Annotated in this window: 48 protein-coding genes (1 of these 48 only partly in view); 17 read left to right on the forward strand and 31 right to left on the reverse strand. The window is 53.0% G+C overall.

Annotated features, from left to right (window positions below; all coding sequences use genetic code 11):
• Positions 1-23 precede the first annotated feature (23 nt).
• Positions 24-263, reverse strand: coding sequence for a hypothetical protein (locus ACO6VX_RS13455; protein ID WP_422431603.1), 240 nt, complete (start codon positions 261-263; stop codon positions 24-26).
• Positions 264-623: 360 nt separating this feature from the next.
• A complete protein-coding gene (locus ACO6VX_RS13460; protein WP_010256904.1) occupies positions 624-2,057 on the reverse strand; it encodes a methyl-accepting chemotaxis protein in 1,434 nt (477 codons plus the stop codon).
• Positions 2,058-2,403: 346 nt separating this feature from the next.
• Here ACO6VX_RS13460 and ACO6VX_RS13465 point away from each other — a divergent pair, with 346 nt between their 5' ends.
• Positions 2,404-4,185, forward strand: coding sequence for a sensor domain-containing diguanylate cyclase (locus ACO6VX_RS13465; protein WP_029519494.1), 1,782 nt, complete (start codon positions 2,404-2,406; stop codon positions 4,183-4,185).
• A gap of 24 nt (positions 4,186-4,209) precedes the next feature.
• On the opposite strand, the gene ACO6VX_RS13470 is transcribed toward ACO6VX_RS13465, so the two are convergent.
• Positions 4,210-5,793, reverse strand: a complete 1,584-nt coding sequence (locus ACO6VX_RS13470) for a diguanylate cyclase (protein ID WP_422431606.1) — start codon at positions 5,791-5,793, stop codon at positions 4,210-4,212.
• 398 nt (positions 5,794-6,191) lie between these two features.
• Entirely contained in the window at positions 6,192-6,365 is a 174-nt protein-coding gene (locus ACO6VX_RS13475) for a hypothetical protein (RefSeq protein WP_010671965.1), read from the reverse strand.
• 518 nt (positions 6,366-6,883) lie between these two features.
• On the opposite strand from ACO6VX_RS13475, the gene ACO6VX_RS13480 reads away from it, so the two are divergent.
• Positions 6,884-7,795 carry a GNAT family N-acetyltransferase gene (locus ACO6VX_RS13480; protein ID WP_033774047.1) on the forward strand — a complete coding sequence of 304 codons (912 nt, stop codon included), beginning with the start codon at positions 6,884-6,886 and terminating at the stop codon, positions 7,793-7,795.
• A gap of 1 nt (position 7,796) precedes the next feature.
• Here ACO6VX_RS13480 and ACO6VX_RS13485 read toward each other — a convergent pair whose 3' ends face one another.
• Positions 7,797-8,042, reverse strand: a complete 246-nt coding sequence (locus tag ACO6VX_RS13485) for a hypothetical protein (protein WP_010256916.1) — start codon at positions 8,040-8,042, stop codon at positions 7,797-7,799.
• Positions 8,043-8,424: 382 nt separating this feature from the next.
• Here ACO6VX_RS13485 and ACO6VX_RS13490 point away from each other — a divergent pair, with 382 nt between their 5' ends.
• Positions 8,425-8,970, forward strand: a complete 546-nt coding sequence (locus ACO6VX_RS13490; RefSeq protein WP_033781041.1) for a chorismate mutase — start codon at positions 8,425-8,427, stop codon at positions 8,968-8,970.
• A gap of 22 nt (positions 8,971-8,992) precedes the next feature.
• Complete coding sequence (locus ACO6VX_RS13495) at positions 8,993-10,183, forward strand: cytochrome P450 (RefSeq protein WP_163852361.1); 1,191 nt, start codon at positions 8,993-8,995, stop codon at positions 10,181-10,183.
• 20 nt (positions 10,184-10,203) lie between these two features.
• On the opposite strand, the gene ACO6VX_RS13500 is transcribed toward ACO6VX_RS13495, so the two are convergent.
• The 7 genes from ACO6VX_RS13500 to ACO6VX_RS13530 form a co-directional block, all read right to left on the reverse strand.
• Positions 10,204-11,208 (reverse strand): substrate-binding domain-containing protein, encoded by a 1,005-nt coding sequence (locus ACO6VX_RS13500; protein ID WP_163852362.1) that lies wholly within the window; start codon positions 11,206-11,208, stop codon positions 10,204-10,206.
• A 29-nt stretch (positions 11,209-11,237) separates the two neighbouring features.
• Positions 11,238-12,647 carry a sucrose-6-phosphate hydrolase gene (locus tag ACO6VX_RS13505; protein WP_033759900.1) on the reverse strand — a complete coding sequence of 470 codons (1,410 nt, stop codon included), beginning with the start codon at positions 12,645-12,647 and terminating at the stop codon, positions 11,238-11,240.
• Positions 12,647-14,017, reverse strand: coding sequence for a sucrose-specific PTS transporter subunit IIBC (locus ACO6VX_RS13510; RefSeq protein ID WP_010256928.1), 1,371 nt, complete (start codon positions 14,015-14,017; stop codon positions 12,647-12,649). The genes ACO6VX_RS13505 and ACO6VX_RS13510 overlap by 1 nt, the downstream gene beginning before the upstream one ends.
• A 67-nt stretch (positions 14,018-14,084) precedes the next feature.
• A complete protein-coding gene (locus ACO6VX_RS13515) occupies positions 14,085-15,620 on the reverse strand; it encodes a carbohydrate porin (RefSeq protein WP_422458180.1) in 1,536 nt (511 codons plus the stop codon).
• 157 nt (positions 15,621-15,777) lie between these two features.
• Positions 15,778-16,704: an aminoimidazole riboside kinase gene (locus tag ACO6VX_RS13520; RefSeq protein ID WP_022624231.1), complete on the reverse strand. Its 927-nt coding sequence runs from the start codon at positions 16,702-16,704 to the stop codon at positions 15,778-15,780.
• A 219-nt stretch (positions 16,705-16,923) separates the two neighbouring features.
• Positions 16,924-17,895 (reverse strand): ParB family protein, encoded by a 972-nt coding sequence (locus tag ACO6VX_RS13525; RefSeq protein WP_422431612.1) that lies wholly within the window; start codon positions 17,893-17,895, stop codon positions 16,924-16,926.
• Positions 17,892-19,094 (reverse strand): AAA family ATPase, encoded by a 1,203-nt coding sequence (locus ACO6VX_RS13530; protein WP_010256940.1) that lies wholly within the window; start codon positions 19,092-19,094, stop codon positions 17,892-17,894. The genes ACO6VX_RS13525 and ACO6VX_RS13530 overlap by 4 nt, the downstream gene beginning before the upstream one ends.
• A 2,061-nt stretch (positions 19,095-21,155) precedes the next feature.
• Between ACO6VX_RS13530 and ACO6VX_RS13535 the strand changes: the two genes are divergently transcribed.
• Positions 21,156-22,229 carry a RepB family plasmid replication initiator protein gene (locus tag ACO6VX_RS13535; protein WP_010256943.1) on the forward strand — a complete coding sequence of 358 codons (1,074 nt, stop codon included), beginning with the start codon at positions 21,156-21,158 and terminating at the stop codon, positions 22,227-22,229.
• Positions 22,230-23,593: 1,364 nt separating this feature from the next.
• Here the strand turns inward: ACO6VX_RS13535 and ACO6VX_RS13540 are convergent.
• From ACO6VX_RS13540 to ACO6VX_RS13555, 4 genes are all read right to left on the reverse strand, one after another.
• Positions 23,594-24,781: a diguanylate phosphodiesterase gene (locus ACO6VX_RS13540; RefSeq protein ID WP_010256946.1), complete on the reverse strand. Its 1,188-nt coding sequence runs from the start codon at positions 24,779-24,781 to the stop codon at positions 23,594-23,596.
• A gap of 251 nt (positions 24,782-25,032) precedes the next feature.
• Positions 25,033-25,242, reverse strand: a complete 210-nt coding sequence (locus ACO6VX_RS13545) for a YdgH/BhsA/McbA-like domain containing protein (RefSeq protein ID WP_010256949.1) — start codon at positions 25,240-25,242, stop codon at positions 25,033-25,035.
• A gap of 199 nt (positions 25,243-25,441) precedes the next feature.
• The gene (locus tag ACO6VX_RS13550) at positions 25,442-27,226 is read right to left on the reverse strand and encodes an EAL domain-containing protein (protein WP_422431617.1); all 1,785 of its coding nucleotides are present in this window, start codon (positions 27,224-27,226) and stop codon (positions 25,442-25,444) included.
• A gap of 520 nt (positions 27,227-27,746) precedes the next feature.
• Positions 27,747-27,971, reverse strand: coding sequence for a DUF3606 domain-containing protein (locus ACO6VX_RS13555; RefSeq protein ID WP_010256955.1), 225 nt, complete (start codon positions 27,969-27,971; stop codon positions 27,747-27,749).
• A gap of 368 nt (positions 27,972-28,339) precedes the next feature.
• Here ACO6VX_RS13555 and ACO6VX_RS13560 point away from each other — a divergent pair, with 368 nt between their 5' ends.
• Positions 28,340-28,579 carry a hypothetical protein gene (locus tag ACO6VX_RS13560; protein ID WP_022624236.1) on the forward strand — a complete coding sequence of 80 codons (240 nt, stop codon included), beginning with the start codon at positions 28,340-28,342 and terminating at the stop codon, positions 28,577-28,579.
• A gap of 175 nt (positions 28,580-28,754) precedes the next feature.
• Positions 28,755-29,243, forward strand: coding sequence for an Hsp20 family protein (locus tag ACO6VX_RS13565; protein WP_010256958.1), 489 nt, complete (start codon positions 28,755-28,757; stop codon positions 29,241-29,243).
• A gap of 73 nt (positions 29,244-29,316) precedes the next feature.
• On the opposite strand, the gene ACO6VX_RS13570 is transcribed toward ACO6VX_RS13565, so the two are convergent.
• The 3 genes from ACO6VX_RS13570 to ACO6VX_RS13580 form a co-directional block, all read right to left on the reverse strand.
• Complete coding sequence (locus tag ACO6VX_RS13570) at positions 29,317-30,081, reverse strand: MerR family transcriptional regulator (RefSeq protein ID WP_010671952.1); 765 nt, start codon at positions 30,079-30,081, stop codon at positions 29,317-29,319.
• A 195-nt stretch (positions 30,082-30,276) separates the two neighbouring features.
• Complete coding sequence (locus ACO6VX_RS13575; protein ID WP_010256969.1) at positions 30,277-30,486, reverse strand: CsbD family protein; 210 nt, start codon at positions 30,484-30,486, stop codon at positions 30,277-30,279.
• Positions 30,487-30,657: 171 nt separating this feature from the next.
• The gene (locus ACO6VX_RS13580; RefSeq protein ID WP_010256973.1) at positions 30,658-31,875 is read right to left on the reverse strand and encodes a diguanylate phosphodiesterase; all 1,218 of its coding nucleotides are present in this window, start codon (positions 31,873-31,875) and stop codon (positions 30,658-30,660) included.
• Between the two features lie 958 nt (positions 31,876-32,833).
• Here ACO6VX_RS13580 and ACO6VX_RS13585 point away from each other — a divergent pair.
• Positions 32,834-33,067, forward strand: coding sequence for a hypothetical protein (locus tag ACO6VX_RS13585; protein WP_010671950.1), 234 nt, complete (start codon positions 32,834-32,836; stop codon positions 33,065-33,067).
• Between the two features lie 75 nt (positions 33,068-33,142).
• Here the strand turns inward: ACO6VX_RS13585 and ACO6VX_RS13590 are convergent, their stop codons facing one another.
• Positions 33,143-33,472, reverse strand: a complete 330-nt coding sequence (locus ACO6VX_RS13590; RefSeq protein ID WP_010256979.1) for a hypothetical protein — start codon at positions 33,470-33,472, stop codon at positions 33,143-33,145.
• A 642-nt stretch (positions 33,473-34,114) separates the two neighbouring features.
• Here ACO6VX_RS13590 and ACO6VX_RS13595 point away from each other — a divergent pair.
• Both ACO6VX_RS13595 and ACO6VX_RS13600 read left to right on the forward strand, forming a co-directional pair.
• Positions 34,115-35,773 carry a methyl-accepting chemotaxis protein gene (locus tag ACO6VX_RS13595; protein WP_060678839.1) on the forward strand — a complete coding sequence of 553 codons (1,659 nt, stop codon included), beginning with the start codon at positions 34,115-34,117 and terminating at the stop codon, positions 35,771-35,773.
• A 596-nt stretch (positions 35,774-36,369) separates the two neighbouring features.
• Positions 36,370-38,295, forward strand: coding sequence for a methyl-accepting chemotaxis protein (locus ACO6VX_RS13600; RefSeq protein ID WP_422458181.1), 1,926 nt, complete (start codon positions 36,370-36,372; stop codon positions 38,293-38,295).
• Between the two features lie 55 nt (positions 38,296-38,350).
• Here the strand turns inward: ACO6VX_RS13600 and ACO6VX_RS13605 are convergent, their stop codons facing one another.
• From ACO6VX_RS13605 to ACO6VX_RS13615, 3 genes are all read right to left on the reverse strand, one after another.
• Positions 38,351-39,151: an MBL fold metallo-hydrolase gene (locus ACO6VX_RS13605; protein WP_422431622.1), complete on the reverse strand. Its 801-nt coding sequence runs from the start codon at positions 39,149-39,151 to the stop codon at positions 38,351-38,353.
• 77 nt (positions 39,152-39,228) lie between these two features.
• Positions 39,229-40,344: a metallophosphoesterase gene (locus ACO6VX_RS13610; RefSeq protein ID WP_422431624.1), complete on the reverse strand. Its 1,116-nt coding sequence runs from the start codon at positions 40,342-40,344 to the stop codon at positions 39,229-39,231.
• 237 nt (positions 40,345-40,581) lie between these two features.
• The gene (locus ACO6VX_RS13615) at positions 40,582-42,909 is read right to left on the reverse strand and encodes an FdhF/YdeP family oxidoreductase (protein WP_422431626.1); all 2,328 of its coding nucleotides are present in this window, start codon (positions 42,907-42,909) and stop codon (positions 40,582-40,584) included.
• A gap of 267 nt (positions 42,910-43,176) precedes the next feature.
• Here ACO6VX_RS13615 and ACO6VX_RS13620 point away from each other — a divergent pair, with 267 nt between their 5' ends.
• Positions 43,177-43,707, forward strand: a complete 531-nt coding sequence (locus ACO6VX_RS13620; RefSeq protein ID WP_242462820.1) for a cyclophilin-like fold protein — start codon at positions 43,177-43,179, stop codon at positions 43,705-43,707.
• A 173-nt stretch (positions 43,708-43,880) separates the two neighbouring features.
• Here the strand turns inward: ACO6VX_RS13620 and yajD are convergent, their stop codons facing one another.
• Complete coding sequence (gene yajD / locus ACO6VX_RS13625) at positions 43,881-44,228, reverse strand: HNH nuclease YajD (protein WP_003850685.1); 348 nt, start codon at positions 44,226-44,228, stop codon at positions 43,881-43,883.
• A 334-nt stretch (positions 44,229-44,562) separates the two neighbouring features.
• Entirely contained in the window at positions 44,563-44,730 is a 168-nt protein-coding gene (locus ACO6VX_RS13630; RefSeq protein ID WP_009093121.1) for a hypothetical protein, read from the reverse strand.
• Positions 44,731-45,020: 290 nt separating this feature from the next.
• Here ACO6VX_RS13630 and ACO6VX_RS13635 point away from each other — a divergent pair, with 290 nt between their 5' ends.
• Positions 45,021-48,125 carry an efflux RND transporter permease subunit gene (locus tag ACO6VX_RS13635; protein ID WP_129063443.1) on the forward strand — a complete coding sequence of 1,035 codons (3,105 nt, stop codon included), beginning with the start codon at positions 45,021-45,023 and terminating at the stop codon, positions 48,123-48,125.
• A 59-nt stretch (positions 48,126-48,184) separates the two neighbouring features.
• Here the strand turns inward: ACO6VX_RS13635 and ACO6VX_RS13640 are convergent, their stop codons facing one another.
• Both ACO6VX_RS13640 and ACO6VX_RS13645 read right to left on the reverse strand, forming a co-directional pair.
• Complete coding sequence (locus ACO6VX_RS13640) at positions 48,185-49,210, reverse strand: alpha/beta hydrolase (RefSeq protein ID WP_422431630.1); 1,026 nt, start codon at positions 49,208-49,210, stop codon at positions 48,185-48,187.
• Between the two features lie 68 nt (positions 49,211-49,278).
• A complete protein-coding gene (locus ACO6VX_RS13645; protein ID WP_010257016.1) occupies positions 49,279-50,403 on the reverse strand; it encodes an MFS transporter in 1,125 nt (374 codons plus the stop codon).
• A gap of 202 nt (positions 50,404-50,605) precedes the next feature.
• On the opposite strand from ACO6VX_RS13645, the gene ACO6VX_RS13650 reads away from it, so the two are divergent.
• Positions 50,606-51,502: a LysR family transcriptional regulator gene (locus ACO6VX_RS13650; RefSeq protein WP_010257019.1), complete on the forward strand. Its 897-nt coding sequence runs from the start codon at positions 50,606-50,608 to the stop codon at positions 51,500-51,502.
• Positions 51,503-51,565: 63 nt separating this feature from the next.
• Here ACO6VX_RS13650 and ACO6VX_RS13655 read toward each other — a convergent pair whose 3' ends face one another.
• Positions 51,566-51,742 carry a general stress protein gene (locus tag ACO6VX_RS13655; RefSeq protein WP_010257023.1) on the reverse strand — a complete coding sequence of 59 codons (177 nt, stop codon included), beginning with the start codon at positions 51,740-51,742 and terminating at the stop codon, positions 51,566-51,568.
• Positions 51,743-51,866: 124 nt separating this feature from the next.
• Here ACO6VX_RS13655 and ACO6VX_RS13660 point away from each other — a divergent pair, with 124 nt between their 5' ends.
• Positions 51,867-52,052: a hypothetical protein gene (locus ACO6VX_RS13660; RefSeq protein ID WP_045139850.1), complete on the forward strand. Its 186-nt coding sequence runs from the start codon at positions 51,867-51,869 to the stop codon at positions 52,050-52,052.
• A 44-nt stretch (positions 52,053-52,096) separates the two neighbouring features.
• On the opposite strand, the gene ACO6VX_RS13665 is transcribed toward ACO6VX_RS13660, so the two are convergent.
• A complete protein-coding gene (locus tag ACO6VX_RS13665) occupies positions 52,097-52,384 on the reverse strand; it encodes a type II toxin-antitoxin system RelE family toxin (RefSeq protein ID WP_422431633.1) in 288 nt (95 codons plus the stop codon).
• Positions 52,384-52,623 (reverse strand): type II toxin-antitoxin system RelB/DinJ family antitoxin, encoded by a 240-nt coding sequence (locus ACO6VX_RS13670; RefSeq protein ID WP_422431635.1) that lies wholly within the window; start codon positions 52,621-52,623, stop codon positions 52,384-52,386. The genes ACO6VX_RS13665 and ACO6VX_RS13670 overlap by 1 nt, the downstream gene beginning before the upstream one ends.
• Before the next feature lie 359 nt (positions 52,624-52,982).
• On the opposite strand from ACO6VX_RS13670, the gene ACO6VX_RS13675 reads away from it, so the two are divergent.
• Together ACO6VX_RS13675 and ahr are read left to right on the forward strand one after the other, a co-directional pair.
• A complete protein-coding gene (locus tag ACO6VX_RS13675; RefSeq protein WP_266094443.1) occupies positions 52,983-54,956 on the forward strand; it encodes a methyl-accepting chemotaxis protein in 1,974 nt (657 codons plus the stop codon).
• Positions 54,957-55,060: 104 nt separating this feature from the next.
• Positions 55,061-56,077 (forward strand): NADPH-dependent aldehyde reductase Ahr, encoded by a 1,017-nt coding sequence (ahr, locus tag ACO6VX_RS13680; protein WP_010257039.1) that lies wholly within the window; start codon positions 55,061-55,063, stop codon positions 56,075-56,077.
• A 49-nt stretch (positions 56,078-56,126) separates the two neighbouring features.
• On the opposite strand, the gene ACO6VX_RS13685 is transcribed toward ahr, so the two are convergent.
• On the reverse strand, positions 56,127-56,795 hold the full coding sequence (locus tag ACO6VX_RS13685) for a DUF2268 domain-containing putative Zn-dependent protease (protein ID WP_031292291.1): 669 nt from the start codon (positions 56,793-56,795) through the stop codon (positions 56,127-56,129).
• A 350-nt stretch (positions 56,796-57,145) separates the two neighbouring features.
• On the opposite strand from ACO6VX_RS13685, the gene ACO6VX_RS13690 reads away from it, so the two are divergent.
• On the forward strand, positions 57,146-57,671 hold the 5' portion of the coding sequence (locus ACO6VX_RS13690; RefSeq protein WP_010257042.1) for an MBL fold metallo-hydrolase. It continues 254 nt past the right edge of the window; only the first 526 of its 780 coding nucleotides appear in the window; it begins with the start codon at positions 57,146-57,148; its stop codon lies off the right edge, out of view.

Below are 57,671 nucleotides of genomic sequence, written 5' to 3' on the forward strand. Positions count from 1 at the left end.
AGAGAAAACAGAGGATGAACGCCTTACTTTTTCAGCTTTGGTACCAGTTGATAGTGCGGATGCTCTCCGGCGAGCAGCATCAGCAGTTCATACTCTCCCTGACTGAGCAGCACAGGATTTTTCGATGCTTCTTTGGTCTGCCAGACACGCTGACTAAGATCGAAACGCTCGGCTGCAATCTCCTGAGAGAGACCGGCCGCAAGGCGTAGCTCACGTACGTTGTGCTGGACGGCGACAGGCCGCTGTAAAATTTGATTTCCCATATAAACGCTCCGCATACGGTGCCCCGGCGAGATGGCCGGGCGGAAGAACACGCCTGCGGCCAAAACATAAATTTGAGTTAAGTTTTAACAGCCCGGCGTTTTACACTTATCAGGAAAGCGTAACGCACCAGTAAAAACAGAGAAAATAACCTGAATTATATTTAAATCGCTGCCCGGATAATTTTTGCACCGCTGAGAATAGTAATTGCCATTCTGAATGGTGGCGTTGATCGAATGATGATCAACGTCAATCACACGCACAAAAATGACCGTTTCATCCCTCTTTTAAAAAGAGTGAATATTAATCGTTATTCCGTGCCGGACAGACATTATCTACAGTTCAGAAAATATTTGTTCAGGCTATGCCCGAGCAAATGTTGCCCAGCCGCCTTTTTCATCAGGCGTGACGCGTTTAGGCTCTACGGCAAGGGGGTGGTGCGGCAGGGTAAAGCGCGTAATCACGCTGCCCAGCGTTTCAGTCTGTCCACTGAGACTGCCTGCCGTCGCCGAAACCTGCTGAACCAGCGTCGCATTCTGCTGCGTTACGCGGTCAAGTTCTGCTACCGCGACCGTGACCTGGGCAATCCCTTTGCTCTGTTCATCCGAAGCCAGCGCAATCTGTCCGATCAGTTCATTCACGCCGCCGACGCCGCGCAGCACGGCTTCCATGGTGGTTCCTGCGCTCTCAGCCGCCCGCCGTCCATCGTCAACGCGTGCCACGGTATCGGCAATCAGCTCTTCGATCTCTTTAGAGGCAGCAGCACTTCGCTGTGCCAGTGAACGTACCTCACTGGCGACCACCGCGAAGCCGCGGCCCTGCTCACCCGCACGGGCAGCTTCTACAGCGGCGTTTAACGCCAGAATGTTGGTCTGAAACGCAATACCATTAATAGTGGTGGTGAACTGCCGGATTTTTTCTGATCCCTGAGCGATGCTGGTGATGGCTGCCGATACCAACTGAACCAGTTCCACGCCCTGCTGAGTCGTATCCGTGGTGCTGGCAGCCAGTTCACGTGCCTCGCGGGCATTCTGTGCATTGTGACGCACGGTGACGGTAATCTCCTCCATGCTGGCTGCGGTCTGCTCCAGCGCAGCAGCCTGAGTGGATGTCCGGTCGGAGAGATCGGCGTTACCCGCAGCAATGTCCCCCGCTTCACGATGAAGAATGGCTGCGTTGTCTCGGATAGCGCTGACCGTCTGCAACAGACTGTGCTGCATCTCTTTGACCAGCGGCACCAGTTGCCCGACACAGTTGCGCCCCAGATCTTCCGGCTCGCGCGTCAGATCGCCATCGGCAATAATTTTTAAATGACCGCGAATTTTACCTACCGGACGCACCAGATGGACGACCAGATAGCGGTCACAAAACAGCAGCAACGCCACTGCCGCCAGCAGTGCTGCCAGCAATACGCCCTCAAGCCGATGCCGGTCAGCCTTCAGGGGTGCCTGATTCCGTGCCAGCTGCTGCGTCACCTTGTCCAGCTGCGCACGTGCAACCGTTGCGTATTCTGAGGGGGTTGTCGTAAGTGCCGCGCGGACGTTATCCCAGTCAGCATCGGCCGGGGTTGAGGCGACGAGCGCGTTTTTATCGGCTGACGTACCGCTCTGCATGACGATAGCGCTATGCGCCAGAAAGCTCAGTTGCTGCGTCAGAACGGCTGAACGATCGGTTTGACGAAAGATATCGCGCACGACCTGGCTGCTGTAGCCACCGGCCAGCACGACGATGCCCAGAGAGACGATCATCATCCACAGCACAACGCGGCGGATAGTGAAATGCCTGAGTGAATTCATGAGGTTTCCCCGATGTTGTCATTGGTGTAGTTAAAATTAAACAAAAATAAGTTATGTCATCTACTTTAGTGCGTTATTATATAGTGCACTATGTTTATACTCTGTATACTGGCAGGATATTTAAGAAATTAAAAGTTTTTAACGACAAAATAATAGAATCGTGATTACTAAAATATTTCGTTAAAGAAAAGTGATTTGCTATTCTGACCAGCAATGCCGTGCAGTGGGATAAAAAATAAATGGTCATGACTCTTTCTTTTTGCAGAATTTGCCTGTAGTCATGACATCATACCCTTCAATTTTTCTGTTTAATTTCGCGCCGTAACCAGCCGGTGCGGAGGAATCCATGCTTATGAGTCTCAGCGGCGGCGACGATTGCCGCACGCGAACCCTGCACGCGCTGCGCAGTAACGACGAAAGTCGTGACGATGTGTTGCGACAGTTCGTCCGGCTGGCCAGCCAGGCACTCGGTATACCCGGCAGCTTTATCTCCGTACTGGATGATGAGATGCAGCATGTTAAGGCTGCGCAAAATTTCACACTCACTCAATCCTCCCGGCAGGACTCGCTCTGCCGGCATGCAGTGGACAGTGACAGCACCGTGGTAGTACCCGATACGTTGCTGGATACCCGCTTTGCTGAGCATCCGCTGATTGTTGGCGCGCCTTTTATCCGCTTTTATGCCGGCGTACCGCTTAAAAGCAGCACAGGTCTGATACTGGGTACGCTGTGCGTGACTGACACCGCGCCTCATCCCTTTAATGCGGATCAGGTCGCCATGCTGAAGATGCTGGCGGCACTGGTGATGTCATTTCTTGAGGCCTGGTACTCGGCTGGCTTTGCCGACCCGGTAACCGGTCTGCCCAACCGCCAGCGTCTGATTCGCGACCTGCAGTTTCTTGCCGCCTCCGGTGACACCACGCCACGGCGGCTGGTGCTGATTGACTGTATCGATATGCCGCGCGCCTACGAGCTTGCGCGCTCAATGGGCATGGGACCGGTTGAAAGCCTGTTGAAAGATGTGGCGACACTGCTGCCGCTGCGCCTGAGGCCTGCGCCAGGAGAGATGCTCTACACCGTAGCCACCGGGCGCTTTGCCCTGCTGACACGTCAGGAGAGCAGACTCACTGCTAACTGGGTGGCAAACAAGCTGGCCGGGATCAGCGCGGATCTCGGCGATGGGCTGTCGGTTGCACTGATGACCCACACCGGTGAGGCGAGTTTCAATACCGGGGAGATGCCTGCCCAGGAGATCCTGCGGCGTGCGGTCAGCGCGCTGCACGAGGCCATCACACGCGACGTCGCCTCGATGCCTTTCAGCGAGGCCACTGATACGCGCCATACGCAGGACTTCACCCTGATGCATGACCTGGCCATCGCGATACGCCAGGATAAGGGGTTATGGCTGGCGTATCAGCCTAAAATCTGTCTGCACAGCGGCAAGCCAATTGGCCTGGAGGCTCTGATCCGCTGGCAGCATCCGCAGCGCGGCGAACTGTCTCCTGCACAGTTTTTACCCTTTGCCGTGCAAACCGAGCTGCTCAGCGAACTGACCACCTGGGTGACAGAGCACGCAATCGCCCGGCTCTCCCGGCTGCGCAACAGCTATATTCAGTTGCCCATCACCATTAACGTCAGCAGCAGCGATTTTTCACGTGACGGTTTTGCCGACGAGCTGGAAGAGCAGATGATCAGGGCGAAGCTCCCGGTTTCGCTGCTGGGCATTGAGTGTCTGGAGACGGAACGGATTCTGGAGAGCGCGACCGCAATGCGGGGGCTTGAGATGCTGAAACTTCGTGGATTCGGTATTTCACTGGATGACTTTGGTACCGGCTACAGCAACATCAGTTATCTGCGGCGCATTCCGCTGGATGTGATCAAGCTGGACCGTTCACTGATCAGCGAAATTTCATCTGACACCGCATCGCGCGTCATCGCCCGCAGTATTATTGCGATGCTTAAAGATCTCGATTATATGGTGCTGGCTGAGGGCGTGGAGAATGCGGAAACCGTTACGGCGCTGACCGAGTTCGGCTGCGACCAGGCGCAGGGCTTTTTCTACTCCAGGCCGCTGCCGGAAGCGGCACTGGATGAGTGGCTCGGCTGGCGATTACGCAGTAAGTGCTGAGCCTGTCCCACACACCCCGGAATCTTACCCGGCCGAATCAGACGCGCTGAACTCCTCAGCTCCGGCAATGATGACGGTATTACGCCCGGCGGCTTTTGCTTCGTAAAGCGCTTCATCGGCACGCCGCAGCAGAGAGTCGCGATCGCTATCCTGATCGCTCCGTGAAGCCACCCCGGCTGATATCGTCATCGTTCCGGCAAACGGGAAGGTGGTGGCGCTGACGGTCTCACGGATGCGTTCCGCGGTGCGGACGGCATCAGCCAGCGTGGTATGCGGCAGCAGCAGAATAAACTCCTCGCCACCAAACCGGCTGACGATATCGCCGGTGCGACAGGCCTGACGCAGCAACGCTGCCAGGCTCACCAGAACCGCATCGCCCGCGTCATGCCCGTACCAGTCGTTTATCTTCTTAAAATGGTCAATATCAATGGCGATGGCACACTGTTCATGCTCACTGTCTGACTGCGCCGCCAGCGCCGAAAATCCGCGTCGGTTGCAGAGCCCGGTCAGCGGATCGGTCATCGCTTCATCGTTTAGCGCGGCAAGATGACCCGCAACGGCGTGCCGATGAGCCTGCACGGCTTCTTTGAGCCGATCAGCCTCGTAATACCAGGTTTTAACCGTGACGAGAGATCCCGCCTGGGCTTCGCTGCCGCCATCGCGCACTCTGTCCGCCAGCTTTTCCAGTGGAGAGGCGATTCGACCGGCCACAAAGGCAATAATGGCCGCTGTTACGGCAATAATGCCCAGAACGAACCAGACGGCGCTTTCTGCCGTGCGCATCAGAATATGCCTGACCGTTTCAGAGGTGCCGGTAATAAAAACGTTCCAGCCGGTTTTATGCAGTGTGCCATAGCCGGTCAGATAGTGCTGCCCCTCACTCTCCAGCGTGAAATGCCCGCTTTCCGTCGTGGCGAGCTGTTTCTGCAGTGCCAGACTCAGCAGCATCTTTGTTCCGACGCGCGCCGCGTCATGACTGAAAATAATCAGCCCTTCATTGCTGACCACGCTGACCGTTGAACCATTGGAATAGAAATGCTGGCTCAGGATTTCGCTCAGCATGCTCTGTTTCTTGAGATAAATAGTCCCGCCAATGTAGCCCAGATAGCGGCCATCTTCGCTGAACAGCGGTTGTGATAAAAACACCACATAGTTACCGGCCGCGGAGGTAAAAGGAGCAGAGATAAAAGGCTTTTGAGTCGCTATGGCCTGCAGGCTGGCAACTGAGTGCAGCTTCACGCCAATAAGATTCAGACTATCGGGTGAGGTTGCTGCAATAATGGCATCATGATTTACCACCACCACCGAGTTGAAAAAACCCGACTGCATTCGCAGGCGATCGCTCTCTCCTTCCAGTCGTTTAATATCACTAAGCCCCTTGATCTGCGACGCACTCCAGGCCAGTTCACGTTGTGCTGTCGCCAGGTAACGATCGGTGGTATCAGCCAGCTTGCGGGCATAGGCAATGTTCCCTTCAAGCAGACTGTCTTCGATGTTGGCCTTCTGAAACAGCAGCAGCGCACTCAGCAGCAGACCGGAGGTCAGAATGACGCCCCCGATGGAAAGCAAAGTCAGCAGCGAGCGAAGGCGCATTTTTTCATGGGGCATTGCAGTCGGGATCCGGATTAAGTGTCATCTGAGTGTAACAGTAGACGTTTCACGTCAAGGGCCGAACAGAAGATGATTTACACAGGATCACGGCGCATTGCCGGGCGCAGCACACAACCGTCCAGCCCTGCATAAAGGATTGTTTAGCGTTTCGATAGCCCTGATAAGCAACAGCAGAAAATGATTAAGCGGTAATAATGATACTGAGCAGGCCGGTATCTGTGCAGATGACGCACTATTATTACCGCTGACCGTGATAACAACGCCATATGGTCGCTGAAAATAACGGGGCAGGCTCTGCCCCGTTTATCATTACGTTAAAAATATGCGTAGAACAGTTAAATAAAACCTGCATCAATAATAAGTAATTGTGCATCAGCCTTATCTTTTAAGCGAATTTAACGCCAGAAAGATTTAATATAAGAGCGGCTGCTGAGCCTTTTAATAAAATGATGCGGACAGGTATAGCGGCGCCCTTCCCACTCCAGATTAAACCACTGAAATTCATCATTTTTAATTTCTTCCAGCAGGGTCATTGCCTGCATCGGCGTCTGAAAAGCATAAGCTTTCATCACGCCCTCCTGGGTGCATAAATCAATATGAACCATGTAACCCCCGGGTGTTAAAAAGATCGAACATTTTATAATTATTGAAAAGCCTCTTTATCATAATCCATTTATCGGCTGCCGATTATCTGATTCCGTATTATTTACGTAAAAATTTCGCATCTATTTCCCATTTAAATTTTTGGGCAACCCTGCCTTATTTCATCAATTAATTTGACCATGTATACGAAATCCAGCCAGACCCGAATAGATCGTAACCCATGTTTAATGCAGCTCAGAGGGTGGCGACGATAAGCGATCACAGAAGATGACGTATACCTGCTCACATTGTCAGCATTGCACCGTCTGGCAGGTCCAGAGCCGTCATGCAGAGGGGATGTAATGGTGCTGGCTGAGAGGTTGAGATGGTCATAAACAGAGCACATCGTTTACACTCTCATCAGCCTCATCTGCAATCCGGCAAAGGTACAGATGTATCGCGGAGCGAGGCAGGAGATCACTGACGGCGGGCAATAAGGAATCTTATGCTGGATTATATGGTGTCGCTCTACCGTACTGTTCCTGTCTCATCTGAACGTCTCAGCGACTGGCTTGCCAGCTGGCTGGCGCAGCAGCAGACACGATGCCACGATCACCATTTTTCTTCCGCCTTTCCATGGCGTGAAACCGGTCTGCCCCAGCACGCCTTTTTGCAGCGAGAACTGACGATAAACGGCCAGCGTTATCTCACCGGGCCGCGCTATCTGGGTGGCGATCCTGCACAGCCCTTTATTGAGGTTGTTGCGCGTGACGGCATCATCGATTACAGGGTCGCTAGCGCCATTATGCAGGCATGGCAGCCGCTGAAACCTCTGAAGCTGCGCATCCTGTTGCCTGCGACTTATCCTGACATCGGTATAACCGATCAACTGCTTTTCCTCAGCGACCTGGCTTCACTCTCTGTTCCTGTCGACGAAGATATTTCACTGGTGACAGCCCGCCGGAAGGATTATCCCGCCTGTATCACGGCGATTAACCGCGCCTATCGTGCCAGCTGGCACACGCTGCCGCATCTGCGCGATCAGCTACTGGCAACCAGCAGGCAGGAATTACGGGAGGATATCGCCGCGGGACATGTGTTTCTGATTATCTGGCAGGGAATAGTGGCAGGGCTGATGATTTGTGTCCCCCGGCGACTGACCTTTATTGAGGGGTTTCAGATTATGGATGAGGTGATTATGCCCGCTTATCAGGGCCGTGGACTCGCCGCGCGCGCTCAGCAGCGTTTGCTGCAGCAGCTTCATCATCATTATGGTGAGAAGGCACTGCTGACCGGTACCATTCTGCCCGGTAACACCCCTTCACTGCGCAGCGCGCAAAATGCCGGGCGACGCTGCGTGCTGAAATATCAGTTTTTTACCCCTGCCGATTTACGTGCGAGCCGACGGGCAATTTAAATCACCATAAAGCCAGCTCAATCAACTTATCCTGCACACTGTAAACGCGCTGCTTAAGGCTCAGGCTCTCGTCTGCGCTGATCCATTTTGCAGCAAACGCACCATTAATTTTTTCCAGTGCGATTTTGGTGCTGCTTTTCAGACCTTCGTGCCAGTTCGCGTCTGAACGTTTTGCCGCCTGTTTTTCCAGGCTCTCAACTAACGCCGCGACACTTTTACCACCGGTAGTAGCTTCGGATACAGACATACCTACCTCGTTTTGCTGCTAAAAAACGGCCACACTCGCGGAACATATTATACCTGAACCCTGATCGGCATGGCGCTTTCCTGTGCGCACTACCCGGCATGCCTCGTAAACTCATTCTGGCATCACAGAGATGACGTAAATGGCGCAACGCCACCTGCATCAGGGGGGAATCCATTCAGACGTCATATCCAATCAACCCGCCAGCATTGCAAATTAATGTGAATTTTTAATGACCATAAAGATAAAAAATAACTTTAAAATTAATGACCTGTTCTCATTTCACTGACCCGCCTTGTGATTCACATTTTGAAAACAAAATAATCATACATAGTTATTTTTTCATGCCTAAATTAGTGCCAGTTTTCATTTATGGAGCAGGCAAATGACTCACTTTGTGGCAATTTTTTTCTCTTCACTGTTTATGTGCAGTAACGTTTTCGCAGGTTCAGTCTCATCCGTCTCTCTTGGGGCGCTTTCTACCTCACTCAACGAACGGATGCAGGTAATGAAAGCGGTGGCGGGTTATAAAGCATTGCATCATTTACCTATTGAGGATCTGCCACGGGAACAGGTGGTGCTGGATAACATGCTGCAAAACGCACAACAGGCCGGGCTTGAACCCCACTCCGTGGAGCCGTTTGTGCACGCTTTGATGAACGCCAGCAAGGCGATCCAGTATCGCTATCGGGCTGACTGGCTCTCATCACCAGACAGCGCTGTTCCTGTCAGGGATCTGGCCGAGACCAGACAGCAGATACAACAGCTGGATACCCAGCTCCTGACGGCGATCAGCCAGCGGCTGATGACCGGCGCCTTCTCGCAGGAGGACAAAGAATTTCTGATGTCACACCTCACGGCACCTCACCTCAGTGAGAGTGATAAAAACAGCCTGTTCGCTTCCCTCTCCCGCATTCAGCGCCAGCACTAATCCTCTATCAGCGGAGTACGCTATGCAGCTTCATGAACTCATGGACCCCGACTACTCTGACAATCCCTTTCCCCTTTATCGAAAACTGCATCAGCAGGGACCGCTTATCCCTGCCGGAGATAAGATCATCATCAGCGGCAGTCACGCGGTGGTGGACGCCCTGCTGAACGACCGGCGGGTCGGTAAAAATTATATGGAAAGTGTCAGAGTAAGATTTGGTGATGATGCAGCCGGACTGCCGCTGTTTCAGGGTATCAGCAGAATGTTTCTGGTGCTGAACCCACCCGATCATAACCGGTTAAGAGGACTGGTTATGAAGGCGTTCAGCGCCCGGGAGATTAAATCTCTTCGGGAGATGGCGCTGACGATAGCCAATGAACTGGTTGATGAACTGGAAGGGCGTCGTGCCTGCGATCTGGCTCAGGCATTCGCTTTTCCGCTACCGGTGCGCATTATCTGCCGGATGCTGGATGTCTCAGAATCTGATGCACCAGAACTGGGTCGCCTTACCTCTGCGCTGGTCAGGGTTTTCGATCCTCAAATCAGTCAGCCAGATTTGCTGAAAGCCGCTGAAGCTTTTGCCGTGCTGGAAAATTACTTCAGTGCCGTGATCGTCTCCCGTCGTGACAGCACCGCCAGCGATCTGGTGTCACTTTTTCTGCGCAGCGACAGTGACGGCGACCAGCTGGATCACGATGAGATCATCGCCAATGTGATACTGCTGTTTCTTGCCGGTCATGAGACAACGTCAAACATGCTGTGCAACACCATTCTGGCCCTGCATGCTCATCCGCAGGAACTTGCGAGCCTGAAACAGAATCATGCGCTGATACCCGATGCCATAGAGGAATGTCTGCGCTACGACAGTTCGGTCCAGATGCTTTACCGCACGACTCTGGAAGAGATTGAGCTGGCAGGAGAGCTCATCCCGCCCGGAACCCGCTTCTTCCTTAGCCTTGGTGCAGCCAATCACGACCCGCTGGTATTTACCTCTCCGGAACGGCTGAATATCCGGCGGCATGAGGGGCGCTGTCTGGCATTCGGTGGCGGTATACATCACTGTATGGGCTACCGGCTGGCACTGGCAGAAATGGAGGTGGCGCTGGAAGTATTACTGACGCGATTGCCAGAGATGCGGCCCGTGGCCGCTGGCGTTCGCCGCAACCACAGAGCTAATCTGCGCGGCGTCAGCGCCCTGCCGGTCGAATGGTAAAGCACTGCAACGCCCGGCGGTTAACCGCGCAGCCGCAGCGTGGCGGGCAGGATAAGCTGACTGTCAGCGGGATCCTCACCAGCGATCATCGTGGTCAGCATAGAAAAGCAGGCCTGCGCCAGTGCCGGGACATTCTGCTCAACCGTGTCGATCGGAATGGAGAGTGAATCATAGAGATAGTGATCGTCGAAACTGGCAATGCGGATGTCGCTGGTCAGCAGGTTATGCTCGCTAATGTAGCGCAGTACTCCCTCCAGCAGACCGCAGGCGGCGGTGAACATCGCTTTAGGGGGGCGTCCCAGCCTGCGACAGAGCGCGGCAAACATCTCATAGCCACTGCCGGGATGGTAGTTACCCTGAATTATCCACTCCGGCCGCAGCGTCACACCCGCCCGCATCAGTCCCTCTTTGAATCCCGTCAGACGATCCTGGGTCGGGGAGAGGTCAGACTGTCCGCCAAGAAAGTAGATCTCCTCCGGACAGGTGCGCGCCAGCTTTTCGACCAGCTCAGCGGTGGGCGTCACAGAGTCGGTGATGACCCAGGGCAGCCTGGTATTGTTCATGTGGCGGTCAAATAGCAGCACCGGCAGCTGTTCGCTGAGGCTGACATAGTCGCTGTCGCTCAGCATACTGGAGGCGACAATCAACCCGTCGACCTGACGCGCCACCAGGTTATTGACCACGGCCATCTCCTGACCGGCATTTTCATCGGTGCAGGAGATCAGCAGTTGCAGACCGGCGGCGCGACAGAGATTTTCCAGCGCATGGGAAAAGGCCGCAAAGCCGTGGTTGGTGATCTCCGGCACCACCAGCCCCAGCGTATGACTGCGGGCGTCATGTAGCATACGGGCGTGTATGCTGGGCTGATAATGGTGTTCCCGGGCCAGTGTCAGAACCCGCTCACGCGTCTCCTTCGCCACCCGTAACTCTTCGCCACGGCCGTTGAGCACCAGGCTGGCAGTGGCTTTAGAAACCCCAGCCAGCCCGGCGATGTCACTGATGGTAACGCGTTTGGTTTTTCTCACGGCAAGGCATCGGTTAGTGAAACAAGGGCTTATTCTACCATGCAGCGACGTAACGACCAGTAGCGGGCCTGCAGTTCTGCGCGACCGCGCAGGGTTAGCATCGCCGGATGGTCCGGAAAATAACGGCTGCTCATCACCCCTTCCCCGTCGTTGATGAAGATCTCAACGCTGGAGTGGTCACACAGGATCTGCAACCGGCGTGCAGCCCCTGTCCAGTAACGATAGGTCCATTGACCCGATACCAGGCTGCGACGGGCAAGCCGCAGTTCATTCTGCTGCCACGTCAGTATCAGCGTATCGGCGAAATTGAGTTCTATATCGCCCAGGCTCTCCAGCTCAAGCTCCAGCCGCTGCGCGGCGATCGGCGGCGCGTCATCGGCGCGGCCCTGATAGTGCAGCTCCCTCTCCCGCAGCGCCTGCAGTTCTGCAATCGGCTGCTGACAGAGCCGGCCATTGCGGGAGCTCAGCTCGCGCAGACAGGTCATCTGATGGATCCAGTGATGCGCCACGGTTGGCTGGGCCATCTCTTCACCGTCTGGCGTTCCCATCCAGCCCACCAGCAGACGCCGGCCGTCAGCGGTCAGCGTGGTTTGTGGTGCATAGAATTCAAACCCGGCATCCATTTCGTTCAGCGGGCCATGCAGGTAGGCAGGCTGCTGATAATCCAGCGAGCCACTGAGCCAGGCGCAGGCGTGACTGTTCAGGTAGCGTTTCTCTTCAGGCACAACACCCTGCGGACAGCAGATCAGATACGTGCTGTCGCCGAGGGTGAACATATCCGGGCACTCCCACATGTAGCCAGCGGCGTCCAGCCCGCCCAGTTCGCTGCCTGCAATCTCGCCGAGATTCTGCCATTCGCGCAGATTATCAGAACGCAACAGCAGCACCCTGCCCTGCAGCTGGGTATTCTGCGCGGCCAGCACCATGTACCAGTGATCTTCATGACGCCACACTTTGGGATCGCGAACGTGGCCGGTGTAACCCTCCGGTACGGCGATAACCGGACCGAGTTTGTCGAAACCGCCCGCGCTGTTCTGCTGCGCCAGACACTGCCACGCGGTGCGCGAACCATCATCAAACTTCACATTACCGGTGTAGATCAGCGTCAGTACACCGTTATCCTCTACCGCACTGCCCGAGTAACAACCGCTGCGGTCATACTCCTCGTCCGGCATCAGGGCGATGGGCTGATGCTGCCAGTGCAGCAGATCGGCTGAGCGCCAGTGTCCCCAGCATTTTTGCTGATGCGCGCACTCCAGGGCGTTCCACTGATAGAAGAGATGATATTCACCGTCGAAATGGATAAAGCCGTTGGGATCGTTAAGCAGCCCGGTTACCGGTGCCAGATGCCAGCCAGGGTAGTGGCTGTCGCTGAGCGCCTTTGGCATACCCTGCATCACCGCCTGCAGAATGGCGGCAAGACGTGTTGATGAGGCCATTATTCAGAATCCGTTTTGTATTTAAGCAGGTAAGAGATCACAAACGCAGTGGTAAACGCGATTGCGATGCCGATGACATAGTTGAGCAGAGAGCCCGCCTGGACAATCGCCATGCCCGGCAGACCGGTCAGCCCGACCGCAGTCATATAAACATGGACCGACACCACCCAGGCACCACCGAGCGCGCCACCCACCAGACCCGCTATAAAGGGTTTCATAAAGCGCAGGTTAATACCAAAGATAGCCGCCTCGGTAATCCCCAGTAGCGCGGAAAACGCTGAAGGCAGCGAAATCGCTTTGATCTTCGCATCGCGGGTTTTAAACCATACGGCCAGACAGGCACCGCCCTGAGCCACGTTCGCCATCGCCCAGATAGGCAGCAGGAAGTTCACGCCGATGGAAGGATTGCCCAGCAGCCCGGCTTCGATAGCGTGAAAGCTGTGATGGACGCCGGTAATCACAATCACCGAATAGAGTCCACCAAACACCAGTCCTGCCAGCCAGCCGGCGTGCGCAATCAGCGTACTGAGAATAAAGGAGATGCCATCACCCAGCATACGACCTGCCGGACCGATAATCAGCAGCGCAATAAAGCCGGAGATAATCACCGTCAGGAACGGGGTCAGGATCAGATCCAGCGCATCCGGGATAACCCGACGCAGCTGCTTTTCCAGCATGCTCATAAACCAGACCGCCAGCAGCACCGGGAACACCGTGCCCTGATAGCCAATCATCGCCACTTCAATGCCGAAGAAGTTCATGGTGTGGAAACCGGCGGCGACGCCCCAGGCGTTGGTCAGCGCCGGATGAGTGAGAATGCCGCCCAGCGTCGCACCAAGAAACGGGTTACCACCAAACTCGCGGGCAGCCGTAAAGCCAATCAGGATCGGCAGGATAATAAAGGCCGCCGAGCTGCACATATCCAGCATGATATAGAGCGCATTTTCCGGATTGACCCAGCCGTAAGTTTTGACCATCCCCAGCAGGCCCATCAGCAGACCTGATGCCACAATCGCCGGAATGATCGGCACAAAGATGTTCGACAACAGGCGAGCGATGCGCTGGAAAGGGTTGAGCTTACGTGCGGCTATATCAGCGGCCTCAGATTTGCTCGATTCACTGATGCCCGCCTCGGCGATAAAGGCAGCGTAGACCTTGTTCACCACGCCGGTGCCGAAGATAACCTGAAGCTGGCCCGCATTGCGGAAGCAGCCTTTAACGCCCTCAATCCGGCCAATCGCGGTGGTATCCGCTTTTTCATCATCGGCCAGCACCAGCCGCAGCCGGGTGGCACAGTGAGCAGCGCTGGCGATGTTCTCTTTACCACCCAGCAGGGGCAGCAATGCCCGCGATATTTTTACATAGTCCATACACACCTCAATCTTGTTATGTTTTTATCCATCCTGATCTCTGGCCCCGGCATCCGGGGCCGCCCGGTCAGAACCAGGTTTCCATCTGTACGCCGAAGTTCCATTCGCCACCGGCATCGAATCCTTTACTGCCGAAAGCGTCGTCACTGGCATAGTTATCCAGCCGGTGATCCCAGTTCATCCAGGTTGCAAAGAGACGAATTTCCGGACGTTTGAGGAAGTCACCGACATCACCGGCTTTCAGGGTTGGCGCAACGGTGAGTTTGGTAAAGCTGCCGCTGACCGCATTACGGTTGTTGTAGCCTTCGGGACGCAGATCCATGTACTGATAAGAGCCTTCATACTGCATCTCAAAGTTCTGGGTGATTTCCTGAATCAGCCGCAGGTTGACTGTCGCCCAGTCATAGCTGTCACCTTTGACGTAACGATCGTCACTACGCTGAGCCAGTAAAGCAGGTGCAATGTGCCAGCCGCCGCCCAGCGGGGTAATACCGTAACTCGCCAGACGCCAGGTGTCCGCTTCCGGCAACAGTGCGCCATCAGAACCAATCGACTTCACCTCTGCGCCCAGTCCATGACCATAAAGCAGTGCAGTTTTCGACGTGCCTTCTCTCAGCCCATAAAAGCTGTCGTTATGCAGGCCAAGCAGCGCATGTACGCCGGTTTCTGCCGCATCGCTTTTGACTCTGAGGCCGTCGATGTCACGGCGATCGTCGTTATCCTTGGCCCGCATACCGCTGACCATCAGTTGTACCGGCCCGACAAAGTTATTCAGCGACAGGATGTAGTTCTGCGCAGTGTTTTCATTGTTTTCAATGTCGCCAAAGGTACGACCATAAAGGGAAATGTTACTGCGCGCCTGATCGCTCCATTTCATGTCGTAAATACCGGCACCGGTACCGGCAAGGAACACCACATCGGAGTCGATCCAGTGAATATCAAAGTTATCGCGATCAAAACGCTTACCGGCCCAGACCGTGGCGTTATCGAATACGCCGCTGAAGGTGGGAAGCTGCCCGAGCTCGACAAACGCCTGACGCAGGTTGAGATCGCTGCTGGCGGCTGTCCAGTCGTTGTAGGTGCGCTGTCCATCGGCCAGCATCGCTTTGAAACGGGTGGTCGCGCCGTTGTCCAGCGTCTGTTTATGTTCGAGGTTGAGCTCAACGTAGGTATCCGGTTCATTACCAAGGCGACCAACGTGACCGCCGGTTTCCCCGGCAGGGGTAACGGTCGGGCCACCCTGAGTTTTGGCGGCCGAGCTGTTCATCAGCAATCCTGAACGGGCATAACCGTGGAACTCGAAGCCACCTTCATCGGCTGATTTCTGTTCCAGTTTCGCGGTGCGCTGCGCGACCTCAGCGGTGGAGTTTTGGGTCTGTTGTTGCACGGCAGCCAGCTGCTGTGCCTGCTTCTCAGCCATCTGTGCCTGTTTCTCCGCGACCTGTGCGCGGGTTTCCGCTGCATTCGCTCGCTGCTCGGCTGCCTGCAGTCGCTGCTCCATGGCCGCAAGGCGTGCTTCAATGCTGCTCATACTGGAGTCGGCCCAGACTGATGTGGAAAGTAATATCGTTGAGAGACTCACTGCTAACGTGCTTTTTTTCATTTTTTTATGTCCCTGAAGAGAGGCTATCATCACCGGATTTTTTGCTAAACCGGTTTAGGCGCAAATCATAGCCACGGGTAATTTCCCTGCGCAATGAAAATTGCTAAACCGGTTTAGTGATTGTGAGATAGCTCCCAAAACAGGGGCAATAAGATAATCAGCCTGGCAGGTCGTCCAGCTGGTGGAGCCGCGGAAGTGCTGTCATGGCCCCTTTAGCCGTGGTTGCCAGTGCACCGCAGCGTTGTGCACTGGTAAGGCAGATGGCCAGCTGCGATTCATCGGCAGGAAGACCCGACTTAGCCAGCCCCCAGAGTAATCCGGCCACGAAGGCATCACCTGCGCCCGTGGTGTCGATGCTGGCCACGGGCGAAGTAGCATAGTGGTATAGCTGGCCCTGATAGCAGGCGATCACACCTTCCCTGCCCCGCGTGACCAGCAATAATTTTATGCTGAATCGCACTGCCAGCTGCGGCATGGTGATAGCCGGTTCCTGATCCGGACAGAGAAAATTGAGTTCCTCGTCGGACAGTTTAACCACGTCCGCATGGCTCAGCGCCTCGTTCACCACCGCATGCAGCAGTTCCGGATCGGGCCAGAGGTCATGACGCAGATTTAAATCGAAACTGACATGCCCGCCTGCTGCCCGGATCTGCTCCATGGCAGTCAGGGTCGCCGTGCGTGAAGGTTCAGCTGATAAGGCAATCGAACAGCAGTGCAGCCACTCCCCGTGCCGGAATACGGGCAGGTCTTGCACCTCAAGAAACAGGTCAGCACTCGGCCTCACCATAAAGGTAAAGGAACGTTCGCCATGGTCATCCAATCCGACCACCACGGTTGAAGTGCGGTGCTGCGTATCAGCGATCATGTAGCGGGTATCAACCTTCTCTTCAATGAGCGTTTGCCGCATAAACTCACCAAAGGGATCATCCCCTACCCGCCCGATAAAAGCGCTGTTTCCCTGCAGACGGGCAACTCCAACGGCGACATTGGCGGGCGCCCCACCCGGACACTGCATCAGGCGACCCGGCATTTCGGGAAGCAAATCAACCACGGCATCCCCGAGGCACCATACGCGTACAGACATAAAAAACTCCTCTGATTAAACCTGATAGCTAAACCGTTTTAGCTATAGCGATAAACCGTGCTGAGTTCAAGTATTACCCTGCGGAAATGATGCGTAATTAACAGAAGTCGTTATCAGGCGAAGAGATAAGATGCGGATTGCACTGTCGGGAGGCCGGTGGAGGAAAGAATAAAAAAACCGGCACAGAGGCCGGTTCTGGTATCAAAAACGTAAAGAGGATTATTTTAATGTGGAGAGTATCTGTCTGATTGACGCGTCGATCTGTTCAGCAATCTCTTTTGGCAGACGGCTGAATTCATACTGCACAGTGCGCTTCTCATCATTAGTTTTACGACGCGCATAGGTATTAGCTGTGGTAAAAGTAGCCAGCTTTTCCGTCACCGTCTTGCTGACGGGTGCAGGTTTTTTTAACTGACGACGGGCGTTTTTAAAGCCGTTAAGAATCGCGCTCTTCTTCTCATCCGCATTGGCGCTTAGCAGGGAATCATCAGCTTTCAGCGTTTGCTTAATATCGCTGACCAGCGCGGTGACATCAACCGCTTCCGCTTTCGCCTCTTCCCAGACATCGAGCAGTAGCTGGTAATCCTGAAGTGTCAGCTCTGATACGACCGGAAAGAGTTCAATAAATTCAGCGGGTACGGCTGCGGCCTGGAACGCACGTGAGACCTTTGCGTTTGAGATGCCTTCTGCTTTAGCAATCTCTGTTTTGCTCATGCCATTTTCGTTCATCAGCATAAAGCGCAGGCCTAATTCACGCAGGTTATGCTCTTTTGCTGTCTGAATGTCCGCAGCCAGCTGACGCGCATCACTAAGGCTCAGTTCATCAGCGGTGACCAGTACTTCCAGACTGGCACCGGTAAGAATGCATGCGGCGCGGCGGCGCGAACCATCCATGATTTCAATCCGGTCACCGTTGACACGACCAATAGCCGGAAAAAATTGCTGCAGCGTAATAGTACGGGTGATCTCCTGAAGCGATTCCGGCGTCAGCGTGCTCTGGTCACGTCCGTTGATTTTTGGGTCAACGCTGGTTCTGGTTTCAATATCATCATGCAGGATTAGCTGGCGCACAAAGGTGGCCTTCGCGCCCGACTTCAGCGTAAATGTGCGCGACTGGCTGCTGCTGTCGATCATGTTTGCGATAGCAGAATCACCAAACTTGCGCCCGATGCGCTGTATAGGTTTGCTCACAAGGTACTCCTGATATATTCAATGCGGTCAAACACAGCCCTTGAGAACTGCTCGGCTTCATATTTAGCTTTGCGCAGAGCGTCCGCACTGCCCGGATAAGAGGAGGGATTGGCACTGATCACCGTATCAAAGGATTCGCCGCAGCGTTCAAATCCATCCAGTCGCGGCAGGCTGCAGTCCAGCATCGATTTAGTAAACACTTCCCGGGCATAGCTTTGCGAAGTCAGGTGATCGTGTTTAGAGGTCATTTTGGACATAAAGCCGATATTGGCTTTAAGCCGTGGCTCAATGCCTTCGGACTCAATACGCTCCAGCATTTCAGGCAGACGCGTCAGATACTTCATGGTGGAGTGGAAATCGACCTGTGCCGGGGGCGTCGGCGTCAGCAGTACATCACTGGCCGCAATTGCATTCAGCATGAATGAATCAAGGTGAGGTCCGGTATCAAGGAAGATAAAATCGTAGTCACCCGCCAGACGATCAATCACGTTGCGGCGTAGTACTTCCGAAGGCGCAACGCCTGGCAGATGCTCAGCAACCAGCTCTTCCCAGTCGCTTGCAACAAAACCATCGTCGATAGAGGCTGGGATCACATCAACGCCGGGCATGACAGTAGGTTTAATGAATTGCTTACGAAGCTGGTCTGCATCCAGATCGTTCAGCATCGCCTGCGCTGCCGTCTCCAGAACTGAACCGACACTGTTGGTATGGCTCAGGAACATCGTGCTTGATGCCTGTGGATCCAGGTCGATAACCAGAATACGCAGGTCATTATGTAACATAGAAGGATGTGCACGCATACCGTGGGCCAGCGTGACTGTGCTCACTGTTTTTGAGACACCACCTTTAAGGCTGACAACGAATACGACAAAGGGGCCATCGTGCCGATCGCGATATTTCGGTACTTTACGATGCTGATAGATGTCGACCACATTCTGTATAGTCAGGGCATATTGTGAGGTGCTGCCGGTCTGTTTTTTCCCAAACTGATAACCTGCTGCTTCCATATCACCAATTGCGGCGACAACAGCATGCTTACTCAGCAATGGCATGTTGGCGACAGCATTCCGGGAGAAGGTCTGGTAAAAACCGGTCTGGTTAAATTCCTGACGCTGCTGCTCAATATGGTTACTCAGTCCATGTAACATGGAATTGGCACGTGTGGCCATTTCCAGCACTCCACCATAATCACGCTTCATAAGCCCCTCTGCGTTAATGTTTTTTGCATACTACACAAAAAGCACATATCTGCCAATTTTTTAGAAAAATGCCAAAAACCTGGATTTTTTCTCCGCGATGGTGAGATGCAAGCAGCATTACTTTTGTGAATCACTGGAAAGTGAATCGCTCTGCTTTTTTGTCTTACAGGCTGGTTGAGACAGATAACTTAAAATGGCGACATTAAACGAATATTTTAAGGGCTAATGATTCGGAGCGGTGCATTCCGATTCTGATAAATCATCTGCCAGTCTGCAGGTTGCTCGTTAAATTGTTTTCGTGTTTTTTTAATGGTGTTTTCAGCATGAAAATTCAATAAAAGTTATTATAAATCATTTAATTAAGCGTGAAATGGCCTGGTGAAAAATTTCCAGGATTAATGCACTTTCACTCAACATTTACTGCTGACGTAGAGTTTTACTCAGAAGCTATTACAGTGCTTTTGAACCTGAAGGAGTATGCATAACGGTAAAGTACGCAAGTAATCGTTACCGCTATCATTGCTAAATTAAGATCACTGCTTCCAAATCTATACCTTTTATGCCTTGTCATTATGTAGCGTTCATAATCTGCGTTGCTGCCTGTCAACATAATGTCAGGCGTTTTCCGCATAGGGTTTTTATTGCAAGGCTTAATCCAGAAAAGAGAGGGATTTAATTCCCTTCATCATTATGTGATGTCACGAATCAAAATCATCGAAGAGTTAAGACTGCCGATTTAAGAGCATGAGTAGGAGTAGGAGTAGAGAACAGGCTTAATGCGGCAAGGCTTAGAGCAATATTAATTGGGGCAAGTCACCATAATGTAGCTATGCCGGACAGTCAGAATTAACGCTCTACTGTGCTTGATTCAGCTCCCGATACAATCTTTTCATCTTCATATCATTCTTACATTCCTGAAATTACTTCATTCACGCTAAGCCTATTTATTAGTTTAAGTTATTATGCCGAACGCATTTTTCTTACTGTCGTTCTTCCTGTTCTTCCTGTTGTTCCTGTTGTTCCTGTTGTTCCTTCACTGGTGCCTTATTAACTTCTTCCGGGAAAGTTATTTTAAGTGCCTTTTTAGTATGTCTGACAGATTCTGAGTACTGACATAACAAAGATATTACGTTAAGTAAGAATCTTATGGTGTTTTCATCATGAAAATAAAAAATAATCCATTATTTATCAAATAGATAGGCGATTAACATCATGGTGAGTTTTCTGTATTTTCACTGACCGATTTTCTGAGGCCTGATTTAAACTTATAACCCTAAAGATTTAATGGTTATAGGTGTATGCAACATTCCAGTCTTACCTATGCTCAGCGTTAGATCGTTTTAGCAGTAAAAGACCTTCTCAGTCGTGCTTCTGATAAACCGCACATTCAGAACTGAAGGTGAAAATCACTTCTGACTGGGACTCTCAGCTAATTCTTTGTTTTGTGTGTTTTATCCCCGTTATCCACAGGCCAGATCCAATTGGTCGATCCTCAATAGATCAAATTGAGATCCTTAACAGATCCCTGCAGCGTCTGAAGCCTTGTGACACAAGGCCTGGAAGGGGGTCAGTAACCACTGTAGCGAGAAGAATAACCACTATAACGAGTATAACAACCACTATAGCGAGAAAAGCAACCGCGCTGGCGAGTACTCAACAACCACTATAGCGAGTAATTGGCCTGAATCGGTGTGCATAACCCTGATTATGCGTAGATGACGGCTTCTTCCAGGGTGCTTGCGATGAAAGAGTGAGATCCAGTAAAGGGGGAGGGCGGTGGCTCGACTCTTTTTCAGTTAGTTTTCTCAGGTTATCCACTGAATAGATCCAATAACAGATCCATTTAAGATCCTTATCAAGTTCCTTAAAGATCCCAGCATCGCCTCAGGCCACGGTATGACTACGTTAAAGCCGGGTCGCTAACCACTATAACGAGTAAAACAACCACTATATCGAGAGAAATAACCACTATGGTAAGTAGATTAACCGCTGTAGTGAGTGATAGTATCCACTGTATCGAGTAACAGCGGCTCTCGCCTGTTCACATCACGGATCTTCCTAATGCCAAGAAAAGAACCAGATATCCTGAACATAGCTGATGCGTTTAGCGAAACAGATAAACGTACAGGTGAAGTTGTTACTCTTACCCCCAACAGTAACAACACCGTCCAGCCAGTAGCATTGATGCGACTCGGTTTATTTGTTCCGACGTTAAAATCCACAGCGCGCAGTCAGAAAAACCAGATGAACGCCATGGATGTGACCCAGGATCTTAAACAGTTATCCCTGGTCAGGTCAGAAGGCTATGACAACATTAAGATTCTGGGTGCCCGCCTGGATATGGATAATGATTTCAAAACCTGGGTCGGGATCATTCGTGCATTCGCTACGCATGAGTGTCTGGGAGACACGGTAACGCTCTCTTTCGTTGAATTTGCCAAACTATGCGGCATACCCTCAGTGCGTCTCTCCTCGAAGCTCAGGAGCCGTCTGGATGCTTCGCTGACGCGTATTGCCTCTAACACCCTGACTTTTACCAGTAAGGGCGGAGAGAACTACACGACGCATCTGGTGCAGTCTGCGAAATACAGCATCAAGAAGGACACGGTAACGCTGCAGGCCGATCCCAAGATCTTTGAGCTGTATCAGTTCGACAGAAAGGTTCTGCTGCAGCTTAAAGCCATCAATGAGCTGGCACGCAAAGAGTCTGCTCAGGCGCTCTACACCTTCATTGAAAGCCTTCCGCCGAAGCCTGCGCCGATATCTATGGCGCGTCTGCGCGCAAGACTTAACCTGACATCGCGTGTGATTACCCAGAATGCCACCGTCAGAAAGGCCATGGAGCAGTTAAAAGAGATCGGCTATCTCGACTACACCGAAACCCGACGTGGCTCATCAGTCTACTTCTGGGTTCATTATCGTCATCCTAAGCTGCGCCCGGCCGAACTGCCGCTCAGTAAGTCAGGCCTGATCGATGATGAGATGGATGAGTTTGACGATCTTGATATCGATTCCGACGTAATTGACGTCAGCCTGCCTGAACCGGTGATTGAAGAGGATAGCAGTGAGCTGGTGATGGTCTCGCGTGAAGAAAAAGAGCTACTGAACAAAATCAGGAAGCAGAAGAAGCAATGACACGCTTTCTGCTAGCATGCTACTCCGCTTTCAATCTCTTATCGGGAACGCCGGGCTGAAACGCAATAACCACTGTAGCGAGTAACGTTACTCACTATAGTGGTTACCAGCACGACAGCAACATACGTAACGCCTGTCTGAACAGGGCTAATCGCGCTATTCATCACTCTCCATCGGCAGGACCTGAATTGAGTCCGGTGCTGTGTTTACTCTCTATAGTGGTTAGTCTCTCCCGGAAGAGCTGTCTCAAAAAGCGTAATAGCCAGAATGAGACCCAATGTTCACTCGCTATAGTGGTTACTTACCTGATCACAGCACAGAAAGTACGCCCGTCATGAAGTATTCACGCAGGCTGTGCAGGGGAATCGGTGTCAGTACTCTACTCGCTATAGTGGTTATCTCCTCCGTTACCGCGCTTTTTCATCTCCCTTTTGTCCATCCAGGGTGGGTAAACTACTCGCTACAGTGGTTATCAGGTTGTTTTATCGCTAAAGCGTTCAGTTAATGATCGGATACTGGCGCTGATGAATGCGATATTCTCGCTACAGTGGTTGTTAATTGGGAGCAGAAATGGGGAGCATACTCGCTATAGTGGTTGTTATTGTCACTGGCCTATGCTCGATATAGTGGTTACCTTAAATATAGTAAGCACTCACTATCATTTATTGCACTGTCAGTAAAAGACTTCCTGTTAAATTGCCAAATGCCCACACTTAAAAATGGTTACTCGCCACAGCCGTTAAACGGTGTGCCGTGCTTCAGATTTTTGCAGTTTTAGAGCTTAGCTGCATTCATAAAAGCACCTTTGCGAGGCCCCACACAGGGCGGATTCTGCAATCAAGGGTCAAAATTCATTGTTGAGAGGGAGATCGGTTTTTTACTCGCTATAGTGGTTATGACTGAATGAAACCGTACCTGGCGTACCTGAAACAAAGGGTAATGCGCCTTCGCGCTGCAATTTAGAAGGACGGATGACGATTTACTTGCTCTGCTTACTCGCTACAGTGGTTTCCGAACCCTGAATATCGTTACTTTACTCACTACAGTGGATAGGCGATGAAGTTTGATCCTAAAGAAGGATCCGCCACTGATTTGCTTACTGGAAGAGTTAAACAGGTAACTTTACTCGCTACAGTGGTTATCAAATAGAGCTAAGCCAGAATGAGTACAGAGATTGAGGCATGGCCGGAACCATCAGGAAGGCGCTGCCTTTATCCCTGTCACAAGAACGGGTCCGATGGGGGCGCGGGGGAGGGGAGGTGTTTAGCGGGGCCGCTGCGGCTATGATACTGCTCTGCAGGACATCGGTGAAGAAAGCGGCCTCGCGCTGACGTACCGCTTTATCACCGTTGGGACAGAGAGTGTTACATCGCCTCCCGGTATTCCGGCCAGGCAACGGATTGTGCTTCATAGCGCCCTGCGGCTGCGAACAGCGTGCCCTGGAAGTTGATCACACCTGCAGCCTCCAGCCACATCCACTCTTCTGCCTGTACGATCCCTGCCGCGATGACGGTAATTTCCAGCGCGGAACAGCATTTAATAATCGCCTGAACCACCGCCTGCTTTGGCCCACTGCGATGAACATCGCGGGTGATACCGGCATCAATACGAATGCGGTCGGGCTGAATGTGAGTCAGCAAGGACAATCCCGCGGAGCCGTCACCAAAATTGTCGATCGACAGACTGATTCCGACCGCTTTTAGCGCGCGTACGGCTTCAGAGAACGCTTCCAGCTGCGAGATCACTGCGGTCTCACTCACGCCAACAACAACTTGTTCAGGAACCAGTCCCGCCTGCTGAATAGCGGTCACAATATGATCGACGGCATTGGGTATCACCACCAGCGTCATAGGCAGCAGGCTGACGTACAGTGTCATACCGTCCGGGCAGACCAGGCCAGCATGGGCAAACGTCTTTTTCACGGTTGCCAGATCGTTAACATAAAGCTGATCGCCTGAGATGTCGTCGGCGGGAGCAGGTCGCAGAGTGGTCGCTTCAATCGCTGTGACCTGACGAGCGAGGGGATCCACCACCGGGCGAAAGCTGACGCCTTCTGTCTCCGGACGGGAGTCCGGCACATCATTGTGCTCAGAAATAAACTCCCAGTAACCCGGCGGGAGGACCTCGTAGTAGTTCTCTTTCTCACGAGACTCTACAAACGTGCGCAGGAATTGCAGTGCCCGATCATCATAGGTCAGACGATATTTTGACGTCCCTTTATCCAGCACGGCCTGCAGGAGCGATGAGCGATCGTGTTCTCGCAGGTCAAAGAGTGCCATGCCCGCATTACCAAAGCGGCGGTAAGGCGCATAGTCGCGCATCAGCTCCACCACATTGTGGTGCCGTCGATCTGCACAAATTCTCTGATAGACTGCCTGAATGCCCGCTTCCGGACCCTCAAGCAATTGAAAAAAATGGGTACCGTTAAATAATAATATGCCGGTCACGTCGTGAGCCGCATTTATTTTGCTGGCGTTGTCGACCATCGCGGGCAGGGTTCTGATGGGAAAGTCATCTGAAATATGGCTGCGGTATATTATGGTAGTCAGCATGTGCAGCTCCGTTTTATAAGATTGTTGCGCACACGCTAGCATTGTTCAAAAAATGTTTCATCTCTCCTTATTCACTGTCGCACAGACTGCACCACGGCAGGTGACAATAAGCGAAACGGCAAATTGTGGGGCACGGTTCCAACAATCGTAATGGGATCAGAGACGCTGAACCTGAGCAGACGAACTCATGCTTCCTGCATAATAAAAAAGGCCGCCGTAGTGGCAGCCTCATCGTATTGAAGGGGGAAATGTTATTTGATCAGTTCAGCAGAGACATAAGCACGATTATCAACGCGTGCGCCGGTAATTTTATAGGATGCGCCTGCATCTTTGGCCTGTGCCGCGACTTTCGCTTCAGCAGCATCCAGGGTAGACGCGGTAGCGGTAATAGTCTGGGCAAAACTACCGAATGAAATCAGAGAGAGTGCAGTAACAGCAACGAAAGTTTTGATGGATTTCATGGTCAATTCCTTAGCGTATTTCAGTCAGGGAGAGGCGTTTTGCCTCGATGGAATGAATGATAGGCGCGATCTCGCCAGACTGATATAGCTAACTTTTGCTGATATTGATCAAATATTTTGAATATGACTTATAGGGAATATCAGAGCTCGATCTGATAGCTGAAAATGCAATCTGATATCAGATTGCGCCAGCTCCAGATTAATGACACTCGCCACGCAGCTTCCAGTGCAGCCAGTGATCCAATGCTTCTTCGTTCAACGGCTTCGAATAGAAATAGCCCTGAGCCTGATCGCAGCCATACTCGGTCAGGGATGTTACTGCATCCGGACACTCAACCCCTTCTGCCACCACGGTATAGTCCAGCTCTTTAAGCATGGCGATGATGCTGCGTGCAATGATGCGTGAAGCCGTGTCAGAGGAAAGCTCACTGATCAGGGAACGATCCAGCTTAATCACATCAAGCGGCATGCGACGCAGATAACTGATATTGCTGTAGCCGGAACCGAAATCATCGAGTGAAATAGTGAATCCTCGTGCTCTGAGCATCTCCAGCCCGCGCAGGGCGGCCGGGCTTTCAAGGATACGTTCGGTTTCCAGACATTCGATTCCCAGCAGAGAGGTTGGGAGCTTAGATTTGACCATCTTACTTTCCAGCGCTGAAGCGAACCCCTCGCGCGCAAAGTCACGTACGCTGACGTTTATCGTTAGCGGCAGCTGGATGCAGTTATTCCTCAGCCGGCTAAGGCGCTCAACCGCCCGATCGATAATCCAGGCTGTCAGCACAGAGAGCAGATCGGTCTGCTCAGCCAGCGGGATAAAGGCGGCAGGTGAAAGCTCGCCCCGGCTGGGATGTTGCCAGCGGATAAGCGCTTCCAGACCCACGGGTTTACCACTTTGCAGGCAAATTTTCGGCTGATAGACCATATACAGCCCGGTGTTCTCGCGTAATGCCGTTTTAAGATCGGTCATCAGCAGGAAATCTTCTGAACGCTGCGTTTCAGCCTCAGCGTCAAAGCGCTGAGAGGGCAGGCCGCGGCCGACCGCTTCATGCAGCGCACTGACCGCACGGCCTAATATTTCAGATGCTGGCATGCTGCCAGCGACAAAGTCAGCCTCACCGGTATGGGGAGTCAGCGCGACTGACAGACCTTCATCCATGTCCGCACTGATACCTTCCAGACGACCGGCTACCCACGCGGCACTGAGTCGGCTATCCGCTCGGGTCAGGATAGCAAAGCGGCCGGTGGCCACCGTATAGATCATCTCCCCAACCGCCGGACGCAGGCGTAGCGGCAGCAGAGTGGCCATATCTTTCAGCAGGCTCTCAACCGGGCTCATTCCCATGGTGCGGGCCAGTTCATAAGCGCGCGACATATCGATGCAATCAATCAGAACCAGACGGCGTGGCGTGGTATCGCCGGCAACGGCAAGATATTGCAAATCACGTATCAGGCGCTGACGGTTAGGCAGCCCGGTCACCGGATCGGTAAAACCCGCCGAGTGCCAGGCTTCAAGAAAAGACATTACCAGCGTAGAGAGCAGCGTTAAGGTCGTCACCTGGTCACTGGGAAACGCATGCGGTTCGGTGTCGGTCACACATAGTGTGCCCAGAATAATACCATCGCGTGTTTTCAGTGGCACACCGACATAAAAGCGGATAAAGGGTGAGCCAGTGATCAGGGGATGCGTGACAAAACGCGCATCGTAATAAGTATCAGGGACGATCACCGCACTGTCGCTATCAACCACGTGACGACAAAGTGAATCCGCACGCGTTGAGCGTTGCAGTTCAAAATTGTGTGATGCCCGAACGGTCTGGAACTCATCATCCAGCACCGATATAAAGCTGCCCGGGATACCCAGGGCCTGACTGGCTAACCGGACAAACTTCCGGAGAACTTCATCGCGGCTTTCATCAGGGTCGCGCAACGCCTGTAAGGCGCGGCTGCGGCGCTCATTGTCGCCGTTTAAATTGTTTAACATGTGTGTAGAACCCCCGCACCGGCTGATTACGGAGCGAAAAAAGAAAACTGTCCGGAGCGAAATGTGATTCGGGCGGCAGGAATTATGGCTTGATTTTTAATTTTCAACTGGATAATAAGGGACTATGCAGCGGGTGTCTCTTAATATTTTCTTTAACGCATTAAAGGGGTTGTTACGATTCGAAAATTTAATCGAAGATGCGCCTGATTATTTACATTTGTACATTTTATATAGTTAGGAGAGGGTTTTTACGGTTGTTAATGTTTATTTTCCGTCAGGAGATGAATAAGCATTCAGGGTGGTTAATGTTATTTCTAAGTCAGTTTTACAATTAAACAGGTCTGCAGCCAGAGACGGATCGCTATCCGCTGATTGCTCAGGAAGATAACCTATTAAAAATACAGGTAAAAGCCTGAAAAAATGAAGACCGGCAGATATGACCTGTCAGTGTACTCCTGACTGCTATAGGTCAATCCACCGCAAGACTGCCAGTAACGTGTCGCTTCAGACAGTAATCAGTTTAACCTTTCATGCCGTGTGTGAATTGTGTCGGACGACGTGGCGGCGGGTTTTGCTCCAGCCAGTCACGAACCTGTTCGGTCCGCGGCCCTCGCTCGCGGATCGCGCGTGTCAGCCTTTCCTGTGTTGTCCTCAGTTCCTGGGTCCAGTAGGTGATTTGCCACTGTTCACGAATTTCCACCTGCGACAGATCGTCGGGCGAGCGACGCTGGATAGGATTTTTCATTCATTATCCTCCTCTTTTTCAATGATTCTGCCTGAACATGACCCTCAGGCTATACCTCTATCCTGATGAAGAAAGGGCGCTTGAGGTAGCGGAATAATCCCTGAATGGCCCTTAAGGCAAATAACAGGATAATTCCTGGCAGGAGGAATAAAGCACTCTATGGAAATAGAAAAGTCTCCGTCAGGGCGAAATATGCCGCTTCGCTTATAAAAAATCATGCATAATTTTTAAACCTGAAATTTGACATTTATTTAAAATAGTCAATTATTCTGTGGTCTTTTCGTTATGGCCGCTCTCAGGTTGCTTCGCTTTTATTGATGGTGAAGCGCTGTGCCTTTGCGGTTTAATCATGTTGAAGGAGTCTTTGTTTGGTGAATCGTCCCCCCAGGCCGCCTGTGGTCGTCCAGAGTAATGTGCGTGAACTTCGTCTTGCCGCCGGGCTCTCACAGCAGAGCGCTGCTGAGCGTTTTGACCTTAGCCTGCGCGTCTGGCAAACCAAAGAAGCCGCAGGTAACCCGACACTATTAAGTCAGGGAGAATATGAGTTGCTGTTATTACTGGCTGGCTGTCATCCCCATTTTGCTCTTGCACCTCAGAGCAAAAAGTAACGGCTGCGTTAATACCCTGAAATTTATTTCTGTGGTAACCGGCTGTCTGATAACGGTAAAAAAATTATATTTACCAACTTGAAAACTGACTACTGATCCCTATTTATGGAGATGATCGGAAATATGAGCCCGATCAGATGAACTTTTGGATGAACCTGTTCAGGAGATTATCACCATGTCAGTACAACAATTTTCAGTGTTCCCTTCGCTGTCTGATTCAGTCTTCTCAGACCGCTTTAATCGCATCGATAAATTGTTCAGTCAGCTTACTGGCGACAGCCCGGTAACGTCGGTTCCCGCTTACGATCTGCAGCGGGTAGAGGATAATCGCTATGCGTTGACCGTCAGTGTACCTGGCTGGAAAGAGCATGAACTGGAGATCGAGTTACGAGGCGGACGGCTTTCAGTGGCCGGTCACAGAGAGAAACCGTCACAGGAAGCGTCTGGCGAGGCCCGGGAAGAGAACACCAGCTGGATCCACCGCGGCATTTCCCGACACGATTTCCAGCTGAGCTTTTCCATTCCAGAGCACATGAAGGTCACCGGAGCCAGCCTGGCGGAAGGTCTGCTTAGCATTGATCTGATCCAGGAAATACCGGAGAGCGAGAAACCGCGCCGTATCCCGATTGCGATCGGCGGTCAACGTACTCTTGAACATCAGTAATATGAACAGGGCGGAAACGGCACAGGCTGTTTCCGCCTTTTTATTCACTGGCAGGTAAGAAAGTCAAAAGAGTTCAGGCGCTGGCTGCCATAAGGCTGATTTGCGACGGTAAGCCGGTATTCGTTCCGGTCAGCATGATCGGTTCACCCGCCTCAAGACTGGAGTGAAATGCAGCCTTCATCGATGCACTGATACCATCACCACACCACATCAGATGATGCTCAAAGCGGCGTTGCGCCACGGCGGGGATACCTGACGCATCTGCTGCAACTTCAACCCGAAAGCCCTGTCCGTTAAGCCGTATCGCTTCCATCCAGATCTCGGTTTCATCTGTGACACTGACTGCTTCAAGAAACAGCGGTACGGTGCTGCGTCGTTGTGAGGCCAGCGCCAGGCGCTCCCACTGACTGACTACCGCTGAATGAAAGCGCTGCTGGCGCCGCGCCGCACCTTCGCTGAGGTCAGTGCGCAGCCAGAGGTTGAGCGGCCGCAGGTAGCGATTAACATAATCATCACCACAATAGTCGGTATTCATCATCTGTAGTTCGCGATCAACATCTGCGTCCGTGTTATGCGCCAGCAGATGCAACATATCCTCTTCCCGACAGGCCCAGCCGCCAGGCAGCGTAACGCTGGGCCAGTTAAATGCAGTATGGATATCAAAGAGCGTATGACCCCCTGAGGTCATTTCACGCACACAGAGCGCACGCGTAAGCTGATTATCTGAGTAACCAGCAGGGCCAGGCGGCGTTATCAGCCCGGCACGGCGCCAGCGGCGCAGAGTTTCAGGAAGAACACCGACGAGACCACATACGGTGTCGGTAGAGTGCTGGGGCATAATTGATATCCGAAAGGCATTGAGATCCCATGAACAGGGAAGATGACGCAGTATGCGCGTCAGGAATAAATAAAGAAACAATCATTTCCAAAATCTGCCGGTGTATCGTGTGCTGAGATGGCAGTGGGTGCGGGGGATTAAACAGGGGTACAGGGCAGATGCCGGACGCAGAGACGCCCGGCGATTAAGCACACGTTACCAGTGGTACTTGTTGGAATCTTCCCACTCTTTCACTTCTTTTTCGGCACGATCTTTCTCGTAGCCGTAGCGTTCCTGAATTTTACCGACCAGCTGATCGCGCTTCCCTTCTACAACGGTCATATCATCATCCGTAAGATCACCCCATTTTTCCTTAACTTTACCTTTGAACTGCTTCCAGTTACCGCCAATGCGATCTTCGTTCATGGTGACTCTCCCATTTCCGGTTGTTATCCAGTGACCTGATGAATATCTGTATTGCCTGAAGGCTGTCAGATGAATCAAGCATGGCACAGCTTTTGCCTTTTGCAGCGAAGCGGTGTGAGCCGCATCAAATTATGGGCAAAAGGGAAGGAAAGGGGATTATCACGGCGGGGTCTATTCCGGGCGTCGTGCTGGCCAGCTTACTGCAGGCAGGGCATTGAGGGCTGGACGGGCAAACAGAAAGCCCTGGTAATAGCGTACCCCGGCACCTTCCAGCCAGAGCCACTCTTCAATTTTTTCAACCCCTTCCGCAATGACCGTAATTTCCAGTGCCTGACAGCATTTAATGATGGCCATCACTATCGCCTGACGCGGGCCACTGCGGTGGATATCGGTGATCAGCTTGCGATCGATTTTCACTTTGTCGGGCTGGAAATCGGCTAACAGCGACAGGCCAGCGAAGCCGGCGCCAAAATCATCGAGCGCCAGGCTGATCCCGGCCGCTTTCAACTGCTGGACAGCAAACTGGAATGCGTCGAAGCGCGAGATGATCTCATCTTCGGTCACCTCAACCACCACCTGCTCTGGTCGCAATCCCTGCTGCCTGATCTGCTGGATAAGATGTTCAACAGCATCATCGATTACCACCAGCGACATGGGCAGCAGATTGACGGAGAGCGTTTGCTCGCGCAACCCCAGATGCCTGGCCAGCTGGAAAGCGTAGGTTTTAGAGTGCAGATCGCCCTGATAGCGCTCGCTTTCTGGCAATTGCGAAAAGTAATCAGCGGGCGATGCGCCGTGCTGGCCACGTATCAAGGCTTCACAAGAGACAATCCGGCGATTCGCTGTATCCACAATAGGCTGTAGCGCAAATTCACAACGCTGACCCGGTGCCGGTTGCCAGGCTGGCTGAGATTCGGAGGTGACGGGTGTTGTCAGCGTCCACTGACTGGCAGGATCAATTTTGATAAACGTCTCTTTATCCCGCCCCTCGACGAAAGAACGCAGGAACTTCACCACCCGGTCATCTCTGATCCGTTCATCACTCAGGGTAACCCGCTTAAGCAGGGCATCCACTACGGTGTGTTTCTGATAATCACGTAAATCAAATAAGGCCATACCGGCATGACCGAAGCGACGCGCAGGGGCGTAATCCCGCATCAGCTCAATCAGGTTAAAATGCCGCTCATCCTGACTGATACGCTGGAAAACCGTGTGAACGTTGTCGACGCTACCCTCCAGCACCTGAAAAAAGTGCTGTCCGTCATAGAGCAGTATCCCGGTGACTTCAGCCTCAGCATTTTTGATACTGGCGCGCTCCACCAGCGCTTTCAATCTCTCTGGCGAGACAGAACCCGCAAGCTGGCTACGGTAAATAAGGGTGGAGAGCATAATCAGACTCACGTGGCAGAAAGTTACTGATTAAACATATCACAGAAATATTGCTGGTTAAGGGCACAACTACGACCATTATGCCGTTATATTTGCAGCATTAATTTAATCGTAGATTCAGGTAGTACTAAAGGATTCGACAATCAGGACATCAGATCGCAGTGCGGCAATAACCGGGCATAGAAATGAAGGGAAAAGAAAAACCCCCATAAAATCGGGGGCGAACAGCAGATATAGCGCATTATTATAACGTTACAGCTTCCCTGGTGAGGCGCTGGTCAATCTGATATTGCCAGATTATTACGCACTTTTTATTCTCCTTACCACGTCATTCTGGCGAGGCTTTTAAGCGGGTAAAAATCCGTTTATTTGCTATTTCGGAAAATTGTTTTGAGATTCAATCCACTGTTTCAGGCTTCAGGCGATGTCAGCACAACCAATGAATTATCAGGTTACAAATCAACCACTTTTCCAGACACTCCCTTAACGTCATCAGCACAGTAGTCAGCAACGCATGAACGTTGTCGGTCTGCAGAGACAATCAGATGTTGATATCTGCCTTATCTGAAAAAAGTGCCCCCTGTAAAAGGGGGCAAGGGTAGGAGTCAGATCGCTCTGTAAAATAAGTGGATTTCATTACAGAGCCATTCAAAGATAGGGCAAAAACGATGTTTATGCCGCTACGGTTAACTCTTTTTTTAATTAGATATCAAACAATTAAAAAGCTAACAATATTCAATGGCTATTTAAATCAATACCTTAATCAGATATGAAAACGATTTCTAAGATTAGGATTAAAGTCCTGTTTCGGCTGCTGCTTCTGCTATAAATGGCCACAATTAAGCCATTGCTTAGCGATCTGAGACTGGTAAACAGAGCAGACTTGACCCTTAAAGCGAATAATTGTACTGTTTATATATACAGCATATTATCGATTGAGAGCCGGTGTGGGGTAAAGATGTCACAGGATGATGAGGTCTGGTCAGCATTCAGAGAAGCGATGAGGCGGGATAATACCGGTCAGTGCACAGTGAGTACCCGGGATTTTGTGGCTGAACTGGAACAACGCAACTCACCTCACACGCTTCGGGCCGCGAATACCTGGATCGAGATGCATATCACGACTTTCAGTGATATCTCAATTGAGCCCGGAGAATGTCGGCTGTTCCAGGTGCCTGCGGCGCGTGATTAAAACGTGCCGCAGCGCAGACAGGATAAGAAAGCGTTTCAGCCTGCCCGCTGTAACAGGTGCAGGCTGAAGCAGGCATCAGAGCCTGGATGTGTTCCGACGCATGTCAGACCGATCCTGGAATTTAGGATTCGCGGGGAAGCTCTTCTCGCACGCCATGCGCGCCAGATTCAATGCGACTTTGCGTTTTTTAAGCTTTAACTTCGGCAACCACTCTTTGAACTGTGCCGTTAGCGACGCTGCCTGCTGCTCGTTGGTGACACGACAGATAAATAGCTTGCTCTTGGTCTGACGACTGACATCAATGGCATAGATCTCTACACCTGCGCTGCACACTTCATATTCAACATCCGTAAACTGCATGTGTGGCCAAAGACCGGTTCTGGTTTCAAATGTGGCTAAATCCATGACGACTACCTTTTTTTATTTTAAGCGTTATTGCTACCCAACAGACTAAAGCCTGGTCGGGCCAGTGAGCATAGACCAGATTCAGCATTCCGCCAGCGATTTCACTGATTTAATCTGGCCCTGACACAAAAGGCTAAAATCTCCTACCGTCGCCTGTTATCTGACAGGTAGCCAGTCATCCTCTTATCAGAAAATCTGATGACAGACTGTCATGCTGGTTTTTCACCCCTTCAGCTCTTCAGCTTTACAAGCCCTGCCTTTGCTGCGTCTGCGACGGTATCCCACGAATTTAAATCGCCTTTTCCTTAACAATTATCGTCAGCATCGCTGTTGAATTAGCGGGCTAATTATCAGATTCAAATGAATGGCTGCTTCCGCGTCATTGTGGCCATCCGGCAATGGAAATCTTCTGACAGGAGATGTGGCAAATTTATCTCAGATGATGAAATGTAAAAAGGTGTGTCAAAATAAAAATGAATAAATGGCAGAGTAGTGTTCTGGCTAGTTCACTCTGTACCATTCGCAAGGAAAAATAAAAAAATATATTCGCCATGCTTAATTAAAGCCCTGCAGACAAGAGCCGATAAGAACGATCCAACTTTAAATTATGTCCAGATTATTCTTTTTTTGCCGGGGGCAAGTATGACTATTACACAACGTCTGGTATTGATTTTCTCACTGCTTGCAATGTCACTGATTGCGCTGGTGATTATCTCTTTATCAGTGATTTCGGGCTTTCAATCCCGCTTTGAATATGTACAGATGAACGCAATACCCAGCATTCGCGATCTCAATAAATCGATCAGCGTGACCAATCAGTTGGGTATTGCGCTTTATCGCCACCACAGCACCAGCGATGCGGCAAAATTCCCTGCTGCGGAAGAGCGCATTGAGAATCTGCTTACGCAGATTAAGTCGCTCAATGATTACTACATGGCTAACGACATCTCCAGCGATGAAGATAAGGCGATGACGGAACAGGCCTATAAAAATCTGGATGCGGTCCGCAGCGCATTGCCGGCATTTCTTGCCGCGTCACGCGCCCATAATGATGCGGTCACGCTGCCATTATTGCAGAGTGAGGGCGGTATTGGTGCCGCATCCCGTAAGATGGAAGCGGATTTCACCCGTCAGATTCAGCTGAATATCGATATTGGCGAACAGCTCAGGGCGGAGAACAAGCGCGTTTATAGCCAGACCCTGTGGGCGATGTCTGGCGGATCGCTGCTGCTTATTCTGATACTGGCCGGTTTCTCCACTAAGGTGATTCTCGGCATCAAAAAGAGCCTCTCAGGCATGGTCAATACCATGACGCAGGTGAGTCATACCCTCGACCTGACTCATACCGCGGAGGTCCGCAGTAAGGATGAGATCGGCAAAACGGCGATGGCATTTAATCAGCTGCTGGCACGCGTCTCCGGCACGTTGCTTTCCGTCAGTCACGCCGCGCAATCGGTGAGTACCGGATCAACGCAGATAGCGGCGGGCAACGAAGATCTCTCTGCACGCACGGAAGAACAGGCGGCTTCACTGGAGCAAACCTCAGCCAGCATGGCGACACTGAGCGAAACGGTGCGACAGAACTCAGAGGGTGCGCAACAGGCCAGCAGCCTGGCAAATAACGCGAATCACATGTCAATCCAGAATGGGACGGCGGTGAAGCAGATGCTCAGTACCATGGATGAAATCCGCGCCAGCTCTGCCAAAATCTCTGAAATTACCGGACTGATTGAAGGCATCGCGTTTCAGACCAATATTCTGGCGCTGAATGCGGCAGTCGAGGCAGCGCGTGCGGGCGAGCATGGTCGCGGCTTCGCTGTTGTTGCCTCTGAAGTGCGTAATCTGGCGCAGCGCTCCTCTTCTGCCGCCCGTGAAATTAAGGATCTTATCTCAACATCGGTTTCACAGGTCGAACACGGTTTAGAGCAGGCCAGCGGCGTTGGATCTAACAGTGAAAATGTCCGTCAGGCGATTCAGCAGGTGGCCGATCTGGTCAATGAGATTGCGGCGGCTACCTCTGAGCAGAGTAAAGGCATTGAACAGGTTCATCAGGCCATTGGTCAGATGGATGAAGTGACGCAACAGAACGCCTCACTGGTGGAAGAGGCCTCATCCGCCTCTAAGTCGCTGCAGGAGCAGGCAGAAACGCTGTCGGGACTGGTGGCGACCTTTAAGCTGGAAAGCAATCACCGTGCAGTGCAGTCGCAGCAGACCGCTGCAGTACGGCGTCCGGTATTACACACAAAGCAGCCTGAGCAGCAGACCATCGACCTGACTAAGGCGAACTGGGAAAGTTTTTAATGGTTGAGCAGTAACTTAAGGGCCTCCACAATGTGGGGGCTTTTTTTTATCATTAATCAGAATAAATAAACGACTTTTTCTGAAATAAAATGAAATCGATTTCATTATAAAAGTGCAGGTAACTCTTTAGGGTTATAAGGTTTAAATTAGAATTTGCCGGGCGTAGATATTTGTTTTGATAGTCTGGTGATAATGAGTCAGATACAGGCAGGATGTCAGTTATCGGCTATTCATGACGCAACTTGAATTTCTTTATCTTCAAAACAATAACGCTGAAGTCAGGCTTGTGGCTTAATGCTTATTGCCAGGTGTTTTTATTTCAATTTTATGATTTTTAAGGGTATTTTTCAAGTTTGGCTTAGGTGAATATTGAAGTAAATATTGTCATTTTATTCACTGTAAAATAACGCAGCGCAATCTATACTCCCTTCCGTGTTATATGTACTTCTGATTTTTATACGAAACTCCTTTCTTCATAGCGACATTGTGCTGCATGAGGCATCTCTGGCTATGTCAAAGAAACGGTAAAAATAATATTACGAAAGCTATTTCGTGCGCTACACACCTGCACGTCTCACACATCAGAGCGGAAAAGAATGAAAAAAATACTCGACCGGATTAATTTGCCAGCGAAATTCCTGTTACTCGGATCCTTTGCGCTGGTGCTGTTTATTTTACCCACCTTTCTGTTTATTCAGACGGGCAACCAGCTTATTGATACAAAGAATGTGGAACTGACCGGTATACCGGTCGAAAGAAAGGTGCTCAAGTTGCTGAACCTGCTGCAGCGGCACCGTGCGGAAAGTGCGATCGCTATCTCGCTGAACAAGCCAGATAACGCGCCACGTATGGCGTTGGTCAGTGAGGTTAATCGCTTATCTCAGACGATTGCTGACGAATTACGTCAGAATAATGAGCAGGCGCAGCCGCTGAAGCGGCTGGAGCGGGTTAATCAGGAGTGGAGCCAGCTGCAGAACGATATTAACGCGGGCAAACTGACCCTGGCAACCAGCCTGACGCGACATGCTCAGCTGATTCAGGTGCTACTCGATACGAACCAGGATGTACTTGATTTTTATCAGCTATCGCTGGATGCCGATCTGAATACCTACCAGCTGATTGTCAGTATCTTTAGTCGCCTGCCGCAACTGACTGAAACGCTGGGACAGATTCGTGCTAGCGGCACGTCGCTGATTGCGGGTGGGAATGTGTCGGATGCCGATCGCAGCCGCATGGCATTTCAGCTTGATTATGGCAAAACGGCGCTGAGACAGTTTAGCGGCAACATGGATAAAGTATTTTCCATTGAGCCAGATCTTAAAACCACCTTTGGCAATCTGGCACAGGATGCGAACCAGCAGGCGCTGAGTGCGCTGAATCTGGCTGATAGTGTCTTTGTCAGCGGTCACGCCAGCGTGACGCCGGTTGACTATGTACGGATCTTTACCCAGGCGATTAACCGTTACGGCGAGCTGGGTGAACAAACCAGCCATCGTCTGGAAGGAATGATGCAGACGCAGATCCAGGAACGCCGCTATGCGCAATATCTGTTACTGGCAGGTCTGTTTGCCGTCGCGTTGCTGGCCATTCTGCTGGCCGTCATGATCACCCGTTCAGTGACCCGGCCGGTTAAAGAAGCGGTCGAAGTTGCCAGCCGCGTCGCGGCAGGTGATCTGACGGCACAGCTGGCCGTTTCCGGCAGTAATGAGATGGCTGAGCTTCTGAATGCACTGATGCGGATGCAGCAGCGCCTTGCTCAGCTGGTGTCGGATATCAAAGGTAACGCGGCCACCATCGCCAACTCCTCAGAAGAGATTGCCCGTGGCAATGGCGATCTGTCGTCACGCACCGAGCAACAGGCGGCTTCACTGGCTGAAACGGCTGCCAGCATGGAGCAGCTGGCGGCAATCATTCAGCAGAACGCGGATAACACGCGCTTTGCCTCCGCCCGTGCGGAATCTGCCACGCAGGCTGCACTCTCCAGTGGTGCAGCAATGGATTCGGTGATGGAGACCATGCACAAAATTCGTGGCAGCTCAGGTAAAATTGAAGAGATTACCTCGGTGATCGATAGTATCGCCTTCCAGACCAACATTCTGGCACTGAATGCGGCCGTGGAAGCGGCACGCGCCGGTGAGCAGGGTAAAGGTTTTGCGGTTGTTGCATCGGAAGTGCGGGCACTGGCACAACGTTCAGCCAGTGCAGCTAAAGAGATCAAGGGTCTGATTGAGCAGTCGGTCGGCCACGCGCAGGAAGGGATCGCCATGGCGCAGAACGCAGGCGATAAGGTGAAACAGAGCGTCAGCGCCATTGAACAGACCTCTCAGCTGATGCGCGACATCACTTCTTCATCCGAAGAGCAGAGCAGTGGCATCTCGCAGGTCAATATTGCGGTAAACCAGATGGACCAGGTGACGCAGCAGAACGCCGTGCTGGTTGAAGAGTCGGCCTCCTCAGCTGATGAACTCGCCGCGCGCGCAGGGCAGTTACGTACGATGGTTGCGGTGTTCCAGACTGCATAATGGTGTTAAACAGCCGCCTGTGGGCGGCTGTTCTCTTCTCAGCGTTTATAGCCTGCTAGGCCTGATGATCCTGCAGACAGGCCAGATACTTCTCTCCCGACCGCATCACCTTCTCTTTTGCCTGCTGATGGATATCCTGCCCTTCAAACGCGCCATACAGTTGCCCGAATGTGACGCCGGAGAGCCGATGCAGTATGTCGCTTACCGTAGCGGCTGACAGCGGCAGCATATTCGGGTAGCTCCACATAAACGACACGCCATGCGCACCCGGCGTGACCTGGATAATATCACCCGCCAGAATCACCCCTTCTCCTTCGTCCCAGTGCAGCACGCTGCCGCCGGGAAAATGGCCGCCCAGCCGTAACAGCGTCACAGAGGGCATCAGCGTCAGCGACTCGCCCTGCCATAACTGGATATGCGGACTCTTCCGCACAATCCATTGGCGATCGCGGGCGTGCAGATGAATGGGCGCATTAAACGCTTCAGCCCACTCCTGCATGGTGGTGTAGTAATGCGGATGTGAAATCGCGATAGCATCAATGCCGCCCAGCGCCGCGATCAGCGTATAGGTGGCATCATCAAGGTTGGCAATGCAGTCCCACAGCACGTTGCCGTGCGGAGTGCGCAGCAGAAAAGCGCGCTGGTTGATGGCAAACTCAGGCACGGTTTTAAGACTTAACAGCGCATCGCTATGGGCCGTCCACTTATTGGCGTGACTGGCGCGCAGTTCATCAAACGCGATCCAGCGCTGACCAGCGGCCGGAACGTACTGGCGCTCATCATCACAGATTTTACAATGTTGATGAGTGGAATTAGCGGGATAAGCCGTTCCGCAGGCGGTACATAACATCGTCATGGTGATCTCCTTTGTCTCACTCAATCTTATGCACACCTGCGAAAACCGCACTTTCCTGAGGCTATTTCTTCACGCGACTACGGCTGGCGGCGAAGGGTAATCCGGGTGAGTTCTGAGGGACGACCCAGCCTCACCGCCATGCCTGGCCAGAGTGCCGTGCCGTTATTCACATAGAGCTGCATTCCGCCGACCTGATAAAGCCCGGAAACAAACCCGGCGTTAGGTTTAGCAAACAACCTGTCCAGCCCGATAATCAGTCCGCCATGCGTATGTCCTGAGAGCTGCACATCCACGCCCTGCGCTGCGTTCTGGCGTGCATTGCGTGGCTGGTGATCCAGCAGGATTACCGGCGCGTTTTCAGGTGCCTGTTCCAGCGCGTGGGCCAGATCCGGGCCGACCGCGTTTCTGCCGGGTGCGGAGGCGTCCGGCAGGCCGGCAATCACCAGCTTTGCAGTTCCGCGCTGGATAACGGTATGGCTGTTGAGCAGAGGTTGCAGACCCAGTGAGGCCAGATGCGCCGTCCAGATTGCCTGATGGAAGAAATATTCGTGGTTGCCGGTAATAGCCCATACGCCGTCAGGCGCTGCCAGCCCGTGCAGCGGCGCAACGTCCTGTCGTCGATGCGCCAGACTGCCATCGATCACATCGCCCGTGACCACAATCAGATCGGCTTTGAGAGACATTGCCCTTTCAACCATTGCGGCGGTCCAGGCCGCATTAAACAACCGGGTAATATGCAGGTCGGTCAGCTGCAGCAGCTGATAGCCATCGAACTCAGCGGGCAGGTTGGGCAGCGCAAGGGTCACCTCTTTGACTGGCGGCACGCGTATCGCCTGCTGAACGCCAAAGGCAGCCAGTCCCATCGCCAGCACAACGGCCAGATAGCGAACACCGGGAACCAGCTCCAGCGGATGACGCAACAGCAGGGCAATCAGCATAACCGCATCCATCAGCATCTGAAGCAGCGCCAGCAGCAGCACGGTGCTGTACGCCCAGTTAAACAGAATGATGATGATGCGGGGCATTTCAGCGGAGAAGATCCCGCCCGAGGTAAAACGGCTCACCAGAAGATATTGTGACGCCAGCAGCACCAGAGCGGAGAGCAGGATCTTTACGACAAGTGGCAGGGACAAAGGAATAATGACGCGCGCAATTACATACCAGCTGGGTAAGCTGAAAATCAGGTGAAACATGGCATTTTTCCGGTAGGGCGCTGAACATCTGCGCAGGCAAAAAAGAGTCGATCGTTTATAGAGCCGTTTTCAGGACTGTAGTGTATATGATGTTACCGTCAGGCTTGCTTCACGTCGGGTGCTTTACAGGCGGTAAAGCAGGCAGAGAGGATCGATAAAACTTCAGGGCGCAACAATGAAAACAGCGTGACCGGAGCACCGGCCACGCTGGCAACATTCACGTATTGAGACGCCTGACTAGCGTAAAACGCCTGAGGTCGTCCGGGTCTCTTCAGTTACACGAGTCATGGATATCGGAATGCTTTTATAGGCGGGAATGCCGCTTTTGGTATCGTGGCTGTCAAGCGGAACCATCACATTGGCCTCCGGGTAGTAAGCGCCGACCGAACCTGGGGCCATATCAATAATCACGATGGTCAGGTTTTTCATCTGGCGCGAAGTGGGATTGCCATCCGGGTCCAGCGCCATCAGATCGACACGGTCACCGACCCGTAACTGTCGCTTCTCCGCCTCTTCTGCATTGATAAACAGCACATCGCGGCGGCCTGTCACGCCACGATAGCGGTCATTCAGCCCGTAAAGCGTGGTGTTGTACTGATCGTGACTGCGCAGGGTAGTGAGCACCAGATCATGGCACTTCAGCGAGCGGGGATCTTCATTGATGCCCTGCATCACTTTAAACTGCGCACGGCCAGATGGTGTGAGCCAGACCCGTTCTGATGCGGCGTTATAGAGCCGGAATCCACCCGGATGCTTAATCCTCTCATTAAAGTTTTCAAACGCCGGGAACACCGCTTCAATGGAATCGCGGATGCGGCTGTAATCGGCTGCCATGGCCGACCAGTCAACCACGCTGTCCGGCAGCGTTGCCTTCGCCAGTGAGGCGACCAGCGCCGGTTCAGACTTCAGATGGGGTGAGGCGGGATCCAGCGAACCGCGTGAGGCATGCACCATCGACATCGAATCTTCCACGGTGACGCTCTGCGCGCCGGTTGCCTGAACATCGGTCTCTGTTCGGCCCAGCACCGGCAGCAGATAATTATGTTTACCCAGTAACAGGTGCGAGCGGTTCAGTTTGGTCGCCATATGTACCACCAGATCAAGATTGCGCATCGCCGGGAACGTGACCTGTGGATCGGAAATCGCTTCCGCCAGGTTGCCGCCCAGACACAGCAACGCTTTGGCTTTGCCGTCGCGCATCGCCTTTATTGCCTCAATGGCGCCGTGACCATGCTTCTGCGGCGGGCGGAAACCAAACACCCTCTCTATGCCATCCAGCAGCGACTGCGGCGGGATCTCTGTGATGCCCACTGTGCGATCGCCCTGCACATTGGAGTGACCGCGTAACGGACAAATACCTGCACCCGGCTTGCCGATATTGCCGCGCATCAGCAGCAGGTTAGCGATTTGCTGCACGTTCTGAGTGCCGTACTGGTGCTGGGTAATTCCCATGCCATAACAGATGATGGTACGTTCAGCGCTGGCGTAGAGCCGGGCGATATGCTGGATTTCCTCACGCGCCATGCCCGAGACTTTCAGGATATGCTCCCAGTCTGTGCTTTCCAGGTCGGCTTTCAGGGCGTCAAAGCCTTCAGTGTGCTCAGTAATAAATGCTTCATCAATGACGCCGGGTTCGCCTTTGCTCAGCGCCTCCTCGTGCATAGTGAGCAGGATCTTCATCACCCCTTTCAACATCGCTGCGTCACCGCCCACCCTGACCTTGTAGTAGGTCGATGCCAGCTCAGTGGAGCTCATTGACAGCATCTCAATCGGGCTCTGCGGCGAAGTAAAGCGCTCCAGGCCACGTTCACGCAGCGGGTTGATCGCCACAATAGTGGCACCGCGTTTCGACACTTCCCGCAGCGTGCCCAGCATGCGCGGATGGTTGGTACCTGGATTGTGACCGATACAAAGCACCAGGTCGCAGTGATCAAAATCTTCCAGCTCTACCGTCCCTTTGCCGACGCCAATTGACTCCGGCAGCCCGACACTGGTCGGTTCATGGCACATATTTGAGCAGTCGGGGAAGTTATTGGTGCCATATTCGCGGGCGAAAAGTTGCCACAGAAACGCCGCTTCATTGGAGGCGCGTCCCGAGGTATAAAACTCTACGCTGTCCGGATCGTCGTAGCTGCGCAGATGCTCTCCAATTTCCCGGAACGCCGTCTCCCATTCGATGGGCTGATAGGTATCCGTAGCGGCATCATACTTCATCGGATGGGTCAGGCGGCCTTCGCCCTCCAGATGCAGTGCGCTGCGCTCCCACAGTTCAGTCACGGTATGAGCGGCGAAAAATTCCGGTGTGGTGCGCTTACTGGTCGCTTCCCAGGAGACGGCTTTTGCGCCGTTTTCGCAGAACTCAAAAGATGAGGCATGTTGCGGGTCCGGCCAGGCGCAGCCCGGACAGTCAAAGCCCTGTGGCTGGTTGACTTTAAACAGGGCGATCACATCCTGCTTCACAGACATCTGGCCGCGGATAGCATCGGCAACCGCCTTCAATGCGCCCCAGCCTCCGGCGGCACCCCCATAAGGAGCGATGCCATTTGTGCGATTTTGCTCTTTCATAATGCTCCACATTGTCTCTGTTGTTATTTGTTAAGCCTGGTACAGAAATAGTTGCAACAACGTGGAAACCGGCTGTTATTCAGGGAAAATATTTCTCAAAATGTTTCGACTGCCCGAAACGTAAGCCGCAAATCAGTTCAGCACATCAGATGAAGCGCAGCGCATCCGGGCTGTTGCAGAATAAGCGGCGCGCGAGTTCCGCCGACAGGGTGATGGTGCAGCGAAAGGGTGAAGGATAAATCTTTACCATCAGATAACGGCGGGTAAGTGAGCCAGTTTATTCAGGGCTGGACGGCGATCGCAGTAACGCACTCCATGTCTGAACAGATGCGCCATAATCCGGAGAGCAACCTTATGAAAAGAGCCTTACTTTTGCTGGTTTTACTTTCCACCTATAGTCTGATGCCCGTTAAAGCCAGTGGCCCGGTTCGGGCAGGAGAGCTGCGTCCCATGAAGATTATTATGACGATCAACCATCAGTCGTATGAGATTGCGCTGGCTGATAACGCCACCGCGAAAGCATTTGTACAGCAACTCCCGCTGACCATGACGATGGAGGAGCTGAACGGCAATGAGAAGTTTGCAGACCTGCCTGCTGCTCTTAATAGCGATCCGCATAAACCCGGCACGATCCAGCAGGGCGATGTGATGCTGTATGGCAATAAGACGCTGGTTCTTTTTTACGAGACATTCCAGAGCTCCTATAGCTACACGCCAATAGGAAAGGTGCTGTCGACAGATAGCCTCAAAAAGCGTGTCGGTGAGGGGGGGATTGACGTACGGTTCTCCCGGCCATAACTGATATCAAAATCTGAAATAACCGGCTGGTAAAAGATTCATATCGCGCTGAGTCTGGCCAGGGTGGCATCTGGCACGACGGACTACACTGCGTTCTGGCCGCGGCCAGACATTGTGATTCTCTTCGGCAAGCGAGACTGTCAGGCAGGTCGGCCAGCCTGACAGTTCAGTCATTACTTCTTCTTATTCAGCATCGACTTCAGGTCAGCAAAGGGATTGTAGGTAGCCTCGCCGACATCTTTTTGTGCGTCCTCGCCAGCCACTACACGGGTGCCATACTGGTCAGCCTCGGTGTACTTTGAGTGTTCGTGGTCATGACAATAGAGACACAACAACTCCCAGTTACTGCCATCTTCCGGGTTGTTGGTGTGGTCGTGATCGATATGGTGAACCGTCAGTTCGCGCAGGTTTGAATAAACAAACTCGCGTGAGCAGCGTCCACACACCCACGGATAGATTTTAAGTGCTTTCTCACGGTAGCCGCTTTCCAGCCGCGTGTAGTTTTTAGGGATCAAAGCCATTGCCGGGATAACCTGTTATGCAGAGAAAATTTCACGATAGTGATGCCAATATATCCCATAACGGAACAGAAGAAGAAATCATCGTGTTCCGAGGGACGGGAGGCTTTAAAATCCAGAGGGTTAGCTGAAAATCCGCGTAGCCGCCTTATATGATTTTTCCAGCACGTCTCGCAATCCTGAATAACTGCCGGGCCTGTGAGAAGGCACAAAATCCTGTCGCTGTGATGAAAACTCAAAAATGATATATCTCTAAGCTCCCGCTCACGCTAACCCAATTAATCAGCAGGATAGCACCCAAAACATCCCTGTTTACCGCTTTGCTTAAAAAATGACATCAAATGTAATGCATGACACCATAAACGGCCCAGAAAATGGCGTTAGCACCCAGATAAGTCCAGCATCCCCAGTAGGCTATGGGTTCACGACGGGTGCGGAGTTTAGGCAGGAAGGCCAGTAAATAGAGGGCAGAGGCGATAAGCGAAACGAAGTAGAAAAATTTCATGGTTTTCTCCTGATCAATATCCTTTATTTGAGAATAGTCAGGGCTCACCATTTTGCTTAATGCATCAGCAGATTCGTTATGGATCGGCTTTCTCTTTGATGCCCACATCGGATGTCAGCACAGTTAAATCCGCGATAAATCGAAAATGCAGCGTCACGGTACGATCAGCCAGCCTTAAGAAAAGATCACGTCAGGATGTTCAGCCTGAGGTTACACCCTATAATCAACGCTGTTTGTTAGCCTGCAGGAATGCAGGTTTTGCACCCGCCCAAAAGGAAGAGATCCCGCTGATGTTTTCTCGTTTTTTTATTTATCGTCCCGTTTTCGCATGGGTTGTTGCCATTTTAATCATGCTGCTTGGCGCGCTCTCCATTACCCTGTTGCCGGTTGAACAATATCCCGATGTTGCGCCGCCTTCGGTGAATATCAGCGCAACGTACACCGGTGCTTCTGCAGAGACGCTGGAGAACAGCGTCACGCAGGTGATCGAGCAGCAGCTTACCGGGCTGGATAATCTGCTCTATTTTACCTCCAGCAGCAGTTCACAGGGGAATGTGTCGGTTACCGTCACCTTCAGTCAGGGCACCGATCCGGACACGGCTCAGGTGCAGGTGCAGAACAAGGTGCAGCAGGCGCTCTCCCGTCTGCCCAGCGAAGTGCAGCAGCTTGGTGTTACCGTGACCAAATCGCAGTCAAACTTCCTGCTGGTGATGGGGTTGTATGACACCACGGGCAAAAGCAACAGCACGGATATCGGTGACTGGCTGGTCAGTAATATGCAGGAGCCGCTGGCCAGGACCGAAGGCGTCGGTGACATCCAGGTGTTCGGCGGTCAGTACGCGATGCGCATCTGGCTCGATCCTTTCAAACTAAACTCCTTTGCGTTGCAGCCCTCCGATGTGTCGGCGGCGATACGCTCGCAGAACATTCAGGTTTCAGCCGGTAAAATCGGCGGCCTGCCATCGCCTGATAATCAGCAGCTCACCGCCACGGTCAGAGCGCAGTCGCGACTGCAGACGCCGAATCAGTTCCGAAACATCATCGTTAAAAGTGACAAAAGCGGTGCCATCGTACGCGTGGGTGATGTGGCGCGGGTGGAGCTGGGCGGCGAATCCTATGACATGACCACCCGACTCAACGGGCATCCTGCGGCGGGTGTCGGTGTGATGCTGGCGCCGGGCGCGAATGCGCTGGCCACCGCGACGCTGGTGAAAAACAAAGTTGAAGAGTATCGCCACTCAATGCCGGAAGGTTATGAGGTGGCTTATGCGCTCGACAGCACTGACTTCATCAAAATCTCCGTTGAGGATGTGGTGATCACCCTGATCGAAGCGATTGCGCTGGTGGTAGTGGTGATGTACCTGTTCCTGCAGAATATCCGTGCGACGCTGATCCCGGCGCTGGCGGTGCCGGTGGTACTGCTCGGAACCTTTGGCGTACTGGCGCTGTGCGGCTACACCATCAATACCCTGACGCTGTTTGCTATGGTGCTGGCCATCGGGCTGCTGGTGGATGATGCCATCGTGGTCGTCGAAAACGTCGAACGCATTATGCATGACGAAGGTCTGCCGGCGCGTGAGGCAACGGAAAAGTCGATGAAAGAGATCTCCGGCGCGCTGGTGGCTATCGCGCTGGTGCTCTCCGCAGTATTTCTGCCTATGGCCTTTTTCGCCGGGTCGACCGGTGTGATTTACCGGCAGTTCTCCATCACCATCATCGCCGCCATGACCTTCTCCGTGGTGGTGGCACTGACCCTGACGCCTGCACTGTGTGGCATGTTGCTGCGGCCGACCTCACCCCATCGTAAAGGCTTCTTTGGCGGTTTTAACCGCTTTTATGCCGCCACCGAGCGCCAGTATCGTCACAAAGTGGTGAGCACTCTGCGCCGTCCGCTGATCATGGTATCGCTTTATGCGGCAATGGGCGTTGTGCTGTTTGTAATGTTTACCCGCTTGCCGGGCAGCTTCCTTCCGACTGAAGATCAGGGCAGCATCATGCTTCAGGCAACATTGCCAGCGGGTGCCACGGCCAGCCGCACTGAGGCAGTCAATCAGCAGATTGTTGACTGGTTCCTGACTGAAGAGAAACAGAATATTGATGTGGTCTTCACCATCAACGGTTTTAACTTCAGCGGTGCTGCGCAGAATGCCGGTATGGCGTTTATCAAGCTTAAGAACTGGGATCAGCGACCGGGTAGTGAAAACTCTGCCGAAGCGATTGCCGGGCGCGCCACCTACGCGCTGGCGTCGATTCGGGACGCGCAGATCTTTGCGCTGACGCCGCCGTCGGTGCCGGGTCTGGGACAGAACAACGGCTTTACCTATGAGCTGCTGGCCAGCGGTGGCACCACGCGTGAGCAACTGGGCAACCTGCGCGATCAGCTGCTACAAAGCGCAGCGCAAAGTCCGGAACTGCTCGGCGTGCGGGCCAATATCCTGCCGCAAACGCCGCAGTTGCAGGTCGATATTGATACCAGCAAAGCGGTGGCACTGGGACTGCAGCTGGATGACGTTACCGATACGCTGACCAGCGCCTGGGGCGGTGCCTATATCAATGACTTCATCGACCGGGGTCGGGTAAAGCGGGTCTATGTGCAGGGCGACGGTCAGTATCGCTCATCACCTTCGGATCTGGATAAATGGTACATCCGTAACAGTGAAGGCACCATGACGCCTTTCTCGGCGTTTGCCTCGACCCGATGGACCATGGGACCCGAAAGCCTTAACCGCTACAACGGCTCTGCCTCCTACGAAATACAGGGGCAGAACGCCGAAGGGTTCAGCTCCGGCGATGCTATGAACACCATTGAGCGACTGGCCAATGAACTCCCGGCAGGGACCACAGGGGCATGGAGCGGTCTTTCGCTGCAGGAGAAGCAGGCGGGCGGGCAGTCAACCACGCTGTATGCGATCTCGATTCTGGTGGTTTTCCTCTGTCTTGCTGCGCTGTATGAGAGCTGGTCGGTGCCTTTCTCCGTGCTGTTAGCGGTGCCGCTCGGCGTGCTGGGTACCGTGCTGGCGGTGGCACTGCGCGGATTAAGCAACGATATCTACTTCCAGGTGGCGTTGCTGACCACGGTCGGACTCACCTCCAAAAACGCGATACTGATCATCGAATTTGCGGAGGATGCGGTTCGTCGGGGAAGTTCGCTGAGTGCGGCTGCGTTGCAGGCAGCGCGAACCCGTCTGCGGCCGATTATGATGACGTCGCTGGCCTTTATCGCCGGGGTGATCCCGCTGGCGGTGGCGACGGGCGCCGGTGCTAACAGCCGCATCGCCATCGGTACCGGTATCATCGGCGGTACGCTGGCAGGTACGGTACTGGCGCTGTTCTTTGTTCCGCTCTTCTTTGTGCTGGTGAAGCACTACCTGACCCGCCATCGCAAAGGCCAATAACGCAGAAAGCCCGTCTGCAGGCGGCTGCAGACGGGCTGGGATCAATGATTAGCGGAAGATTACAAATGCTGTTTAAAGAAGGCGGTCAGCTTCGCAAACGGGATCAGGTCAGTGCGGTCATAAAGGTCCACATGGCCTGCATCAGGCACGATATAGAGCTCTTTGGGCTGTGCCGCACGCTGGAACGCATCTTCGCTGAACTCGCGTGAATGCGCTTTATCACCCGTGATGAAGAGCATCGGGCGCGGTGAGATGGTCTCAATGTCATTAAACGGATAGAAGTTCATGAATTTCACGTTGCTGGTGAGCGTCGGGTGCGTGGTGAGCGCAGCTGAACTGTTTTTCGGTGTGAACTCACCGCGAGGCGTCCGGTAAAAATCATAGAACTCTTTGGCTATCGGAGGCGAATCAGCATCGATTTTATGTGGTGTACCACTGGTGTACTCAGTTTTACCCCCGGTGAACTCTACATAGCGTTGCTGTGCCGCCGCTTCAATGATTTGCTTACGCTGCGCCAGTGTCTGGCTTTTATTCAGCGCATTACGGTTGGCTGACCCCATGTCATACATGCTGACGGTAGCAATGGCTTTCATGCGGGGATCAATCTTCGCTGCGCTGATGACAAAACTGCCACTGCCACAGATGCCCAGCACACCAATCCTGTCGCGATCGACAAATTCGCGGGTACCCAGGTAATCCACGGCGGCGCTGAAGTCTTCGGCATAGATATCCGGAGAGACAGCGTTGCGCGGCTGGCCTTCACTTTCGCCCCAGAAAGAAAGATCAATTGCCAGGGTAACAAATCCCTGCTCAGCCATTTTCTGCGCATAGAGGCTGGCGCTCTGCTCTTTGACTGCGCCCATCGGATGACCTACCACAATCGCCGGAAGGCGCGCCGTTTTACCGGCCTCTTTTGGTCTGTACAGCATGCCGGTCACACCCATCTGATACTGGTTTTTAAAGGTGACTTTCTCGCGGGTGACTTTCTCGCTTTGATAAAAGTTATCGGCGCCGCGTGACATATCGGCAGCGCTGGCCGCAAGTGAACTGATCAACAGTCCAAACATCAGGGTTAATGCTCTCATAAGAAGATCCTTATCGGGGTTGACGACATGAGGGCAACGGGTTGCCCGGTTAAACAACACATCTGCTATCAGGCAGCGCTTTCCTTACGGGCGGTGATCATCGCCAGTCCGGCGGCAGTGACCAGTAATGTGGCGCTGATGGCAAAGGTGGTCTGCCAGCCTGCATGGTCAAAGGCCAGGCCACCCAGCGTCGACCCCAAAGCAATCGACAGCTGTACGATGGCCACCATTAATCCGCCACCGGTCTCGGCATTATCCGGAAAGGTTCTGGCGATCCAGGCCCACCATCCGGTTGGTGCCGCTGTTGCCACCAGTCCCCAGATGCCAAGCAGTGGCGCCACCAGCAACAGGTGATGACCGAACACCATGAGCAGCAGCGCAACCAGCGCCATAATCAACGGGATGATCATCAGGGTCAGATAGAATCCGCGCTGCAAAACAGCACTGATAATCAGCGTGCCGATAAAGCCGGCGACACCAATGGTCAGCAGCACCAGCGACAGCGCAGAAACGTCAACCTGCGTCACGGTTTCCAGAAACGGACGGAGATAGGTAAACAGGGTGAACTGGCCCATAAAGAGCAGGCCGCAGGCGGTCATACCCACCGTAACCAGCGGCGAACGCAGCAGCTGCAGAATTTTTCCGCTGCGCTGCCGGGCCGAGTTGACCGGCATCGATGGCAGCGTGAACGTTTGCCAGATCAGGGCGATCAAGGCTACCGGCACCAGGCTGAAAAAAGCCCCGCGCCAGCCAATGACAGCACCGAGATAGCTGCCCAGCGGTGCAGCGATAACCGTCGCCAGCGCATTGCCGCCGTTGAAAATGGCCAGCGCGCGCGGCACCTGCCCGGAGGGGACCAGCCGGATAGCGACCGCCGCTGACATCGACCAGAAACCGCCAATCACCACGCCAATCAATGCCCGGCCAGTCATGTAAGTCAGATAGTTGGGTGCCATCGCCACCATCAATCCGGATAGTGCCATTACCAGCGTGAGCGCCAGCAACAGAATTTTGCGGTCGAGGTTCCCTGCGATGCGGGTTATTGAGAGGCTGGTGATCACTGCCAGTGCGCCGGAGATAGCGATGCCCTGTCCGACCAGACCTTCGCTGACCGCCAGATCTTGTGATAACGGCGATAACAGGCTGACCGGCATGAATTCAGAGGCGATAAGCGCGAATACACACAGCGTCATTGCCCATACACCACCCCAGTGCGCTTCTTTATGCCGGGGGGAACAGTCAGTTGTTTCCGTGGAAGTCATGTTGTGTCCTGTTTCATTGTTTGCGGTGCTGATGAACTCAGGAAATTTTACTGTTTCGCTTTATATTGACTAGCTAATGAATCCTTAATGGGGTTATAACCAGAACTTATAAATCTATCGGCGGGAGTGCAGTATGAAGCGCAACATGAATGACCTGCAGGCTTTTATTACCGTGGCGCGTGAGGGCAGCTTTACCCGCGCGGCAGCGCTGCTGGGCGTGACGCAGCCCGCGTTAAGTCAGACCATTACCGCGCTGGAAAACCGGATGGAGATTCGGCTGCTTACCCGCACGACCCGTAACGTCTCACCGACCGCGGCGGGTGAACGGTTAATCCAGGCGATTGGCAACCGATTCGATGAAATTGAGGCGGAACTGGATATGCTGACCGCGATGCGGGACAAGCCAGCCGGCACGGTACGGATCACCTGCGGGCCGCATATTCTGAGCTCACTCCTGATGCCAAAGCTGACGCCATTGCTGGCGGCTTATCCTGATATCCGGCTTGAGTTCGATGCTAATCATGGCTTACGCAATATCGTGGCCGATCGATTTGATGCAGGGGTCAGGATGGGAGACACCATTGATAAAGACATGGTGGCGATGCCGATAAGCCCGCCATTACGGATGGCTGCGGTGGCCACGCCCGACTACTTTCGTCGTCATGCTGCGCCGCAGGTTCCGCAGGATCTGCTGCATCACAACTGCATTAATATGCGGCAGGCGACAGCGGGTGGGTTGTACGTCTGGGAATTTGACGGTGAAGAGGGGCCGTTAAATGTACGGGTGGATGGACAGCTGACGTTCAACACTTCGGCACACATTGCAGAAGCGGCTCTCGCCGGGCTGGGGATCGCTTTCCTGCCTGAGCAGGAAGTCGCTGAAGGGCTGGAGCAGGGCACCTTGATCCGCGTGCTGGAGCGCTGGTGCGAGCCGTTTCCCGGCTATTACCTCTACTATCCCAGCCGCAAGCAACATTCACCCGCTTTTACCCTGGTCAGAGAGGCATTAAGGCTAAAAGAGGGGGCATGATGAACCTTATTGGAATAGATGCCATTCCATGGCGTAATACGTCCTAAAGCGCTTTATTCAGAATTACTTAGAAGGACGGCGACTAATTTTGCCTCCTTTCCGACCGGCTTCCCTGGCTTTTTCAGGATCGTTTTTGAAATTGCCCCCACTGGCCTTGCCTCCTGCACTGCCAGCTTCACTCGCCCGTTCTGGATCGTTGGCAAAATTGCCGGCACCACCTCTGTATTTCTGTTGTGTCATAGGAAGACCTCATATCAATGTTCCATTAGATAAAAAGGACTAGCTAGTCACACCTGCAAGCATAGTCGCCCGCTTCGTTTATGCAAATGCACAGAATTAAAGTATTGATAAGACTGATTTTAATTTGTCGCAGGGTGATAGCTGGCAGCAGCTGGATGAGAAAATCACGTTCGCCACGCAGGATGAACAGCAGGAAGCGAGGGGATCAATAGGCTACGGTTCCGGCGACACGCTCCCAGACTTACGTGACCTGCCTGCCGAAGCTCGGGAGCGCTGCGAACAGCACTGGAACCAGCAGAGTGACAGATAAACAGAAATAGCGCCGCTTTGTTTGTTAGCGGTGAAGTCTCCTGTTTAAGAGAGACGCCTGGAAGCGGCAGAATAAACCTCTGAGCGCTCTCTTTTCCCGACAGCCACCACAAAAACCACCACCCGGTCATCAATAACCTGGTATACAAGTCGATAACCGGATGACTTTAGCTTGATCTTATAGCAGTCAGGCATCCCGCTGAGTTTGTTCGCCTCAATTCTGGGTGACTCAAGACACTCAGCCAGCTTCTTTTTAAGCTGTTCACGTACTGTCGGGCCCAGCTTGCGCCACTCTTTCAGTGCCATCTGATCGAACTCCAGTTGCCAGGTCATTAAAGGTCATCCAGTGTGACCCGGACAGGCTCAGGGTTTCGCAGGCGTTCTTTAACTATGTCTACTAACGCCGCATCTTCGTCACTGAGTAACGTTTGCTTAAAGGGAAGACGTTCATTATCTGCAATATATTTAAGCATCAGGCGCAGCGCTTCAGAAGGAGTCACACCCATTTTTTCGAGCGCAGCATAGGATCGTGTCTTCAGGTCATCATCGATTCGAATGTTAATTGTGCCCATAGCGAGTTCCTTTGTATTTACACTTGACATTACAATTGTCGCACTGATGAGTCTGTATCGCAAACAGTAAACATCAGTCACCCGCACAGCCTTATATCTTCCCGATAAAATCACGCTAAAGCTTATTTTATGCTACGAAAATATAACATCTTCATCCATTAAACCAACTGCAGCAATCGTTAAAGGTTTTCCCGCTACTGGCGATAACCAACAGGCGTTGAGCGCGCCGATCATTGATGAACCCGGCACTCCGCGACGAGTTCTGAACGCGAACGGACCTGCTTTTAGCCCTCCTTTTATACACACCAGAAAGCGCTAATTTAAGCGCAAATTACTCAAATAAAAGCGAAAATAATAATATGTCGATCATTAAGACGATCAAAAGACACCTGCCTGTTGCCCGTCTTAGGCGTAGCAGTCAGCCTGCCAATGGCACCTACGATTGTCGTGCGTTGCCAGATTCACTGGCCTCCGTGGGTTTAAGCTCGCGGGCGGGCGGCATCCTGATGACCTTCGTTCCGCCTGAAGCCGATTTTCAGCGGGTCAGTAAGGCCTGGCAGCGATTCAATTCCGCCGACCTGACGGTGTTGACGCTCTCTTCCAACGGCGCGCTGAGCAGCAGCAGATCGCAAAGCACCTACTGTGATGGCAATGGCCCGGAGGGAAGCTACCTCTGGCTGCCGGACACACTGATCGCACGCCATGAGACGCATATTGTTGATCTGCATGTCGCCGACACGCAGACTGCCAGCCAGCGCATCACCGCCATCCAGCAGGAGCTGGCGCGCTTGCAGGTGCGGATGCCGCTCTCGGCCGATCGTACTTTCGCCATGATTTACTGCGACGGATTATCGGCATCCGAAGGCTTTCTGATGCAGGCCTGGTATAACAGCGGGCGCTTTCCCTGCCTGGCGATTGGCGGTTCGGCGGGAGGCAAAATCACCTTTGATGGCACCTGGATTGGTACAGGTGGCAAGGTGTTGCAGGGCAAGGCTGTGATTGTGTTCTGCCAGATGGCGCCAGGAAAATCATTTGCTCCTTTTAAAAGCCAGAACTTTACGCCACGCGATCAGAGCTGGCTGATTGCTGAAGCCGATCCGGTTGCGCGTACTGTAACGTCAGTATTTAACCGCCAGGGGCAGCAGCAATCGTTTGTTGCGGCGCTGTGTGAACATCTCAACTGCAACGAAGCGCAACTGAGCGAACGGCTAAAGGGACTCACTTTTGGCGTTAAAGTTGGCGGCGAGTACTTTATTCGCTCGATCGCCAAAATTGAATCGGGCGGCGTACACTTTTTCTGCGATCTTGAGTTTGGCGATCGACTGTTCCTGATGGAAGAGAAAGACTTTAAACAGACGACGCAGCAGGAGTGGCAGGCTTTTACCGCTCAGCATGGCAAACCCGCGGCGATCCTGATGAACGACTGTATCCTGCGCCGTGTCGGTAATGCCGATAAGCTGCATAATGCCCATTTCTTCAAAGGCATTGCCGCCGCCGGTTTTTCCAGCTTCGGCGAAATCCTGGGTGTGCCCATCAATCAGACGCTCTCCGCGCTGGTGTTCTTTAATCATGACGTCAAAGCGATGAGCCAGTTCCCGGTAGAGTACGCCGGCTACGCGGCACACTACGCGCAGCGAGCGTTGCGCCGCTGGGAAGCGCTGAACAGCATCCAGACGCGGGTGCTGGATCGGGTTATCACTTATCAGCAGGCGCTGACGCCGCTGATGGAGGCGCTGCCGGTGCTGGAAACAGCCACTCAGAGCCAGGGAGAAACCCTGAGCCTGGCAGAGAGCAGTATCCGTAACATCAGTAACATCGCCACCGAGAGTCAGCAGGCGCAGGGCCGGCTGGATGATGGTCTGGACGATCTGGAGAAAATTTCCAACGGCATCAATGAGATTACGCATGGCATCAGCAATATTGCTTTCCAGACCAACATCCTGGCGCTGAATGCCGCAGTAGAAGCGGCTCGTGCAGGCGAGGCTGGGCGGGGATTTGCTGTGGTCGCGGGCGAAGTTCGTCGTCTGGCGCACTCCTCAAAAGAGCAGGCTGAAGCTACGGCCAGTAACATCGGTGAGGCAGTCAGCACCATCTCACGTATCCGGCTGGTGGCCAGTGATTCGGCGCAGACCGCCGCCCAGATGGCAGAGCGCAGTATCAGTGCAGCCGATACGCTGGCGGCCATGAATCAACAGACGCGACATGAGCGCGCTGACATTGCGAAGCATCTCGGCAGCCTGCGTGAACTGACGCAGGGGATGGATGCAATGCAGGAGGCCGTCGCGCAGCTCAAGGTGTTACAAACTCTTTCCGGTGCGCAGGTTAAGGCCTGATTTATCAGCATAAAAGACAAAAAAGTGCGGTGTAAGCGTAACGACCAGGCAGGGCGGGCTTTCAGTTGTTACACTTGTCGGTGATTAACCACGCAGAGGTATGAATGAAAATTAAAAGTTATGCAGCCATGCAGGCTGGCCAGGCCCTTGAACTCTATGAGTACGATGCCGCCGAACTGGCAGCCGAAGAAGTCGAAGTCCAGGTCGAATATTGTGGCGTCTGCCACTCAGATCTGTCGATGATCGACAACGAGTGGGGCATCTCTCAGTTCCCGGTGATTGCAGGACATGAAGTGATTGGCCGGGTTTCTGCCCTGGGCGAAGCGGCTAAGAACAAAGGTCTTTCAGTCGGCCAGCGTGTAGGAATCGGCTGGACAGCAAAAAGCTGTCAGCACTGCGATGCCTGTATTAACGGCGAGCAGGTTAACTGTCAGCAGGGCAGCATCCCGACCATCATGAACAAAGGTGGTTTTGCCGAGAAGCTGCGTGCTGACTGGCAATGGGTTATTCCGCTGCCAGAAAAACTGGATGTGGCGAGCGCCGGTCCGCTGCTGTGTGGCGGTATCACCGTGTTTAAACCGCTGCTGATGAGCAACATCACGGCAACCAGCCGTGTGGGTGTGATTGGTATCGGCGGACTGGGCCATATCGCAATCAAGATCCTGCACGCGATGGGTGCCGAAGTGGTGGCATTCAGCTCAACGCCAGATAAGAAGCAGTCGATCCTGGATATGGGCGCGGATGAAGTGGTTAACAGCCGTGATCCAGAAGCTCTGAAAAAGCAGGCAGGCCGTTTTGACCTGATCCTGAGTACTGTGGCGGTCGACCTGGACTGGAAACCTTATTTCGCTGCGCTGGCACCTCAGGGTAAATTCCACACCGTGGGTGCCGTAATGAAGCCGATTGAAGTGAGTGCTTTCGATCTGATCCTGGGCGACAAAGCGGTGACCGGTTCATCAACCGGCTCACCAGGCCAGCTGCGTTCGCTGCTGCGACTCGCCTCGCGTGCGGATATTGCGCCACAGGTTGAGTTCTTCCCGATGTCTGACATCAATAAAGCGCTGGATCACGTTCGCGCCGGTAAAGCCAATTACCGTGTGGTTCTGAAAGCCGATTTCTGATGCGAATCTGAAATGACATGCCGCAGCCTGCTGCGGCATTTTTTTATCCTCAATTTGTCAGCAGTCCCTTAGCCAGCCCCGCGGCAATCACCTCATCGGCTGTCACGCTGAACCATTTCTCTGTAGCACATTCCGCGTTATCACGGCGCCATGCGGCAACCATCTGGTAGCCCAGCGTATAGCCATACCATCGGCGAAAGTCACCCGTGCCGAAGAACCAGGCAGAATGATCATAATGAGGACTTTGCAGCGTGGTCAGCGGCACTGGATTAGCCTGCAACTCGCTTAGCTCTATGGCTTGCTCCCAGGGCTCTGCTGCCGTTTTAAGCAGCCAGCAGACGAACTGACCCGCCAGACCTTCGCTGACCAGCGCTTCACCCAGCGTCCAGCCATATCCCGGCCCGCGCATTCGCAAACAGTGATGGACTTCATGCACGATATGCCGCACCAGCGTGCCATTTTCCAGCATCCCGGGCAGATTCGGATTTGCCGGGTCAATGGCCAGGCCGAACAGGGTGGGCCCGTAAGCCCGGCCTGCAAAACCGGTTTCAGGTATTACTGCCTCCGGCATGCACTGAACCAGAATATCCAGACGAGGGACACGTGTCACGGAGGAGAGGTGCTCGCAGGCGAGCTCAGCGGCCCTGACTATTGACGATTTATAGGGCCCAACATCACCCGATGCCTCAAGCCAGTGCAATTTCCATAAGTCGTTCACAGACTCTCCTGTCAAAGGTTGATAATCAGAACACAGGTCCGGGACGCGCCAGAGCTACTAATACCTTAACCGGCAATGCTTTAAACAGACACCGGAAGAAAGCGTTATCGTTGTCGGTAAAGAGTTAAAAGCAACTTCCGGAACGCCTGCCTTTCCTGAACATTCAGGGCTGTCTCGTCGCGACGCCAGCACCGATAGATACCCTGCCACAAGAAAATAGTGCAGTTTGGCCCGATTCCATCGAACACTGTCCTTTGAGCCTGTTACGCGCAGGTAAACAGTGCCGTAAATTAACCTGATGGTAGCCAGTAAGCCTGGCTGATTTCACTGAGACTGTTTACGGAGCCAAAATGAAGCTGACCCAGATTCGTAATGCCACCCTGCTACTGGACTATGCAGGCAAAAAATTCCTGATCGACCCGATGCTGGCCGAAAAAGAGGCCTGGCCCGGGTTTGCCGGAAATGCCCGTCCGCATCTTAGAAATCCGATGGTTGAGCTGCCTGTCCCGGTCGCTGCACTGCTGGCAGTCGATGCGGTGATTATTACTCACACGCATATGGATCACTGGGATGAGGCTGCGCAGCAGCTAGTGCCGAAGACGATGATGATCTACAGCCAGGATGAAACGGATGCAGCGCTGATTCGTTCGCAGGGGTTTGAAAATGTTCGCGTGCTGCAGGATGAGAATCCGTTTGTTGATGGCCTGACGATTTATAAAACCGACGGTCAGCACGGCAGCAATGCGTTATATGCCGACAAAGTGATGGGCGATATTCTGGGTGACGCCTGTGGCCTGGTCTTTACCCATCCGGCAGAAAAAACCCTCTATATAGCTGGCGATACCGTATGGGTCAAACCCTATGTCAGAGCGCTGC

The organism is Pantoea sp. BJFS-204, assembly GCF_049310725.1.
GTDB lineage: Bacteria > Pseudomonadota > Gammaproteobacteria > Enterobacterales > Enterobacteriaceae > Pantoea > Pantoea agglomerans.

Coding starts and splice junctions, on each gene's coding strand:
- ACO6VX_RS13455 (WP_422431603.1), bottom strand. CDS start 263: ATGGGAAATCAAATTTTACAGCGGCCTGTCGCCGTCCAGCACAACGTA.
- ACO6VX_RS13460 (WP_010256904.1), bottom strand. CDS start 2,057: ATGAATTCACTCAGGCATTTCACTATCCGCCGCGTTGTGCTGTGGATG.
- ACO6VX_RS13465 (WP_029519494.1), top strand. CDS start 2,404: ATGCTTATGAGTCTCAGCGGCGGCGACGATTGCCGCACGCGAACCCTG.
- ACO6VX_RS13470 (WP_422431606.1), bottom strand. CDS start 5,793: ATGCCCCATGAAAAAATGCGCCTTCGCTCGCTGCTGACTTTGCTTTCC.
- ACO6VX_RS13475 (WP_010671965.1), bottom strand. CDS start 6,365: ATGAAAGCTTATGCTTTTCAGACGCCGATGCAGGCAATGACCCTGCTG.
- ACO6VX_RS13480 (WP_033774047.1), top strand. CDS start 6,884: ATGCTGGATTATATGGTGTCGCTCTACCGTACTGTTCCTGTCTCATCT.
- ACO6VX_RS13485 (WP_010256916.1), bottom strand. CDS start 8,042: ATGTCTGTATCCGAAGCTACTACCGGTGGTAAAAGTGTCGCGGCGTTA.
- ACO6VX_RS13490 (WP_033781041.1), top strand. CDS start 8,425: ATGACTCACTTTGTGGCAATTTTTTTCTCTTCACTGTTTATGTGCAGT.
- ACO6VX_RS13495 (WP_163852361.1), top strand. CDS start 8,993: ATGCAGCTTCATGAACTCATGGACCCCGACTACTCTGACAATCCCTTT.
- ACO6VX_RS13505 (WP_033759900.1), bottom strand. CDS start 12,647: ATGGCCTCATCAACACGTCTTGCCGCCATTCTGCAGGCGGTGATGCAG.
- ACO6VX_RS13510 (WP_010256928.1), bottom strand. CDS start 14,017: ATGGACTATGTAAAAATATCGCGGGCATTGCTGCCCCTGCTGGGTGGT.
- ACO6VX_RS13515 (WP_422458180.1), bottom strand. CDS start 15,620: ATGAAAAAAAGCACGTTAGCAGTGAGTCTCTCAACGATATTACTTTCC.
- ACO6VX_RS13520 (WP_022624231.1), bottom strand. CDS start 16,704: ATGTCTGTACGCGTATGGTGCCTCGGGGATGCCGTGGTTGATTTGCTT.
- ACO6VX_RS13530 (WP_010256940.1), bottom strand. CDS start 19,094: ATGAAGCGTGATTATGGTGGAGTGCTGGAAATGGCCACACGTGCCAAT.
- ACO6VX_RS13535 (WP_010256943.1), top strand. CDS start 21,156: ATGCCAAGAAAAGAACCAGATATCCTGAACATAGCTGATGCGTTTAGC.
- ACO6VX_RS13540 (WP_010256946.1), bottom strand. CDS start 24,781: ATGCTGACTACCATAATATACCGCAGCCATATTTCAGATGACTTTCCC.
- ACO6VX_RS13545 (WP_010256949.1), bottom strand. CDS start 25,242: ATGAAATCCATCAAAACTTTCGTTGCTGTTACTGCACTCTCTCTGATT.
- ACO6VX_RS13550 (WP_422431617.1), bottom strand. CDS start 27,226: ATGTTAAACAATTTAAACGGCGACAATGAGCGCCGCAGCCGCGCCTTA.
- ACO6VX_RS13555 (WP_010256955.1), bottom strand. CDS start 27,971: ATGAAAAATCCTATCCAGCGTCGCTCGCCCGACGATCTGTCGCAGGTG.
- ACO6VX_RS13565 (WP_010256958.1), top strand. CDS start 28,755: ATGTCAGTACAACAATTTTCAGTGTTCCCTTCGCTGTCTGATTCAGTC.
- ACO6VX_RS13570 (WP_010671952.1), bottom strand. CDS start 30,081: ATGCCCCAGCACTCTACCGACACCGTATGTGGTCTCGTCGGTGTTCTT.
- ACO6VX_RS13575 (WP_010256969.1), bottom strand. CDS start 30,486: ATGAACGAAGATCGCATTGGCGGTAACTGGAAGCAGTTCAAAGGTAAA.
- ACO6VX_RS13580 (WP_010256973.1), bottom strand. CDS start 31,875: ATGCTCTCCACCCTTATTTACCGTAGCCAGCTTGCGGGTTCTGTCTCG.
- ACO6VX_RS13585 (WP_010671950.1), top strand. CDS start 32,834: ATGTCACAGGATGATGAGGTCTGGTCAGCATTCAGAGAAGCGATGAGG.
- ACO6VX_RS13590 (WP_010256979.1), bottom strand. CDS start 33,472: ATGGATTTAGCCACATTTGAAACCAGAACCGGTCTTTGGCCACACATG.
- ACO6VX_RS13595 (WP_060678839.1), top strand. CDS start 34,115: ATGACTATTACACAACGTCTGGTATTGATTTTCTCACTGCTTGCAATG.
- ACO6VX_RS13600 (WP_422458181.1), top strand. CDS start 36,370: ATGAAAAAAATACTCGACCGGATTAATTTGCCAGCGAAATTCCTGTTA.
- ACO6VX_RS13605 (WP_422431622.1), bottom strand. CDS start 39,151: ATGACGATGTTATGTACCGCCTGCGGAACGGCTTATCCCGCTAATTCC.
- ACO6VX_RS13610 (WP_422431624.1), bottom strand. CDS start 40,344: ATGTTTCACCTGATTTTCAGCTTACCCAGCTGGTATGTAATTGCGCGC.
- ACO6VX_RS13615 (WP_422431626.1), bottom strand. CDS start 42,909: ATGAAAGAGCAAAATCGCACAAATGGCATCGCTCCTTATGGGGGTGCC.
- yajD (WP_003850685.1), bottom strand. CDS start 44,228: ATGGCTTTGATCCCTAAAAACTACACGCGGCTGGAAAGCGGCTACCGT.
- ACO6VX_RS13630 (WP_009093121.1), bottom strand. CDS start 44,730: ATGAAATTTTTCTACTTCGTTTCGCTTATCGCCTCTGCCCTCTATTTA.
- ACO6VX_RS13635 (WP_129063443.1), top strand. CDS start 45,021: ATGTTTTCTCGTTTTTTTATTTATCGTCCCGTTTTCGCATGGGTTGTT.
- ACO6VX_RS13640 (WP_422431630.1), bottom strand. CDS start 49,210: ATGAGAGCATTAACCCTGATGTTTGGACTGTTGATCAGTTCACTTGCG.
- ACO6VX_RS13645 (WP_010257016.1), bottom strand. CDS start 50,403: ATGACGCTGTGTGTATTCGCGCTTATCGCCTCTGAATTCATGCCGGTC.
- ACO6VX_RS13650 (WP_010257019.1), top strand. CDS start 50,606: ATGAAGCGCAACATGAATGACCTGCAGGCTTTTATTACCGTGGCGCGT.
- ACO6VX_RS13655 (WP_010257023.1), bottom strand. CDS start 51,742: ATGACACAACAGAAATACAGAGGTGGTGCCGGCAATTTTGCCAACGAT.
- ACO6VX_RS13665 (WP_422431633.1), bottom strand. CDS start 52,384: ATGACCTGGCAACTGGAGTTCGATCAGATGGCACTGAAAGAGTGGCGC.
- ACO6VX_RS13670 (WP_422431635.1), bottom strand. CDS start 52,623: ATGGGCACAATTAACATTCGAATCGATGATGACCTGAAGACACGATCC.
- ACO6VX_RS13675 (WP_266094443.1), top strand. CDS start 52,983: ATGTCGATCATTAAGACGATCAAAAGACACCTGCCTGTTGCCCGTCTT.
- ahr (WP_010257039.1), top strand. CDS start 55,061: ATGAAAATTAAAAGTTATGCAGCCATGCAGGCTGGCCAGGCCCTTGAA.